Origin of the sequence: Xanthobacter sp. YC-JY1, assembly GCF_021730305.1 — a bacterium.
Lineage (GTDB): Bacteria > Pseudomonadota > Alphaproteobacteria > Rhizobiales > Xanthobacteraceae > Xanthobacter > Xanthobacter flavus.
Window position 1 is genome coordinate 4,730,648 of record NZ_CP032674.1, and the last position, 57,671, is coordinate 4,788,318.

Here is a 57,671-nt window from a genome sequence, read left to right on the forward strand (position 1 = left end):
CCCAGGAAAACGTGCCCTTGATCTCGCTCTGCACGAAGCCGGCGGTCTTGGGCAGCGTCGCCGGCGCCGCCACATAGGGCGCCATGTTGGCGAACTGCGGCGTGCCGGCCTTCGCCAGCGCCAGCGCCCACGGCCAGGCGAGGGCCACGTCGCGCACCGTTCGCGCCGTGGTGCGGAAGGGCACGACGAGCCCGTTATTGAGGTCACGCGGGCGCTTGGAGCGCACCGGCGCATCGAGCGTCGCCACGAGGGCGCGGGCGCCAGCCACCTCGGCCCGGCGCACCAGATCGAGGGTGACGAGATGGTCCCGCCCTGGCAGGCCGTAGAGCTGGAACCAGGTGCAGTCGCCGGCGATGGCCGCCACTTCCTCGATGGAGGCACTGGCCAGCGTGCCGACCACATAGGGAATGCGCGCCTTCGCCGCCGCCTTGGCGAGGAGCTTTGTGGCGCCGGGCCAGACGAGCCCGTCCACGCCCACCGGCGAGATGCCGAGCGGCGCGGCATAACGGGTGCCGAAGAGGTCGAGGCCGGTCTCCACCGGGCCGGGCGCGCCATAGCGCGGCACCAGCTTCACGGCGTCGAGAGCCGCGCGGTTCTCGGCGATGCCCACATCGGCGCCCGTGCCGCCTTCCAGGAAGTCCCAGGCGAAGCGCGGGATTCGGCGGCGAGCGGCGCGGTCGAGATAATCCAGCGTCGGCATAAGCTGCTTCAGCCGCGCGGCGGCGCTGGTGCCGGAGCCGGCGCCCCAGGCTGCGGCCGGCGTGGCGGCGGGAGGGATGGTGGCAGCGGTGCGCGAAACGGCGTGTTCGCTCACGCCACGTTCTCCTGCCACGTTCGCCATGGCGTTTCCCCATCTTGTCTCGTTAGCGCTGTGGTAGAGCGCGGGCGGCCATCACCGCAAATAATTACGGATTATCGGCCAAATCATCCCGACTGATCTTGCCCAGGCCCCGCCGCCGCGCGGGCGGCACCGGCGCTGCGGCGCGCACGAAGGTGGCGGCAGAGGTGGCGGCGTCCACCAGATCCTGCCGGATCACCTCCACCACCGCATGGGCGGCCGCCGAGATGGCTCGGCGTGGATGGTGCACCACGGCGATGGAGCGCGTGAGCGGGGTGGCGAAGCGATGCCCGCGCACCCGTCCCGCCGCCAGCACCTGATGCAAAGCGATGGTGGGCAAAACGGTGGCGAGATCGGTGGTCGCCACCACCTCGCAGATGGCGGACAGCGTATCGATCTCGATGCGCGGCTTCAGCTCGATCCCGGCGTCCGCCGCCTGCGCCTCGAGGATGGCGCGCAGGCCGTGGCGCTTGGAGGGCAGCACCAGATCGAGCCCACCGAGATCGGCAAAACCGAGGCTCTCCGGCACCTTCAGAGGCGCATCCGTGCGCACGGCGAACACCATCTCCTCATCGAGGATGTGTTGGGAGGCGAGCCCCCGTTTCTGACGCGGCACGTTGATGATGGCGAGGTCGAGCTGGCCGGTCGTCACCCAGTCCATCATGGTCTCGGTGTAGCCCTCGCAGGCGGAGAATTCCACGTCCGGATAGCGCGCGGCAACCGTGGCAGAGGAGTTCGCCAGCGTGCTCTGCGCCACCGAGGTGATGAGCCCCACCACCACCCGGCCGGACACCCGCCCGTCGAGCCGCGCCATCTCCTGCATGGCGTGCTCCACGTCGCGCACGATGGGCGAGATAAGCCGCGCCAGCGCTTCCCCCGCCGGGGTGGTGGAGACGCCATGGGCGGTGCGGTCGAACAGCTTCTTGCCGAACTCGGCTTCGAGCTTGGCGATCTGCATGCTCAGCGCCGGCTGCACGATGTTGAGCTGGCGGGCCGCGCGGGTGACGTTGCCGGTCTCCGCGAGGCACAGGAAATACTGCATCTGCCTGAGGTCCATGGCGGATTTTCCTTCGCGCTGTCCCCGGCGGCGACGCCCGAAATCAGCACTAATGATGAAGTCGATAATCATTCATTATTTGCAGTGATTACATCCTTTTGTCTATGACTCGATGACAGGCTCGTGGAGCCGTCGCCCAGAAGGCCGGAACGGCCCGTGGCGGGGAGGGATCGTCGGCAAGGACGGGCGCGTGGCGCCCGACCGATGCGTCTTGCCTTGTCCGCATCTCCCGTCCGGCCTCCGCCGCCTCAGGGCTGGCGTCAGGCACCAGTGCGCGAAGGGGATGCCATGCAGGATCACAAGCGTCTCGTCGTCGGCATCTCCGGCGCCTCCGGCGTGATCTATGGCGTGCGGATGCTGGAGCTTCTGCGCGCGGCCGGCATCGAGACGCATCTCGTCATGTCCCGCACCGCCGAGATCACCCTCGCCCACGAGACCGACCACAAGGTGGCGGAGGTGAAGGCCCTCGCCAGCGTCTGCCATTCCAACGACGACATGGCCGCCGCCATCTCCTCCGGCTCGTTCCGCACCATGGGCATGGTGGTGGCGCCCTGCTCCATGCGCTCCATGTCCGAAATCGCCTCCGGGGTCACCTCCAGCCTGCTCAGCCGCGCCGCCGACGTGGTGCTGAAGGAGCGCCGCCGCCTCGTGCTGATGGCGCGCGAGACACCGCTGCACACCGGCCACCTGCGCACCATGACCCACGTGTCGGAGATGGGCGCCATCATCTCCCCGCCCATGCCGGCCTTCTATTCCCGCCCCGCCAGTCTCGAAGAGATGATCGACCACACGGTCGGGCGGGTGCTCGATTTGTTCGACATCGAGGTCGGCGCGGTGCGCCGCTGGGGCGAGGAGAGCGGCCCGCGCCGCCGCAAGGCCCCCCTGCGCCAGATCGCGCCCGCCAGCTGAACGCCCCCATTCCCGACCAGCGGAACCTGAGACCCATGTTGGAACCCCGCCCCCGTCCCGCCGCGCAGACGCCCCCGGACCTGCGCACCTGGCTCGCCGATCTCGCCGCGCGCGGCCGGCTGGCGGTCGCGCGGGAGAACCTGCCGCTGGCCGACAATCTCGCCGCCGTGGCGAAGCGCACCGAGCGCGACAAGGCGGTGCTGTTCCCCCATCCCGTGGGCGCGGATGGCAAGGCGCACGACATGCCGGTGGTGGTGAACCTCTTTACCCAGCGCGCGTGGGTCGCCGATGCCCTCGGCGTCACCGAGGACCAGCTCCTGCCCCACTTCCTCGCCGCCGCCGCTAAGCCGACGCCCTGCGTGGAGGTCACCTCCGCCCCGGTGCAGGACGTGGTTCACACGCAGGTGGACCTTCTCGCCCAGTTGCCCATCCCCTCGCACAACGAGCTGGACAGCGGGCCCTACATCACCGCCGGCCTGCTGATCGCGCGCAATCCCGTCACCGGCGTGCAGAATGTCTCCATCCATCGCTGCCAGATCAGCGGTCCGAACCGCATCGGCGTGTTGCTGCTGCCGCGCCATACGCTCGCTTATTACCGCATGGCGGAAGAGGCGGGCGCGGCGCTGGAGATCGCCATCGTCATCGGCGCCCATCCGGCGCTGCTCCTCGCCTCGCAGGCCATCTGCGCGCTGGACGAGGACGAGATGGAGATCGCCGGCTCGCTCCTCGGCCGTCCGGTCGAGGTGGTGAAGTGCAGGACCAATTCAGTGCGCGTGCCCGCCGCCGCCGAGATCGTGGTGGAAGGCCGCATCCTGCCGAAGGTGCGCGAGCCGGAAGGCCCGTTCGGCGAGTTTCCGCAATATTACGGCCCGCGCGCCGCCCGCGAGGTGATCGAGGTGGATGCGGTGACCCATCGCCGCCACCCCATCTATCACACCATCGTCGGCGGATCGTTCGAGCATCTGGTGCTGGGCGGCGTGCCGCGCGAGGCGACGCTACTGCAGCACCTCAAGCGGTCCTTCCCGAACGTGCTGGACGTGCGCCTCACCCGCGGCGGCACCTGCCGCTATCACCTCGTCGTCAAGATCGACAAGGAGCGCGAGGGCGAGGCCAAGAACATCATCCTGTGCGCCTTCGGCGGCCACTATGACGTGAAGCAGGTGGTGGTGGTGGACAAGGACGTGGACATCTCCAGAGCCGACGAGATCGAGTGGGCGGTGGCCACCCGCTTCCAGGCCGACCGCGACATGGTAGTGGTCTCCGGCGCGCTGGGCTCCAAGCTCGATCCCTCCACCGACGCAGGCGGCATCAGCGCCAAGCTCGGCCTCGATGCCACCGCTCCCCTCTCCGACGATCCCCTCGCCTTCCGCCGCATCCGCGTGAAGGGCGAGGAGAGCGTGGACCTCTCCGACGCGCTGGTGAAGGACCCCAACGCCGCCTTCGCCCGCATCGTCGCCCAGGTCTCCTGACCTGACCCGAAGCCGGCGCGGACCCAAGTCCGCGCACCAACACAGAAGCCGGGCACTCAACGCCCCGGCCGCCAGACCGGGAGGATTTCCATGTTCAGGACGACGACCCGCCGCCTCTTCTGCGCCGGAGCGCTGGCGATGGCCCTCGCCTCCGCCGGCACCGCGCAGGCCGCCGACAAGGTGAAGGTCGGCATCAACAATGTGGTGTCGGACGTGGTGTTCCACCTCGGCATCGAGCGTGGCATCTTCGCCGAGGAAGGCCTCGACGTGCAACTGATCGCCTTCGATTCCGGGCCGAAGATGGTTGCCCCGCTGGGCGCGGGCCAGATCGACGTGGGCGCGGGCGCGTCCTCCGCCGGCCTCTACAATGCCGCCGCCCGCGGCATAGACATCAAGGTGGTGGCCGACAAGGGCTCCACCCCGGTCCATTACGACTACATGCCGCTCATGGTCCGCAAGGAGCTGGTGGACTCAGGCAAGGTGAAGACCATCGCCGATCTCAAGGGCATGCGCGTCGGCTCGGTGGGACCGGGCGCGGCCACCAACGCCAAGATGGCGCATATCCTCGCCAAGGCCGGACTGACGTACAAAGACGTGAACCACAACTATATCGGCTACCCCCAGCAGATCGCCGCCTTCACCACCGGCGCCATCGACGCCGCCATCAGTACCGAACCGTCCGTGACCCAGGCGGTGAACAACGGCGTCGCCGTGCGCTTCCTGGTGGACGGCTATCCCAACCAGCAAGTGGCCGTGCTGCTCTACGGCGGCGATTTCATCGCCAAGCGCCGCGACGTCGCCCAGCGCTTCATGAACGCCTATGTGAAGGCGGCCCGCATCTTCAACGACGCCACCGCAGGCGGAAAGTTCGACGGCAAGGGCGCGGACGAGGTCATCAAGACCATCATGCGCACCACCGGCCTGAAGGACGCCGAGCTGTTCAAGACCATGATCCCGAACGGCATTGATCCCGACGGCAAGGTCGATACGCAGAGCATGGCGGAAGACCTCAAGTTCTTCACCGAAAACGGCTATCTGGAGCGCCCGGCCAAGGTCTCCGACGTGGTGGACACCTCGTTCGCCGAGAACACCCTGAAGGCGTTCGGCCCCTACAAGGCCGCCCAGAACTGACGCGCGCGGGCGCCCCTACCCCTCCCCCTTGGGCGCCCGTCCCATCCGGCATCCGGAGGACACATTGATGGCCGTCGTGAGCATGTTGAACGTGAAGCCGAACCCGGTGGAAGCCGCGCCTCCGGTGCAGATCTCCCTGCGCGGCGTGCGCAAATACTTCGGCTCGTCCGGCTTCGTGGCGGTGGATGGCATCGACCTCGACATCCCGCAGGGTCAGTTCTTCGTCATCGTCGGCCCCTCCGGCTGCGGCAAGACCACCCTTCTGCGCATGCTCGCGGGGCTGGAGAGCGTCAGCGAAGGCACCATGAAGCTCAACCGGACGGACCCCACCCGGCCGGAGAATTCCATGATCTTCCAGGGCGACAGCCTGTTTCCCTGGATGACCGTCTACGACAACGCGGCCTACGGCCTGCGGATGCGCAGGGTCGCCGAGAAAGACGTGGAGGAAAGCGTGAAGCTCTGGCTGGAGCGCATCGGCCTCTACCGCTTCCGCGACCGCTATCCCAACCAGCTGTCCGGCGGCATGCGCCAGCGCGTTTCCATCGTGCGCGCCTTCGCCAACGATCCGGAAATCCTGCTCATGGACGAGCCGTTCTCGGCCCTCGACGAGCAGAACAAGATGCTGCTGCATGAAGAATTGCTGCGCATCTGGGAGGCCACCAAGAAGACCGTTGTCTTCATCACCCATTCGGTGGACGAGGCGGTGACTTTGGGTGACCGCATCATGATCATGACCGCCAATCCGGGGCGCGAGAAAGCCATCATCGATGTGCCCTTCGCCCGCCCCCGTAACGTGCTGGAGCTGCGCCACGATCCCGCCTACGGCGATCTGGTGTTCCACATCTGGGAGCAGTTGCGCGACGAGGTGCAGCGCGCCCGCATGAATGCCGAGGGAGGCAAGTGATGGCGAAAAGGTCCGGCCTCCTCGGCGAGCGCTTCATCGGGCTTCTCACGCCCCTCGCTCTGCTCGGCCTGTGGGAGGCGGCGGCGCGCATGGGGCTGGTCGATGCCCGCTTCTTCCCGCCGCCCTCCAGCATCGTCAACACCTTCGGCGCGCTCGTCGCCTCCGGCGAATTGTGGACCAATCTCCTCGCCAGCCTGCGCCGCCTCTTCTTGGGCATGCTGCTGGGCGGGGTGCCGGCGCTGTTCCTCGGCCTCGCCATGGGCATCTCGAAGCCGCTGCGCGCGGCCATCGACCCGCTGATCTCGGCGACCTACCCGATCCCGAAGAGCGCCATCCTGCCCCTCGTGCTGCTCATCTTCGGCCTCGGCGAGATGTCCAAGGTGGTGATGGTGGCGCTGGGCGCCTTCTATCCCATCCTCATCAATACGGTGATGGGCGTCGCCAACATCGACAAGATCTATCTGGACGTGGGCCACAATTACCGCGCCAGCCGCTGGCAGGTGTTCCGCACCATCGCGCTGCCGGGAGCGCTGCCCTCCATCATGGCCGGGGTGAAGCTCGCCATGGGCATGGGCCTCATCCTCATCGCCATCTCCGAGATGGTCGCCGCCTCCGACGGCATCGGCTACATGATCTGGAACGCCTGGCAGGTGCTGACGGTTGACACCATGTATGTGGGGCTGTTGGTTATTGCGCTGCTCGGCTTCGTCTTCTCCGTCATCCTCGACGAGATCGAGCGGATGCTGATTCCCTGGAAGGCGAAAGCCTAAAGCATTTTCAAGCGAAGTGATTTGCGGTTCGCGTGAAGAAAATGCGTCTCGTTAATATCCTATCGCATCTCCGGCGAGCCCGGGTTCGCCGGAGATGCGATAGGCGGAGAAAGAAGCCGGATGTCGAACGCGCTCCGGATCGCGCACGGGACCTTCGGGCGGGTCGCCCTTCTGGACATGGACCGCCCGCTGGTGCGCCATGCGCATCCGCACTGCCACATCCTCCTCAAGGTCGAGGGCGCGGACACGCAATTCGCGGTCGGCGAGGGGCTCGTCCCCCTCACCGACCGTTCGTGCGTTCTGGTCAACGGCTGGGAGCCCCATGCCTATGTGCATGATCCCAACCGGCCGAAGACCATCATCCTCGCCCTCTATATCGAGCCGGACTGGCTGAAGACCTTCCGCCCCGGCTGGGTCGCCTCGGGCGGCGCCGGCTTCTTCGCGCAGCCGGGCGGGGAGGTCTCGCCGCGCATCCACCGCCTCACCCACGACCTCGCCGCCGCCATGATGGCCGAGCCCGATGCCAAGGCCGTCCACGAGGCGCTGCTGGCCGACCTGATGATCGCCGTGGTGGAGCGCTTCACCCCCTGGCGCAGCTTCTCCATCCGCGCCTTGGATGGCCAGCGCCGCATGGACTGGCGCATCCGCCGCGTGGTGGACGGCATGCGCGCCAACCTCGCCGAGGAGGTGGACACATCGACCCTCGCGAAGGAGGCCGGTCTGTCGCGGGCGCACTTCTTCCGCCTGTTCGAGGCCTCCACCAACGTCCCGCCGCGCATCTATCTCAACGTCATGCGCGTGGAAGCTGCGGTGGCCGCCGTCACCGCCGAAGACGGCAGCTTCACCCATATCGGCGAGCGCCTCGGCTTTGCCGCACCCTCCCACTTCACCCGCTTCTTCCGCGACCATACCGGCGTGACGCCGAGCGAATTCCGCGCCATCTCCCGCATCGCAATGTGAGGCCGGAGCATCGCGGAAAGTGCATGTCCGCGCTCGATTTAAAGGCGCATCGCCCCGCAAATCTCTCATCGCATCGCACAACGGCAAATGAGACTCCTCGGTAAAAGCTGAGACGGCTCGGCATGGTCCGCGCCGCCCTGTCCCGGCACCTTCCCGCCAACCAAAGCCGCCGCACCTGCGGGGCAAAAAGGGAAGCGCCGGGATGCTGGACACGCCGCACGACAAGGCGGGGGGATGGGTCGGCCGCGCCATCGAGCGCGTGGAGGATGCCGCCCTTCTCACCGGCGGCGGCCGCTATCTGGACGATCTGGGCGTGAAGCCCGGCACGCTCCACATGGCGATCCTGCGCGCGCCCCACGCCCATGCCGACATCCTCTCCATCGACACCACCGCCGCCAAGGCGCTGCCCGGCGTCGCCGCCGTGCTCACCGGCGCGGACGTGGCGGGGCTCACCACCTCCCTCGTGGTGGGGGTGAAGGCGCCGGTGGAATGCTGGCCCATGGCGGTGGACCGGGTGCGCTTCGTGGGCGAGCCGGTGGCGCTGGTGGTCGCCGAGGACCGCTATGTGGCCGAGGACGCCCTCGACCTCATCGACGTCGCCTACGAGATGCGCCCGGCGGTGGTGGACCCACTCGCCGCCATGGACGAGGGCGCGCCGCTGCTGCACGACGGCTTCCCGCGCAACATCGCCTCCGACCGCAGCTTCCGCTATGGCGACCCGGAAACGGCGTTCGCCGAGGCGGCGCACCGCATCGCGATCTCGGTGCGCTACCCCCGCAATTCCTGCACGCCCATCGAGACCTACGGCCTCGTCGCCGAGTACGACCCGCACGAGGACGCCTATGACGTCCTCGCCAATTTCCAGGGCCCTTTCTCCATCCATGCGGTGATCTCCCGGGCGCTGAAGGTGCCGGGCAATCGCCTGCGCCTGCGCACGCCCCGCGACAGCGGCGGCTCGTTCGGCATCAAGCAGGGCATCTTCCCCTACATCGTCCTCGGCGCGGTGGCGGCGCGGGTGTCCGGCCGGCCGGTGAAGTGGATCGAGGACCGCCTCGAACACCTCATGGCCTCGGTCTCGGCCACCAACCGAGCCACCACGCTCACCGCCGCCGTGACGGCGGACGGGCGCATCACCGCCCTCGACTGGGATCAGGTGGAGGATTGCGGCGCGCATCTCCGCGCCCCCGAGCCGGCGACGCTCTACCGGATGCATGGCAACCTCACCGGCGCCTACGACATCCGCAATCTCACCGTCCGCAACCGCGTGGTGGTGACCAACAAGTGCCCTACCGGCCTCAACCGCGGCTTCGGCGGCCCGCAGGTCTATCTCGCCCTTGAGCGGCTGGTGCAGCGCATCGCCGTGGAGCTGGGGCTCGATCCGCTGGAGGTGATCCGCCGCAACCTCGTGCCGGCGGACGCCTTCCCCTATCGCACCGCCTCGGGCGCGCTGCTCGATTCCGGCGACTACCAGAAGACGCTGGAGGCGGGCCTTCAAGCCGGCGACCTCGCCGAGCTTCTGGCGCGTCGGGAAACCGCGCGCGCGGAAGGGCGCATCTACGGCATCGGCTATGCCGCCGTAGTGGAGCCCTCGGTCTCCAACATGGGCTATATCGCCACCGTCCTCACCCCGGCCGAGCGCCACAAGGCAGGGCCGAAGAACGGCGCCCAGGCCACCGCCACCATCGCCATCGATCCGGTGGGTTCGGTCACCGTGCATGTCGCCTCCGTGCCGCAGGGCCAGGGGCACCGCACCGTGCTCTCGCAGGTGGTGGCGGACGTGCTGGGGCTGAAGCCCTCCGACATCCGCGTGAATGCGGAGATGGACACCGCCAAGGACGCCTGGTCCATCGCCTCCGGCAATTATGCCAGCCGCTTCGCCGCCGCCGTGGCGGGCGCCGCCAAGCTCGCGGCGGACCGCATCGCGACGCGCCTCGCCCGCGTCGCGGCCGCGCAACTGAACGTGCCAACGGAGGACGTGATGTTCTCAGGCGGCAAGATCGCTGCCCGCTCGAACCCCGCCAATGCGGTGCCCTTCTCTCGCGTCGCCGCGCTCTCCCACTGGTCGCCGGCGCAACTGCCGGAGGGGGTCGCGCCCACCATCCGCGAGACGGTGTTCTGGACGCCGCCGGAACTCACCGCAGCGGATGAGGGGGACCACATCAATTCCTCCCTCTGCCACGGCTTCATCTTTGATTTCTGCGGCATCGAGATCGACCGCGACACGGGCGCCATCCGCATCGACCGCTACGTGACCGCGCACGACTGCGGCACCATCCTCCATCCCGGCATGGTGGACGGGCAGATCCGCGGCGGCTTCGCCCATGCGCTCGGCGCCGCGCTGCTGGAAGAATATGCCTATGGCGCGGACGGTAGCTTCCTGACCGGCACTTTCGCCGACTATCTCGTGCCCACCGCCATGGAGGTGCCCGAGCCGGTCATCGTCCACACTGAAACACCCTCCCCCTTCACGCCGCTGGGGGCAAAGGGCGTGGGCGAGGGCAATTGCATGTCCACCCCCGCCTGCCTCGCCAATGCGGTGGCGGATGCGCTGGGGATCTCCGACGTGCGCCTGCCGCTGGCGCCCTCCGCCGTCGCGGAGCTGATCCACGGCGCCGAGCCGCCGGCTCCCGCGGGTGCCCGTGCCGCGCCTGCGCCGGCTCCCTCCGGCAAGGGCGAGCGGCTCATGCGCGGCGAAGGCAAGGCCCGTATCGCAGCCGCTCCGGAGGCGGTGTGGGCCATGCTGCTGGACCCGGACACGCTGGCCGCCATCATCCCCGGCGCGCACGACGTGCGGAAAGTCTCGGATACCAAATTCACCGCCGACGTGACGCTCGGCATCGGCCCGGTGAAGGGCCGCTACAAGGCGCAGGTTACCCTCTCCGACCTCGACCCGCCGAAGGCCGTGACGCTCTCCGGCAAGGTGGATGGCAACCTCGGCTTCGGCGGGGGCTCTGGCCGCATCACGCTCAACCCGGATGGAGCCGGCGGCACCGAGCTGTCCTACACCTACGAGGCCTTCGTGGGCGGCAAGGTGGCGAGCGTCGGCGGGCGTCTGCTGGACGGCGCGGCCAAGGTCATCATCGGCCAGTTCTTCGCCGCCCTCGCCCGCAAAGCGGGCGGCGGCGCAGCAGAGGATGGCGGCCTCGTCTCCCGTCTCCTCGCCCGGCTCTCCTCGCTTCTGGGGAGGGGCGCGCCATGAAGCCCGCGGCCTTCGATTACGTCCGCGCCGAGAGCGTGGACGAGGCGCTTGCCGTGCTGCGCGAGGAGGGCTCCGACGCCCGCATCCTCGCCGGCGGCATGTCCTTCATGGCCATGCTCAACATGCGCCTCGCCCGGCCCAAGGTGCTGGTGGACATCATGCGCGTCGCCCCCCTTGCGCGGATGGAAGAGGAGAAGGGCGCACTGAAGATCGGCGCCGGCGTGCGGCAGGCGCGGCTGCTCGCCGCCGACGGGCTGGACCATGCCGCCCCGCTGCTCGCCAAGGCGCTGCCCTTCACCGGCCACGCCCAGACCCGCAGCCGCGGCACCGTATGCGGCTCCATCGCCCATGCGGACCCGAGCGCGGAGCTGCCGCTCTGCCTCGTGACGCTCAAGGGCCATGTGCATCTGAAGACCGCCAAGACCAGCCGCAAGGTTGCGGCGGACGATTTCTTCACCGGCATGATGGCCACCGCCAAGGCCGACGACGAGATGATCGAGGCGGTCTCCTTCCCGACACCCAAGGGCGAGGGCACCGCCTTCCGCGAGATCGCCCGTCGCCATGGGGATTTCGCCATCGTCGCCTGCGCGGCGCTGGTCTCCGGCACCGGCATCCGCCTCGGCGTGGGTGGGGTCGCCGACATGCCGGTGGCGCGCGATTTCCCGCTGCTCGACGGCTCGGCGCTGGACGACGCGCTCAATGCCCTCGCCTGGGAACTCGACGCCCGCGACGACGTGCACGCCAGCGCCCGCTATCGCCGCGAGCTGGTGCGCCGCATCGGCCGCGCCACCATCGAGGAGGCCAGAAGATGCCGCGCCTGAGCGCCGCCGCGCGCCACACCGTGCGCTTCACCCTCAACGGCCGCCCGGTGGCGGGCCAGGCCGCCCCGCGCACCCTGCTCTCCGATTTCCTGCGGCACGAGATCGGCGCCACCGGCACGCATGTGGGCTGCGAGCACGGCGTCTGCGGCGCCTGCACCGTGGATGTGGACGGGATGCTCACCCGCGCCTGCATGACGCTCGCCGTGCAGGTGGAGGGCGCGACCATCCGCACCGTGGAGGGCCTCGCCCCGGCACCGGATCGCCTGTCCGTTCTGCAGGCCGCCTTCCGCCGCCACCACGCTTTGCAATGCGGCTTCTGCACCGCCGGCATCCTCATGTCGCTCGACGTGTTCCTGAAGGCGGAGCCGGACCCGAGCGAGGACGCCGTGCGCGACCTGCTCTCCGGCCATCTGTGCCGCTGCACCGGCTACACGCCCATCGTCCGCGCCGCGCTGGAAGCGGCCGCGGAGCTTCGAGACGCCCAGGGGGAATCCGCCCATGCTTGACCTCGGCACCAGCTTCCTCGCCAGCGTGGCGCGCGATCCCGGGGCCATCGCCATCGTGGACGGCGACCTGCGCCTCACCTATCGCGACTGGCTGGCCAAGATCGGCGCCGTGGTCGCGGCCTTCGACCGGCTGGGACTGAAGCCCGGCGACCATCTGGTGAGCGTGCTGCAGAACCGCTTCGAGGCGGCGACGCTGCACTGGGCCTGCCAGTTCGCCGGCATCGTCATCACCCCCATCAACTGGCGCAGCAAGGCCGACGAGATCGACTTCGCGCTGGAGAATGCCGAGGCGAAGGCCCTGGTGTCCGAAGAGGTCTCCGCCGAGGCCGTCCGGGGCGCGACGCGCGCCACCGGGCTGTTGACCATCGCCGTGGGCACCAGCCTGCACGGCGCCGTGCCCTTCGCCGAGCTTCTTGCGGACACGGTGGAGGGGCCCGCGCCGCGGGCGGGCGCGGACGCCTGGTCCATCATGCTCTACACCTCGGGCACCACCTCCCGCCCCAAGGGCGTGCCGCGCCGCCACCGGGCGGAGCGGGCGGCGGGCATCGCCCATGTGGCGCAGAACCTCTACCGGCGGGGCGAGGTGACCCTCGGCGTCATGCCGCTCTATCACACCATGGGGGTGCGCTCGCTCCTCGCCATGTCGGTCATCGGCGGCACCTTCGTGTGCCTGCCGCGCTACGACACGAAGAGCGCACTGGCGCTGATCGAACGCGAGCGCGTCACCAACCTCTATCTGGTGCCGACCCTCTACCACGACCTCGTGCACGATCCCGCCTTCGCCGCCACCGACGTGTCGAGCGTGCGCAAGCTGGGCTTTGCCGGCGCCTCCATGACCGATGGTCTTCTGAAAAAGCTCGACGCGGAATTCTCGCCCGAGCTGTTCGTGAACCATTACGGTTCCTCGGAAATCTACACCTTCACCATCGACCAGAAGGCCATCCTGAAGCCCGGCTCCGCCGGCCGCGCGGGCATCAACCAGATGGTGCGCGTGGTGCGCCTCGGCGCCCAATCCGCCGATGAAATCGCGGCGGAGGGGGAGGAAGGCGAGATCATCGCGCTGCTGGCCGGGGATGAATCCTTCGAAGGCTACTGGCGCCGCCCCGAAGCCGACGCCAAGTCGCTGCGCGACGGCTGGTACTTCACCGGCGACACCGGCTTCATGGACGCCGACGGCGACCTGTTCGTCACCGGCCGGGTGGACGACATGATCATCACCGGCGGCGAGAACGTCTCGCCGGTGGAAATCGAAAGCTGCCTGTCGCTGCACCCCGCCGTGTCCGAGGTGGCGGTGGTGGGCCTGCCGGACGAGAAGTGGGGCAAGGTCGTCGTCGCCTTCGTCAAGCGCGCGGCGCCGGTGGAAGCGAGCGAGCTGGACGCCTGGTGCCGCACCTCCGGCCTTGCCAACTTCAAGCGCCCGCGCCGCTTCGTGTTCGTGGCCGACATCCCGAAATCCCCGGTGGGCAAGCTGCTGCGCCGCCAGCTCGTCGCCGGCGAATACGTGGCCGAGGCGGACGCCGCCCACTCCGCCGCCTGATCTCATCCCGCAAATCCCGGATCATCCAGAAGGAAGTCCAAGATGGCCGTTGCCTACACCTTCGCCGACCCCCGTCTCGCCAAGCTAGACGGGTTCGGCGTCGAGATCGATGAAGCCCGCGAGCGCGCCGACATCGTCCTCAACCGCCCGCCCTTCAACATCGTCTCCATGCCGCAGCGCGACCAGTTGCGCCTCGTGTTCGAGACGCTGGACGAGGACGAGCGCGTGCGTGTCATCGTGGTGCGCGCGGTGGGCGAGCACTTCTCCTCGGGCGGCAATATCAAGGGCTTCATGGAGGCCTCCCCGGAGACCGTCTCCAAGCTCGCCTGGAACATCGCCGCCCCCTTCCGTGCCTCGAAGCCGGTCATCGCCGCCAACCGGGGCTTCTGCTTCGGCGTGGGCTTCGAACTGTCGCTCGCCTGCGATTTCCGCATCGTGACCGACACCACCCAGTACGCTTTGCCGGAGCAGAAGCTCGGCCAGATCCCCGGCTCCGGCGGCTCGGCGCGCCTGCAGATGATGGTCGGCATCACCCGCACCAAGGACATCGTGATGCGCTCCAAGCGCATCAACGCGCAGCAGGCCCTCGACTGGGGCATCGCCACCGAGAAGGTGGCCGATGCGGACCTCGAGAAGGCCACCGACGCCCTCGTGGACGAGCTGCGCGCCTTCTCGCCCATGGCCCAGCGCACGGCGAAGAAGCTGCTCAACGACACCGAGGATTCCCCGCTCTCCATCGCCATCGAGCTGGAAGGCCACTGCTACAGCCGCCTGCGGCAGTCGCACGACTTCAAGGAGGGCGTCGAGGCCTTCCACGAGAAGCGCAAGCCCGCGTTCAAGGGCTTCTGACAACACAACAAGCCCCTCAGGGGCCGGGAGGAAACGCCGATGTCTGTTCAGGATACATCCCTCGCCCCCGCCGCCATCGCGGTGGGGAGCCGCCAGCGCAACAGCGCGATCATCGCCTCCGTGCTCGGCTGGTCGCTCGATCTGTTCGACCTGTTCATCCTGCTCTATGTGGCGCCGGTGGTGGGGCAGCTGTTCTTCCCCTCCACCCATCCCACATGGTCGCTGGCGGCGGTCTATGCCTCGTTCGCGGTGACGCTGCTGATGCGGCCCATCGGCTCCGCGCTGTTCGGCCATTATGCCGACGTGCACGGCCGCAAGGGCGCCATGCTGGTGGCCATCACCGGCGTCGGCCTCTCCACCGCCGCCTTTGGCCTGCTGCCGACTATCCATCAGGTGGGCGCCATCGCCCCCGTCATCTTCCTGCTGCTGCGCCTCGTGCAGGGCGTGTTCGTGGGCGGCGTGGTGGCCTCCACCCACACCATCGGCACGGAATCTGTGCCGGCCAACTGGCGGGGCCTCATGTCCGGCCTGGTGGGCGGCGGCGGCGCGGGCATCGGTGCGCTGCTCGCCTCCATCGTCTTCCTCGTCACCTCCACCCTGTTCCCGGGCGATGCCTTCGCCGAGACCGGCTGGCGGGTGATGTTCTTCTCCGGCCTGCTCTCATCCTTCCTCGGCTGGTTCATCTTCCGGAACCTTGAGGAATCGCCCTACTGGAAGGAGATGCAGAAGCAGAAGGCGGCGAAGAAGGCCGCGGGCACCGCAAGCCAGGCGCCGCTCAAGGCCCTGTTTGCGGGCGGCTATCGCAACGTGCTCTTGGTGAACCTGCTCATCACCATCGGCGGCGGCGCGGGCTATTACCTCACCTCCGGCTACATGCCGACCTTCCTGAAGCTCATCAACCAGCTGCCGAACCAGACCTCGTCCTACATCCTGATGGCCTGCTCGGTGTCCGCCCTCATCTCGGCGGTGCTGGTGGGTGCGCTCAGCGACATCATCGGCCGCAAGAAGACCTTCATGCTGGTGGGCGTCGCCGCCATCATCCTGCTGCCGACCTTCTATCTCGGCATGGCCAAGGCGACCGACCTCTCCACCATCGTGCTCTATGCCCTCGGCATCGCCTTCATGGGCAATGCGGGCTACGCGCCGGTGCTGATCTTCCTCAACGAGCGCTTCCCCACCGCCATGCGCGCCTCGGGAACCGGCCTGTCGTGGAACATCGGCTTCGCCATCGGCGGCATGATGCCCACCTTCGTCTCGCTGGCCAGCGCGACGCCGTCGGACCTGCCCATGTCGCTCTCCATCTTCGCCGTCGCGGTGTTCGCGCTTTACCTTGTGGGTACGCTCATCATCCCGGAAACCAAGGGCAATTTCCGCTAGGCTGAGCCTCCCTCAAACCAGAGAGTCGCGCCACCCGCGCGGCTCTCGCCCGCCCGGTCGTGCCGGGCAAGACGAGACACGGGCAAGACCATGGCGAATACGAAGACCTTGCGCTCCGGCGGCGAAATCCTGGTGGAGGCGCTCAAGATCCACGGTGTCGAACGCGTGTTCTGCGTGCCCGGCGAGAGCTTCCTCGCGGCCATCGATGCCCTCGCTGGAGCGGACCGCGCCATTCAGACCATCGTCACCCGCCACGAGGCCGGCGCCGCCAACATGGCGGAGGCCTACGGCAAGCTGACCGCGAAGCCCGGAATCTGTTTCGTCACCCGCGGGCCCGGCGCGAGCCATGCGGCCATCGGCGTCCACACCGCGGCGCAGGATTCCACCCCGATGATCCTGTTCATCGGGCAGGTGGGCTCGCACATGCGCCAGCGCGAGGCGTGGCAGGAGGTGGACTATCCCGCCATGTTCGGCGGTATGGCCAAGTGGGTGGTGGAGATCGACCGCCCCGAGCGCATCCCGGAGCTCGTCTCCCGCGCCTTCCATGTCGCGACGTCCGGCCGCCCCGGTCCGGTGGTGGTGGCGCTGCCGGAGGACGTGCTCTCGGCCGAGTGCGAGACGGCGGATGCGGAGGCCTATCGCCGCGTCGCCGCCCATCCCGGCACCGAGGACATGGCGCGGCTCGCCGCCATGATCGGCGAGAGCGCGCGTACCCTCGTTCTGGTGGGGGGCGGCGGCTGGACGAAGGCCGCCTGCCGCGACTTCGCGCATTTCGTGGAGGCGTTCGATTTGCCGGTAGCGGCGGGCTTCCGGCGTCAGGACATCCTCGACAACACCCACCCCAATTATGTCGGCCATGCCGGCCTTGGCCCGAGCAAGGCGCTCGTCGCCCGCATCCGCAACGCCGACCTCATCATCGCCGTGGGCGGCCGCCTCGGCGAGACGACCACCAACGGCTACACCCTGTTCGACGTGCCGCGCCCGGCGCAGCGCTTCGTGCATGTCCATGCCGACCCGAACGAGCTGGGCCGGGTCTATCAGGCGGACCTGCCCATCAATGCGGGCATGCCGGAATTTTCAGCCGCCGCCGCCGCGCTGAAGCCCAAGGGACCGGCCGGCTGGCGCTCGCGGATGCCGTGGAGCGACGAGGTGCGGGCCGCGCGCGCCGCCTACGAGGCCGACCAGACGCCCGGCGCCATGCCCGGCCGGCTCGATCTTGGCGCGGTGATGATGCATCTGCGCGAGGTGCTGCCGAAGGACGCGATCCTCGCCAACGGCGCCGGCAACTACGCCATCTGGGTGCACAAGTTCCACCGCTACGGCGGCTTCCGCACCCAGCTCGCCCCCACCTCCGGCGCCATGGGCTACGGCCTGCCGGCGGCGATCTCGGCCAAGCTCCATCACCCCGACCGCGAGGTGATCTGCTTCGCCGGCGACGGCTGCTTCCTCATGAGCGGGCAGGAACTCGCGACTGCCTGCCAGTACAAAGCGGGCGTGGTGGTGCTGGTGGTCAACAACAATATGTACGGCTCCATCCGCGCCCATCAGGAGCGCGAATATCCCGGCCGTGTCTACGCGACGACGCTGGAGAACCCGGACTTTCCGGCGCTGGCCCGCGCCTATGGCGCGTTCGGCGAGAAGGTGGAGGAAACGGCGGCCTTCGCCGACGCCTTCGCCCGCGCCCGCGCCTTCGCCGCCGAGCACGGGAAGCCCGCGCTGCTCGAACTCGTCATCGACCCCGAGGCCATCACCCCCTCGACCACGCTGACCGCGCTGCGCGAGGCGGCGCTGAAGGCGGGACACGGCTGAGACCGCAGGGCTGACCAATAGGGCCGTCGCGGACGGCCGGGAGGACTCATGAACGCCATCGCCCCGCTCGCGGCCCAGAACCTCATCGACGGCATCTGGCAAGGCGCGCTCTCCGGTGAGACCGCGCCGAGCCTCGATCCCGCCACCGGCGCGGTACTCGGCCATTTCCCGGCGAGCGGGGCGGCGGACGCTGAGGCAGCCATCACCGCCGCACGGCGGGCCTTCGAGCGGCCGGAATGGGCGCAGGCCCCGCGTCTGCGGCAGATGGTGATGCTGCGCTGGGCTGATGCGATGGAGAGGAAGGCGGACGATCTCGCCCGCCTGCTCACTGCCGAGAACGGCAAGCCGCTGGCCCAGTCGCGCGGGGAGATCGCCGGCTCCGTCTCGGAGATCCGCTATTATGCGGGCATCACGCGCTACATCCCGGGCCATGTGTTCGAGGTGGAGCCGGGCGCCTTCTCAACGCTGCTGAAGGAGCCGGCGGGCGTCGCCGGCCTTATCATCCCGTGGAACGCGCCGGCTGTCCTGCTCATCCGCGCGCTGACGCCTGCGCTCGCCGCCGGCTGCACGGCGGTGGTGAAGCCCGCCGCCCAGACCGCCCTCGTCACCGCCGAGATCCTGCGCACGCTGGCGCAGGTGGAGGGCCTGCCGCGCGGCGTCGTCAACCTCGTCACCGAGACGGGGCACAACGTGGCGCGCACGCTGGTGGCCTCGCGGGACGTGGATGTCATCTCCTTCACCGGCTCCAACGCCACCGGCGCCCGCATCATGGCGGATGCCGCGCCCACCATGAAGAAGCTGTCGCTGGAGCTGGGCGGCAAGTCCTGCTGCCTCGTGTTCGAGGATGCGGACGTGGAGGCCGTGGCGCCGAAGCTCGCGGCGGCGGCCACCATCATCTCCGGCCAGCAATGCACGGCGGCGCGGCGCATCCTCGTCCATGAGAGCCGCTATGAGGCCATGAAGGCGGCGCTGAAGGGCGCGCTTGCCGGCCTCAGGATCGCCCCCGGGGCGGCCGAGGGCAGCCAGATGGGCCCGCTCATCGACGACGCCTCCCGCGCGCAGGTGGAGCGCAAGACGGAAGAAGCCATGGCGCTCGCCGACGAGGTGGTGCTCGCCGGCAGCCGCCCCGGCGGCGCGCTGGAAAAGGGCAGCTTCCTCTCCCCTACCCTCCTCGCCCACGCCGATACCGGTGCCTTCTTCGTGCAGGAGGAGATTTTCGGCCCGCTGGTGGTCATCGAGCGCTTCGCCGACGAGAAGGATGCGGTGACCCGCGCCAACCACACGGACTATGGCCTTTCCGCCAGCGTATGGACCCGCGACGGCGCGCGGGCCATGCGGGTGGCGCGGGCGCTGCGCAACGGCACGGTGTGGATCAACGACCACAACAAGCTGTTCGCTGAAGCAGAGACCGGCGGCTATCGCCGCAGCGGCCTCGGCCGGCTGCACGGCTATGATGCGCTGATCGACTTCACGGAGATCAAGCACATCTATCAGGAGGCCGGGGTGGTCTGATGCCCGCCCGCGCCCCCATTCCCGACATGCTTTTCTTCGACTCGGTGATCGTCGGCGGCGGCTCCGCCGGCTGCGTCATGGCGAACCGGCTCTCGGCCGATCCCACCCATCGCGTGCTGCTGATCGAGGCCGGCGAGGACACCCCGCCCGGCGCGGTGCCCGATGCCATCGCCGACAGCTATCCCATGGGCCTGTTCCACGGCGACCGCTTCGTCTGGCCCGGCCTCTCCGCCTTCACCGCCCGCCGGCCGGACGGTGTGCGGGGATCGCGCGCCTATGAGCAGGGGCGCGTCATGGGCGGCGGCTCCAGCATCAACGTGCAATCCGCCAATCGCGGCCTGCCGCGCGACTATGACGAATGGGCCACCCTAGGCGCCGCCGGCTGGGGCTGGGACGACGTGCTGCCCTTCTTCATCAAGCTCGAGCGCGATCTGGATTGCGGCGGCCCGCTGCACGGCAAAGACGGCCCCATTCCCATCCGCCGTATCCTGCCGCCCGGCTGGCCGCCCTTTGCCGAAGCCGCAACGGTGGCGTATGCGGCGAGCGGCCTGCCGCGCCGGCTGGACCAGAACGGCGAGTTCGAAGACGGCGTGTTCCCGCCCGCCTTCAACAACGAGCACGACCGCCGCGTCTCCGCCGCCACCGGCTATCTCGACGCCGCCACCCGCGCCCGGCCCAACCTAGCGATCTGGCCCCGCACGCGCCTCCTGCGCCTCAGGATGGACGGCGCTCGCGCCGCGGGCGTCGAGGTGGAGCGGGACGGCGCCGTGACCGAGGTCGCCGCCGGGCGCGTGGTGGTGACGGCGGGGGCATTGCAGACGCCGGCCATCCTCATGCGCGCCGGCATCGGCGACGGGGTGGCGCTCGCGGCCCTCGGCCTGCCCGTGGCCATCCACCGGCCAGCCGTAGGGCGGAACCTGCGCGATCATCCCACCCTCACCTTCTGCCAGTATCTGCCGGAGCGGCTGCGCCTGACCATGACCTATCGCCGGGCCAGCTTCGCCGCCCTGCGCTTCTCCTCCGGCGTGGAGGGCGGCGAAGCCTCGGACCTCTACGCCACCGCCTCGGCGCGGGCGGGCTGGCACGGGCTCGGCCGGCGGCTGGGGCTCTATTTCCTGTGGTGCAACCGGCCGAAGTCCAGCGGCTCCGTGCGCCTCGTCTCGGGCGATCCGCGCACCTATCCGGAAGCCGACCTCAACCTGCTCGACGACCCCAGCGACCTCGCGCGGATGAAGGCGGGTGTGCGCACCCTCTTCTTCCTCCTCGTCTGCGATGCGCTGAACCCGGATGCGGGGGATGTCTTCCCCGCCGCCTTTTCGCCCTTCGTGAAACGCCTCAGCCGCGTGTCCCGCACCAACGCGCTCCTCGCCGAGGCGCTGGGCGCACTCCTCGACGTGCCGGCGGCGCTGCGCCAGATGGCGCTGAAGCGCGTCATGTCCGGCGGTGTCTCGCTGGCGGAGATCGTCGCGGACGAGGCGCGGCTGGAGGCATTCGTGCGCGGCAGCGTGTTCGGTGTCTGGCACGCCAGCGGAACCTGCCGCCTCGGCGCGCCGGACGACCCGCAGGCGGTGCTCGACCCCACCGGCAAGGTGATCGGCAGCGAGAACATCTATGTGGCGGACGCCTCCGCCATGCCGCGCCTGCCCACTGCCAACACCAACATTCCCGTGCTGATGATCGCCGAGAAGATCGCCGCCGGCCTCGCCCGCGCCTGATGCGGCGCGGGCGGCGGCAGAGCCTCAGGCCTTGGACTTGAGATAGGCGACCATGCCGATCACGTCCTCGGCCACCAGCCGGCCGATGGGGCCGCTGGAATAGACGGCGTTCACCACCCGCCCCTCCGGGTCCAGCAGGAAGCCGGTGGTCTGCAGGTAATGGGGCTCCGCATTGGTGTAGGCGCCGAGCGATGAGGCGACGGGCGGGGCCTAGGGTGCGGACGGCGCCGCGCCGGCGACCTCGGCGATGAGGGCGCGCAGCCAGCGGTGACCGGCATGGCCGTGGGTGCGTTCGTGCCAGATGAGGTCCACATCGAACCCTTCGGCGAGCCACGGCAATTCGATCATCACCAGCCGCGCGGGCGGATCGCGCAGCAGGCGGCTGGGCACCAGCGCCACAAGGTCGCTCGCAGCGACGATTTCCGGAATGAACAGGAACGAGGCGGCCGACATCACGACGTTGCGCCGGTGGCCGAGCGCGGCGAGACCCTCGTCCACGGGGGTGCGAAACTGGCCGCCGCTGGGCGAGACGATCACATGCTCCAGCTCGGCATAGGCTTCGATGGACAGTCCACTACCCAGTCTTGGGTGGCCGCGCCGGCCGATCAGCACATAGGTCTCCGCGAACAGGTGCTGCGCGCGCAGATGCGCCTGCGTCGGCCGGGGCGTGGTGAGCACGAGGTCGGTCTCGCCGGAAGCCAGCTGCGGCTCGATCAGATCGGGCACCAGATGACGGACCGCCACCCGCACGCCCGGCGCCCGCGTCCGGAGCGCCACCACCAGCGGCATAACAACCGCGGCCTGGATATAGTCCGAGCAGGCGATGGTGACGGTCAGATCCGCCGTTGCCGGATCGAAGTCGCGCGCCTCCAGCGTCGCGCGCAGCTGGTCCAGCGCGGCGCGGAGCGGGCCGGCAAGTTCCACCGCCTTGGCCGTGGGCGTCATGCCCCGACGGGCTGGCACCAAAAGCGGATCATCGAACAGGTCGCGCAAGCGGGCGAGCTGCGCGCTCACCGCCGGCTGGCTGAGATGCAGCCGCGCCGCCGCCCGCGTCACGTTCCGCTCGGCGAGCAGCGCCTCCAGCGTGACCAGAAGATTGAGGTCGAGGCGGCTGGTATCCATCTTGATTATGCCAACTCAGAAGAGATGCGATTTCATAGATAGCACGACGCGACCTAGCTTCGAAGCGTCGCCCCCGCGCGGCTCCGGCCGGCTCCGGCCGCAGCGGGGGCCAGGGAGTTTTCAATCATGTCCAAGACAGTTCTCGTGGTCTTCGCTCATCCGGAGCCCGCCTCCGTCACCCGCCAGTTGGTGGACGTGACGGTGGAGACGCTCGCCGCCGAGGGCCACCGCATTCTCATGTCCGATCTCTACGGCATGCGCTGGAAGGCGGTGTTCGATGCCGAAGATTTCCCGAGCCGCGCCAACCCGGAACGGCTCTCCTTCGTCGCCGAATCGGGCCACGCTTATGCCACCGGCCGGCAGACGCCCGATGTGGTGGCGGAGCAGGAAAAGCTCCTCGCCGCCGATGCCGTGATCCTGCAGTTTCCGCTCTGGTGGTATGGCGTCCCCGCCATCCTCAAGGGCTGGATCGAGCGCGTCTATGCCTTCGGCTTCGCCTATGGCTACAGCAATGGCACCAACGAGCACCGCTACGGCGAGGGCATCCTGAAGGGCAAGCGGGCGCTGGTGAACGTGCTGACGGGCGGCCCCGCCGCCGACTACGGCCCGCGCGGCATCAATGGCCCCATCGACCAGCTGCTGTTTCCCCTCACCCACGGCGCCCTGTTCTATCCGGGCATGGAGGTGCTGCCCGTCCACGCCGTCTACGGTGCGGGGCGCTTCACCAGCGCCGAGCAGGTGGAGGCGGCGAAGGCCAGTTGGCGCCAGCGGCTCGGCGGGCTGTTCACGGACCCGCCCATCCCCTTCCGCGCCCAGAACGGCGGCGATTTCCCCGACCGGCACACCATGGCCGAGCATGTGGCGCCGGGCCGGACGGGGATCGTCGCCCATGTGGCCGAGACTGACGCCGGCTGCTGAGGGGCGGGGGCCGGCTTTTACCCGGCCCGGCCTGTCGTTCACACCCGTACACGGCGCAGAAGAATCGAACGGGACAAGCGTTGTCGGCCCGGCCTATAGTCGTTGAAGACGCGACGAACGGACTGGGCCGGCCTGCATTGCCAAATGTTCCCGGTTTTTCTTTGCCGAATCTTCCCGAATTTCCCGGCAGCGTTCCCTAGAAGACACACCTTGAAATCCTAAGAGGATTCTCAGCAGCGCGTGCGATTGACGGCACTTCGGGCGCGCTTATGGTTTCATCGTGGTAGAATTCTGGTGTGACGACCCACACGGTTCCCGGCGCCCGGCGCGGGTCATCGCGGCGACGTCACACCGCCAAAAAAACGGCCCCGGTCGGACGAGGGCTGAAAGGGGCGGGCGATGCACGGGGAGCGCGAGAGCGGGGCCTCACGGAGCGCACATTCGCAGCGGGTGGCGTCCCGCCGCGAGGCTCCCGGGAAATCGACAGCCGGCAAGACGGCCGCGGCAAGCGCCTCGCGTCGCGCCATGGCCGTGGCGCTCGGCCTGTCCGCCGCGGCGGTGCCGGTTGCGCTGCTCGCGGCCTTCCCGGCCATCGCGCAGGAGCAGAGCGATTCGTCCGGCACCCTCCAGCTCGGCACGGTTGAGGTGGTCGCCACCACCCCGCTCTCCGGCACTGGCATCGATGCGGACAAGGTGCCCGGCTCCGTCACCATCATCGGCGCCGACCAGTTCGACCGGCTGAATTCCTTCGCCGTCACCGACGGCCTGTTCCAGTACACGCCCAGCGCCAACACCTCGGATGTGCAGGGCAACGCCTTCTTCCAGGACTTCCGCTATCGCGGCTTCGCCGCATCGCCCCTGCAGGGCACGCCGCAGGGCATCGCCGTCTACCAGAACGGCATTCGCCTCAACGAGGGCTTCGGCGACACGGTGAACTGGGACCTCATCCCGGAGGTCGCCATCAGCCGCGCCGAGGTGTTCTCCAACAATCCCGCCTTCGGCCTCAACGCGCTGGGCGGCGCCGTCTCCATCCAGATGAAGAACGGCTTCAATTATCACGGTTTCGAAGGCAGCATCCAAGGCGGGTCCTTCGGCCAGATCGGCGGCAACATCCAGTATGGCGGCGAGAAGGACGGCTTCGGCGTCTATATCGCGGCCGACGCGGTGCATTCCGACGGCTGGCGGCTTCAGTCGCCGTCCGACCTCGCCCGCTTCTACGGCGACCTCGGCTGGAAGAACGACAAGACCGAGGTTCACCTCGTCGCCAGCGCCGCCACCACCAATCTCGGCGTGGTGGGTCCCACCCCGGTGGAGATGCTGAACCAGAACTGGAACTCCATCTACACCTGGCCGCAGACGACAAATAACGACATGGGCCTCATCGCCCTCAACGGCCGCCACGACCTGACCGACACCTGGCAATTGCAGGGCAACCTCTATGCCCGCAAGTTCAGCCAGTCGCACGTAGACGGCAACGACGCGGATCTCGAGGCCTGCTCCAACAAGTGGAATCCGGGCGTCGGCAACACCAAGATGTGCCTCGAGGAGGGCCAGTTCACCGGCCCGCCCGGCGGCGGCAATCCGGTCACCAATCCCTCCTATGCGGCGTTCCGGAGCCAGATGGTCCTCTATGACCAGAACGGCAACACCATCCCCTTCACCGCGCTCGGCCCCAACCAGCTCTACGGCGTCATCAACCGCACCTGGACCGACACCACGACCTATGGCGGCTCGGTGCAGGCGACCAACACCGACAGGCTGCTCGGCCACGACAATTACTTCGTCGTCGGCGGCAGCGTGGATTCGAGCCAGATCAATTTCCGGTCCAATACCGAGCTTGGAATCACCAACACCAATACACTGGAAGTGGTGGGCCTCGGGAAATACCTGCACAACATTCCGGACTATTCCCTGCCGGAGCAGTACCAGGTCTTCTATCTGCCGGTGGACCTCAATGCGAGCGCCACCTATTACGGCCTCTACGCCACCAATGCCTTCGACATGACCGACCGGGCGACCCTGACGGTCGGCGCGCGCCTCAACATCGCGCAGATCTCCATGCAGGATGCCACCGGCACCAGCCCCCAGCTCAATGGCGACTACACCTTCGCCCGCATCAACCCGCTGATCGGCCTCACCTACAAGCTCACCCCCGAGGCGACGCTCTACGGCGGCTATTCGGAATCCAACCGCGCCCCCACCCCCCTGGAGCTGAACTGCGCCGATCCCAACCGCCCGTGCCTGCTCGAAAACTCTCTGGTGGCGGACCCGCCGCTGGAACAGGTGGTCTCGCACACCTACGAAGTGGGCCTGCGCGGCAACGGCATGCTGTTCGGCGGCAAGGTGAACTGGAAGCTTGGCGTCTATCGCGTCGACAGCGACAACGACATCATCTCACTGGCCAGCCAGCAGACCGGCTACGGCTATTTCACCAACGTGCCCGCCACCCGCCGCCAGGGCTTCGAGGCGGAGATGCAGTATGTGAACGGGCCGTGGAAGTTCTACGCCAATTACGCCTATCTGAACGCCACCTACCAGTTCACGGGCTATCTCGCCTCCCCCAACAACCCCTATGCGGTGGACGAGCAGGTGCTGGTGACGCCGGGCGACACCATCCCCGGCATCCCGGCGCAGACGCTGAAGTTCGGCCTCGACTACATGGTGACGCCCAAGTGGAAGGTGGGCGGCGACGTGATCGCCGTCTCCAGCCAATATTATGTGGGTGACGACGCCAACCAGGCGCCCATGCTGCCGGGATACTGGGTCGCCAACATTCATACCTCTTACCAAGTGACGGACAACATCCAGGTGTTCGGCTACATCAACAATCTGTTCAACGCCAAGTACGCCACCTACGGCACCTTCTTCGACACGGAATATCTTGGCCTCAACAATCCGCAGATGCAGTCGCCGGGACAGCCCTTCTCCGCTTATGCGGGCCTGAAGGCCACCTTCTAGCCGGCGGCGCGCCTGCTGGCGGCGGGCGCGCGCTTCATCTGCGCGATCGGGCGATCGGACGGGCGCGGGGGCTCTTTCGATCGCCGCTCTCAGGGCGGACCCGGGGCGCATACCGGGTCCGCCCCCTGCCCCTCTCCTCGGGCGCCCTGCCCTTCAACGACCGCCGCGCACGCGCTATCTTCCGCGCCGCCCGACCGGGCCCGTTCGTTGCCGGTGATCTCTGCCCGATGACCCTTCCCACCGATACCGCCGTCTCGCCCCTCTCCGTTGAGGAGGCGATCCGCTCGCGCCGCTCCATCCGCGCCTTCCTGCCGACGCCGGTCGAAGACGAGACCGTCGCGCGCATCCTGGAGCTTGCCGCCCGCGCGCCGTCTGGCTCCAACATCCAGCCCTGGCGCGTGCGGGTGCTGCGCGGTGCGCCCCTCGCCGCGCTGACGGCCGAGCTGCACGCGCTCTCCCTTTCCGGCGATCGCGGCGCCGAGGAATATGCTTATTACCCCCGCAAGTGGCGCGAGCCCTATCTGGCCCGCCGCCGCAAGGTGGGCTGGGACCTCTACGGCGCGCTCGGCATCGGCAAGACCGACACCGGACGCATGCGGCAGCAGCATGCCCGCAATTTCCTGTTCTTCGATGCGCCGGTGGGCCTCATCTTCACCATCGACCGCGACATGGAAGCGGGCTCCTGGCTCGATTACGGCATGTTCCTCCAGAACATCATGATCGCGGCGCGCGGCTTCGGCCTCCACACCTGCCCGCAGGCCGCCTTCATGCTCTACAGCACGGTGATCGCTGAGCGCCTCGCGATCCCCGACACCGAGATGGTGATCTGCGGCATGGCGCTCGGCCACGCCGACCCCGCGGCGCCGGAGAACAACTTCGAGACGGTGCGCGAGCCGCTGGAGAGTTTCGCGCACTTCATCGACACCCTCGCCTGAGGGGCCGCCGACGCCGGCTCAGGCGAGCCCGGCCTCGACGGCCGTGGCGAGCGTCGTCTTCGAGCCGATGGCGTTGAGGGCGATGCGGTGCACCACCTCGACGGGGGCGGTGCACAGGTCGCCGATCACCTTCACCGAAAAGCCGTCCGCATCCCGCGACAGTGCGGTGAAGACGACGCAGTTCTGCGTCATCATTCCGCACACCAGGAGCTCGTCCGTGCCGGCGAGATGCGCGGCAAGGTCCGTCTCCTGGAAGGCATCGGCGAAGCTTTTGGTGACGACGGGCACGTCCCCCGCCGCTGCAAGAATGGCGGGGCGGATGGCGATGCCCGGCCCATCCGCCGCGAACAGGCCCTTCGGAGCGGCGGAGACGTGGCGCACCAGGACGATGCGGTCGCCCGCCGCCCGCGCCTTGCCGATGGCGGCGACGATGCGTGCCTCGGTCTCCTCCGCCTGCCAGAGCGGCAGCACGCCGCCGGGGAAATAATCCTGCTGGATGTCGATGACGAGAAGGGTGCGGCTCATGTCGTGCTCCTGCGAATGCCCCCTTCTAGAGCCGAGCCGGCCGGGCGATCAGTGGCCTGATGGACAAGAATGATGTAGATCGGGCCAATGCGCCTTGCCATCCTCGCTTATGACGGCATCAGCCCCTTCATGCTGTCCACGCCGCTCGCGGTGTTCGGCGAGCCCTTCCTCGCCGGCGGCCACAGTGTCGACGTATGCGCGCAAGCGCCCCGCCTGTCCGCCACCGGCGGCCTCGTGATCGAGGCACCGCACCCCTTGTCCGCGGCCCGCGCGGCGGACGTGGTCATCCTGCCCGGCTGGCGGAATGCGGACGAACCGGTGCCGGAGGCCCTCGTCGCTGAACTGAAAGCGGCGGAAGCGCGCGGTGCGCTGGTGGTGGGTCTGTGCCTCGGCGCCTTCGGCCTGGCGCAGGCGGGCCTGCTCCAGGGCCGGCGCGCCACCACCCACTGGGCGCGGGCACAGGCCTTTGCGGAACGCTATCCCGAGGTGCGGGTGGATGCCGGCGCCCTGTTCGTGGACGAAGGCCAGGTGTTGACGTCCGCCGGCATCGCCGCGGGTCTCGATTGCTGCCTGCACCTCATGGCGCGGCTCTCCGGCGTGGGCGAGGCGAACCGGGTGGCGCGCCATCTCGTGGTCGCGCCGCAGCGGGCCGGCGCGCAGCCGCAGATCATCGCGCGGCCGACCATCGCCACGCCGGCGGACCAAAGGGTGACCGAGCTGCTGGAAACCCTGCGGGCCGCCCCCTCGGCGACGCCCGCGCTGGACGATCTCGCCGTCCGCATGGGCATGAGCCGCCGCAGCCTCACCCGCCACATCCGCGCACGCACCGGTGGCAGCCTTGGCGACTGGCTGAAGCGGGCGCGGCTGGCGCAGGCGCAGGACCTTCTGGCCTCGGGCGCCCGGGGCCTCGACGCCATCGCCCAGCGCTGCGGCTTTGCGGACGCACAGGCGCTGCGCCTCGCCTTCCGTTCGGAACTCGGCACCACCCCGCGCCAATGGCTGGCGCGGCAGCGGCTGGATTGAGCGGCGCCGCCCGTTCGGACGGCGCCCCCTGTGCCGTGGTCTCAGACGCCCTTGAGCGCGGCCTGGAGCTTTTCTTCCTGCTCCTTGGAGAGGCTGGTCTGCAGCACGGTACCGCCGAACTGGGCCATGTCGGCGACCACCTTGTCGGCCGTCACCTTGCCGACGAGCACGCACAGCGCCGCCTGGTTCGGGCCGAGGGCGGAGCTCGCCTGCTTGATGAAGTCGTCATTGATGCCGACATCGGTGAACTTGCCGGCGAGCGCACCGGCACCGGCGCCGATGGCCATGCCGAGCAGCGGATTGAGGAAGAGAAGGCCGACGAGCCCACCCCACAGGCCGCCGGAAGCGGCGCCCGCGACGGTGGTGTTGATCATCTGGTGCAGCTTGATGGAGCCGTCTTCCTGACGCACCGCCACCACGGCGTCGCCGAGCTCGATCAGATATTCCTTCTGGAGCTTGAGCAGCTCCTGCCGCGCGGCCTCCGCCTTGGCCTCGGAATCATAGGCAATGATGATGAGGTCGGCCATCTTGGTCTCCAGCTCCCGTAGGACGGGCATCGCTTCGCGCCCGCTGCCTCTCTACAGGCCAAGTCGCGCCGATGCGCAACCCCCTGCGAGGCGCCATCACGTCGTGAAAAGTTCACAGATCCGGGGGGCCGGGGCGATGGCGCGGCGATGAGGTCGATCGCGCCCGGCTCCGACCCGGCCGATGACGGCGGGCCTCTCGCGCCGGCCGAAGGAGCGCGCTCGGGCGTTTTGTCCAATGGCTGGCGCACCGCAACGCGGCGACAAGGCCTCGGTGCGAATGGACGCCGAGGCCATGTCTGGAAGATCGAGGCGACACCCCGCAGGACGGGTCATCGTTGCCGCAGCCACAGGGCTCCTGATCGCGCTCGCGCCACCCTGTGCGCGCGCCGGAGCGGACGAAGCCGAGCGGATCGCGCTGGGCGCGATGCTGTTCTCCGACCCCGACCTCTCCATCGGACGCAACCAGTCCTGCGCCACCTGCCATGACCCGGCCCACGGCTTCGCCGACCCACGCAAGGACGCCGCGGGCGGCGCCGTCTCCCTCGGGTCAGACGGGCACTCGCGCGGCGTGCGCAACGCCCCGACGGCGAGCTATGCGGCCTCCGCGCCCCGCTTCCACAGGGACGATCAGGGCCGCTATGTCGGCGGCCAGTTTCTGGATGGCCGCGCCGACACGCTGGAGGCGCAGGCCGGGGGACCGCTGCTCAATCCCGTCGAGATGGCCATGCCGAGCAAGGCGAGCGTGGTGGCGCGGCTGAAGGAGAAGCCGGCCTATGTGGATGCCTTCGGCCGGCTGTTCGGTCCCGACGTCCTCGCCAGCGACACCCGCGCCTTCGCCGCGCTCACCGAGGCGCTGGCGGCCTATGAGCGCAGCCCGGAGGTCTCGCCTTTCGATTCGAGATACGACCGCTATCTGCGCGGCGAATACAAGATGACGGATCAGGAAGAACTGGGGCGCGTCCTGTTCTTTTCCACCCAGTTCACCAATTGCCACCTCTGCCACCAGATCGAGCCGCAGGGCAGTCGGACGGAAACCTTCTCCGACTACCAGTTCCACAATATCGGCGTGCCCGCGAACCCCGATCTGCGCGCGTCAACCGACCACGGCCTGCGTGCTGGCAGGCACCTGAAGGACCGCCGGCAGGACGGCCGGTTCAAGGTGCCGACCCTGCGCAATGTTGCTGTCACCGGCCCCTACATGCACAACGGTGCGTTCAAGGACCTGCGCACGGTCATCCTTTTCTACAACAGCTACGTCACCAAGTCGGACACGCGCCGCATCAACCCCGAGACCGGCCGTTCATTCGCTCCTCCGGAAGTCGGCAGCACGCTTTCGCGCGCCGAGCTTCTGGACGCGCCCGCCCTCGACGACCGGCGCATCGATGCGCTCGTCGCCTTCCTGAAGACGCTCACGGACGCGCGCTACGAACCGCTGCTCACGCCATGAGCGCACACGAGATCTGCCCCATGTCGGCCCACCCGAAATCAATCCGGCCGCGCCGCAGGGTGCAGCCAGAGACAAGGAGACCGGACCGTCCCGGCAGATCCCATGATCCTCGATACCGTCGACCTCTCACGGCTGCAGTTTGCCGTGACCGCGCTCTACCATTTTCTCTTCGTGCCGCTGACGCTCGGCCTCTCGGTCCTGCTCGCCATCATGGAGACGGTCTATGTGATGACCGGCCGGCCCATCTGGCGCCAGATGACCAAGTTCTGGGGCACGCTGTTCGGCATCAATTTCGTGCTGGGGGTGGCCACCGGCATCGTTATGGAATTCCAGTTCGGCATGAACTGGAGTTATTACAGCCACTATGTGGGCGACATCTTCGGCGCACCGCTGGCCATTGAAGGCCTGATGGCCTTCTTCCTGGAGGCGACCTTCGTCGGCCTGTTCTTCTTCGGCTGGGACAGGCTGTCAAAGGTGGGGCACCTCGTCACCACCTATGCCGTGGCGCTGGGCTCGAACCTCTCCGCGCTCTGGATCCTCATCGCCAACGGCTGGATGCAGAACCCCACCGGCGCGGCCTTCAACCCGCAGACCATGCGCATGGAAGTCTCCGACTTCTATGCCGTATTGTTCAATCCGGTGGCGCAGGCGAAGTTCGTGCACACGGTCTCGGCCGGCTATGTCACGGCGTCCTTCTTCGTGCTGGGCGTCTCCGCCTGGTACCTGCTGAAGGGCCGGCACATCGATCTCGCGAAGCGGTCCATGACGGTGGCGGCCTCCTTCGGCCTTGCCGCGTCCCTGTCCGTGGTCGTGCTGGGCGACGAGAGCGGCTATCTCGATGGCGAGCACCAGAAGATGAAGCTCGCCGCCATCGAGGCAATGTGGGAGACCGAGCCCGCGCCGGCCGGCTTCACCATCATCGGCCTGCCGGACCAGACGGCGCGTGAGACACGCTTCGCGGTGCGCGTGCCGTGGGTACTGGGCCTCATCGCCACACGCACGCTGACGATGCAGATTCCCGGCATCGAGGAACTGGTCGGCCACGCCGAAACCCGCATCAAGAGCGGCATCGTCGCCTTCGATGCGCTCCAGCAGATCCGCGCCGCCGGCAGCAGCGCGGCCATTGCGCCCGCGGTGAAGCAGGCGTTCGAGGACAATGGCGGCAACCTCGGCTACGCGCTCCTGCTGAAGCGCTACGTGGACGACCCGCGCAAGGCGACGGCCGCGCAGGTGAACCAGGCCGCCTGGGACACCGTGCCGAACGTGCCGACCTTGTTCTGGTCATTCCGGGTGATGGTGGGGCTCGGCTTCTTCTTCATCGCCTTCACCGCCTTCGTCTTCTACCTCTCGGCGCGGCGCCGGCTGGACCGCAGCCGCACGCTGCTCTGGATCGCCGTCCTCGCCATTCCGCTGCCGTGGATCGCGGCGGAGCTGGGATGGGTGGTCGCGGAGGTGGGCCGCCAGCCCTGGATCATCGAGGGCGTGCTGCCCACCGCCGCCGCGGTTTCCAGCCTCGGCGCCGGGACGGTTCTGGCGACGCTCGCCGGCTTCGCCGCCATCTACACGGTGCTGATCGTCGTCGAGATGACGCTGATGCTCCGCGCCATCCGCAAGGGACCGGAGCCGGACGAAGCCCCCGAGGCCCGGCTCATTCCCCCCGCATTCGCCGCCGCGGAGTGACTGCCATGATCCTTCACACCCTCATCGACTACGACGCCCTGCGCGTCATCTGGTGGCTGCTGCTCGGCGTGCTGCTCATCGGCTTCGCCGTCATGGACGGGTTCGATCTCGGCACCGGCATGCTACTGCCCTTCGTCGCCCGCACCGATCTGGAACGGCGCGTGGTCATCAACACGGTCGGCCCGGTCTGGGAGGGCAACCAAGTGTGGCTCATCCTCGGCGGCGGCGCCATCTTCGCCGCCTGGCCGCCGCTCTATGCGGTGTCCTTCTCGGGCTTCTACCTCGCCATGTTCGCCATCCTCTTCGCGCTGATCCTGCGGCCGGTGGGCTTCAAGTATCGCTCGAAGCGCGAGGGCGCGGCCTGGCGCGCAGCTTGGGACTGGGCGCTGTTCGTGGGTGGGCTGGTGCCGGCGCTGGTCATGGGCGTCGCCGTGGGCAACGTGCTGCAGGGCGTGCCCTTCCACCTCAACGACGAGCTGCGCATCTTCTATGACGGCACCACCCTCATCGAGCTGCTGAACCCCTACGGCCTGCTGTGCGGCCTGCTGAGCGTCGCGATGCTGCTCATGCACGGAGCCAACTGGCTGGTGCTGAAGACGGAAGGTGAGGTGGAGGCGCGGGCCCGCACCATCGGAAGCACAGCGGCGCTGGTCACCGCCCTGCTCTTCGTCCTCGGCGGGGTCTGGCTCTATTTCGGCGTCAGCGGCTACCGGATCGTCGGCGAGATCGCGAAGGACGGCCCCTCCAATCCGCTGGCCAAGGCGGCGGAGCTGTCGCCCCACGCCTGGTTCGCCAACTATGCCGCGCGGCCGTGGATCATCGCCGGGCCGCTCCTCGGCATCGCCGGCGCGCTGGCATCCTTCGCGGCGCTGCGCGCGCGGCGGGAGATCGGCGCGATCCTCGCGAGCGCGCTCGCCATCTTCGGCATCATCTCGACGGTGGGGCTCTCCATGTTCCCCTTCATCCTGCCGTCCTCCATCGACCCCCGGTCGAGCCTCACCGTGTGGGATGCGTCCTCGAGCCATCTCACCTTGTTCATCATGCTGGTCTGCGCCGTGGTCTTCGTGCCGGTCATCCTCGCCTACACCACGTGGGTCTACCGCGTGCTGTGGGGCAAGGTGGACGCGAAGGCCATCGCCGACGGCTCCGGCCACGCCTACTGAGGGAGCGCAAAGATGTGGTATTTCGCCTGGCTGCTCGGCCTGCCGCTGGCGGCCGCCTTCGCCGTACTCAACGCCATGTGGTTTGAGCTGATGGACGACCGCGCCCGCGCGCTCGCCAGCAAGACCGTTCCGAAATAGCGCTTCGCCAAGGCCGGTGCCGCACGCAAGTCCGGTACCGGCCTTGGCCTTTCGGCCACTCCACTGGTGCCCGTTGAAGCACCGGCTTGGACCGTTTGTCCAATCGTGCCGTGCGGGTGCCCGACCATAGTTGGGCCCTCCGCGAACACAGCACGACGGACCAATGATGATTGCCCATTTTCTTTCCGGGCCTGGGGCTCGATTTGGGGCTCGGCTTGGAGCCTGGCTCGCCGCCCGGCCCGACTGGCTTGCGGTGGTGAATGCCCTGCTTCTCACCGCCATCCTGATCCTGCTCGGCAATGCCGACCTGTTCCGCTTCGTCGGCGGCGCCGCCGTCCTCCTGTGCGCAGCGGCGGTGCTGGTCCGGGCCCTGCGGCGCGTGGACCGGAACCCGCTGACCCTTCACCCCTATGATCTCGCCGTGATGCTCGCGCCGCCGGCCATCGCCGCGGCGCTTGCCGCGCTCGCCATCAGCCTCGTCGTCGGCCATGCCCCCGGCAGCTTCGCCCACGCGATGGGCCTCGTGCTGTTCACCATCGAATTCGCCCTGCTGGCACTGGGCGCGAGCGATGGCGCGGACGCCGCGCCGGAAGCCGCGAGGGCGTGATGGACTTTCCCGTCTTCCACCTCGACATCCTCGGCAATCGCGGCCTCATCGCCACCATCGCCATCCTGCATGTGCTCATCAACCACGGCCTCGCGGTGGGCCTCATGCCGCTTGTCGCGGCCATGGAATGGTACGGGCACCGGCGCGGGGATGCGCGCTGGGACCGGCTCGCCTACCGCATCCTGTTCGTCGCCTTCCTCATCACCACCACCGTGGGGGCGCTGACCGGCGTCGGCATCTGGCTGTCGGTGTCGCTGGTGAACCCCTATTCCATCGCCAGCCTCATCCGCGTGTTCTTCTGGGCGTGGTTCGTGGAATGGCTGGTGTTCATCACCGAGGTCTGCCTGATCCTCGCCTATACGCTCACCTGGAAGACATGGGCGACGGGCGCCGCCAAGGTGCGCCACATCCGCCTCGGCTTCGCGCTCGCCTTCTTCTCATGGGTGACGATGGCCATCATCGTCTCCATCCTCGGCTTCATGATGGACCCGGGGAACTGGCTCTCCCAGCAAACCTTGTGGAGCGGATTCACCAACCCCGTCTATCTGCCGCAGCTCGCCTTCCGCACGCCGCTCGCGGCGGCCATGGCGGGGGTCATCGCCATGTTCCTCGTGCCCTTCTTCGTGAAGCGGGACGATCCCTTCCGGGCGACGGCGCTCCGGGCCATCGCAGTCTGGACGCTGGTGGCGGCGCCGCTCGTTCTGGCCGGCGGGCTCTGGTATTACGCGGTCGTGCCGGAGGCCATGCGCGAGAATTTCGGCGTGGCGCTGGCCAGCCTGCAATTCGCCGAGTGGCAGCAGAGGTTTCTGGAGATCGCGGTGGTCACCGTGGTCGCCATCCTCGCGGTGGTGCAATGGGCGATCGCCCGACCTCAACTCCTGCCGCGCGTGGTCCTGATCGTGCCGTTCGTCGCCATCCTGTGGATGACCGGACACTTCGAGCGGGTGCGCGAATTCGTCCGCAAGCCCTATGTCATCGGCAGCTACATGTATGCCAACGGCTTCAGGGTGGACGACTACGCCCTGCTCCAGCGCGACGGCGTGCTCGCTCATGCCACCTATTCCAACCCGCTGACGGATGCCGAGAAGACCGGCCTGCCCGAGGGCCTTGCCGCGCCTGAACGCGCGGCGCTGCTGACGCGCATCCAGGTGGGCAAGGACGTGTTCATGAACACCTGCTCGCGCTGCCACACCGGGCACGGCGTGAATTCCATCACCGGCCATCTCCAACGCATGTTCGGCGACCAGCCGTGGAAGAGCGAACTCACCGCCGGCTACATCGAGAACATGCACGAGGCCCAGCCATTCATGCCGCCCTTTCCCGGCACTGCGCGGGAGCTGGAGCTGATGGGCGCCTATCTCGAGCACCTCCAGCACAACAGCGCGCCCATCCCCGGCGCCCAGCAGGCGGGCGTCGTCGTCATCACCCCGACGCTGCGCGCCGCCCTCACCGGCGCTCCACCCCTCACCCAGGCCTCCGCAACGCCCCTCACGCGGGAGACCGGCACGCGATGAACCCCAACATTCCCGTTCCCAACGACATTCCCCTGCCCATGCCGGCGCCGGAGCCGGTGCTGGTGGCGGTGCTGATCGTCTTCTTCCTCATGCACATCGCCTTCGTGAACTTCATGGTGGGCGGGGCATTGCTGTCCTTCATCTATGAAGTGCGCGGGCTGAGGCAGAAGCGCTATGACCGCCTCGCCTTTGAGATCGCCTCCACCATCACCGCCAACAAGAGCATCGCGGTGGTACTGGGCGTGGGGCCGCTGCTGGCGATCAACACCCTCTATACGGTCTATTTCTATACTGCGAACGCGCTCACCGGCGCTTTGTGGGTGTCCATCATCCCGCTTGTGGTGATCGCCTTCATGCTCACCTACGTCCACAAATATCTCTGGCACCTCATGGAGGGGATGAAGGCCCTGCACCTCGCCATTTCCGGTGTCGCGTGCCTGCTCTTCCTGTTCATCCCCCTGATCTTCCTCGCCAATGTCAATCTGATGCTGTTTCCCGAGAAATGGGGCAGCGTGCACGGTTTCCTCTCCGCCCTCGCCTTGCCCAACGTGCTGCCGCGCTACGCCCATTTTGTGCTGGCCTGCCCGGCCATGGTGGGCCTGTTTCTGGTGTGGCTGTTCCGCCGGCGGAGCGATGCGGAAATCGCCGACACCGGCTTCAGCCGGGCCGAACTGATCCGCCTCGGCTATCGCTGGGCGTTCTGGCCCACCATGGCCCAGTTCCTCGTCGGCCCCGTCGCCCTCTTCACCCTGCCACATACGAGTGGATCACAGGCCGGCGCCTTCGGCCTGTTCGGCTTTTCCATCCTCGTGTCGCTGGCGCTGTGCGTGGTGATGATCCGCGAGATCCGCGGGCCGGACGGCGCCATCGGCCGCATGTTCGGTCTTGCCGCCTCGCTGATGCTGGTGGTGGTGGTGCTGATGGGCGCCGGGCGGCACCTCTATCGCGAGGCGGCGGTGAGCGAGCATCGCGAGATGGTCCGCGCCAAGACGCTGGACTACATGCGCAAGGCCGAGGAGGCCCGCCGGCAGGCCGCCTCCGCCAATGCGGCGACGGTGAAATGACCCCGGGATGCGGGGTACGGACTTCCCCTGAGGCGCAAAGGTCGCGTTGCCTCGCCTGCTTCCGGGGCGATAGTGGTCGCGGTCCAGCTGCCGCAACCGGGGAGTGACGTCGGCATGAGCGTGACGGCCATCGAGAGCGACGCCACGCGCGACAATCTGCGGCTGCTCATATCGCTGCGCTGGCTGGCGGTGGCGGGGCAGATCGCGGCCATCGGCCTGGTGCATCTGTGGCTGGGCATCTCCCTGCCGCTGGCCGAGATGGGGCTCGTGGTCCTCTTCCTCGTCGGGCTCAATCTCGTCAGCCTTCACCGGGCGCTCAGCGCGGTGGAGGTGACGCAGACCGAGCTGGGCATCGAGCTGCTGCTCGACGTGGCGGCGCTGACCCTGCAGCTTTATCTGAGCGGCGGCGCCACCAACCCCTTCATCTCCCTGTTCCTGCTGCAGGTGATCCTCGGCGCGGTGCTGCTCGCGCCGCCCATGGCCTGGGTCATCGTGCTGGTGACCAGCCTGTCCTTCATCTGGCTGACCCACTTCTACCGACCCATCGATTTCGGCACCCATGCCGGCGGGCACCATCACGGCGAGCGCACATTCTTCGATCTCCACGTGCAGGGCATGTTCCTATGCTTCATCCTCGCCTCGGTGCTCGCCGTGGCGTTCGTGACCCGCATCACCTCCAATCTACGCCGGCGCGACGCCCACCTCGCCGAGGCCCGGCGGCGCGCGGCGGAGGAGGAGCACATCGTGCGCATCGGCCTCCTCGCCTCGGGCGCCGCCCATGAGCTTGGCACGCCGCTGGCGACGCTCTCCGTCATCCTCAACGACTGGCAGCACATGCCGCGCTTTCGCGACGATCCGGCGTTCACCGAAGAGCTGGCGGAGATGCAGACCGAGATCGGCCGCTGCAAGTCCATCGTCTCGCACATTCTCATGGTCGCGGGCGAGGCGCGGGCCGAGGAGGCCCAGCGCAGCCCGTTGTCGGACTTCCTGGACGAGATGGTGGAAAGCTGGGTGCAAAGCCGCCGCCCCAGCGCCCTCGACTACGCCAATGCGACCTCGAAGGGGGCCGCAATCACCGGCGACGGCGTGATCCAGCAGGCGCTGTTCAACGTGCTCGACAATGCGCTGGAGGCTTCACCCGCCGGCTTCAGCGTGCGGGCGGCGGAAGAGGGGGAAGACCTTGTGATCCGCGTCACCGACCAGGGTCCCGGCTTCGCCCCCGACGCCCTCGCCCAGCTCGGCCGGCCTTTCCAGTCCAGCAAGGGCGAGGCCGGGCGCGGGCTGGGCCTGTTCCTCACCATCAATGTGCTGCGCAAGCTGGGCGGGGATATCGAGGCCGGCAACCTGCAAGGCGGCGGCGCCTTCGTCGAGCTGCGCCTGCCGCTGGAGGCCCTCGCCGTGGATTATGCCGATGTCGCGTGAACGGGACCTGCTTCTGATCGAGGACGACGCGACCTTCGCCCGCGCGCTCCAGCGTTCGTTTGAGCGCCGGGGCTACAGCGTGCGGCAGTGCGGGCGCATCGGCGACCTTCCCGAGGTGCTCGCCGGCTTCCACCCCGGCCGCGCGGTGGTGGACCTGAAGCTGTTCGACGCCTCCGGCCTCGAATGCATCCAGCAGCTGCGGGCCTTCGATCCGGACATGAAGATCGTGGTGCTGACGGGCTTCGCCAGCATCGCGACCGCGGTCGAGGCGATCAAGCTCGGGGCCTGCCACTACCTCGCGAAACCCTCCAACGCCGACGATATCGAGGAGGCGTTCGCGCGGCAGGAGGGCAACCCGGACGTGCCCCTCGGCGTGAGGCCGAGCTCAATCAAGACGCTGGAGTGGGAGCGCATCCACGAGACGCTGGCGGAGACGGATTTCAACGTCTCCGAAACCGCCCGCCGCCTCGGCATGCACCGACGCACGCTGGCCCGCAAGCTCGCCAAGCGCCGGGTGACATAACCCCCCACTCTTTGCCCGCGACCGGACTGCCCGCAGTGATGGCGGAGGTCATCAGAAAGGATGCGTTCCGGGGCTCCCGGCTAGGCGAGCGCGGCGCGGACTTCGGCGTCGTCCAGCACGTCGTCCAGGGTTCGTCTGAGGCGCGACAGAAGCAGCTCCATCTCGTCGGCCGTGCAGGTCAGCGCCGGCGCGAGGCCGATCGTGCCGTCGGCGAAGGCGCGGAAGATGAGGCCGTTGCGGTAGCTGGCCTCGAACAGGCGGCGCGGCAGCTCCACGGCGGGATCGAAGCGCGTCTTCGCAGCCTTGTCGCTGATGAGTTCCAGTGCGCCGAGCAGCCCGCGCGAGCGCGCGTCGCCCACCAGCGGATGATCGAGGAGACCGGCGAGCCCTGAGGAGAAGGCCGGCCCGCGCGCCTCTCCATTGGCGAGGATTCCACCCTCCGTATAGAGGCGCAGCACCTCCAGCCCCACCGCCGCGCTCACCGGGTGGCCGGAATAGGTGAAGCCGTGCCCGATGGGCGCCTCGGGCGACAGGCCGTCGGCGATGGCCTGATAGATCCGGTCCGACATGAGCACCGCGCCCATGGGCACGTAGCCCGCCGTCAGGCCCTTGGCGACGGTCATCAGGTCCGGCGACACCGCCTCCGCGTGGCAGGCGAAGATCGGCCCCGTGCGGCCGAAGCCGGTGATGACCTCGTCGGCCACGAACAGGATGTCGAGGCGCGTGCAGGCCTCCCGCATGGCCTTCAGCCAGCCGGGCGGAGGGACGATCACCCCACCCGAGCCCTGGACCGGCTCGCAGAAGAAGGCGGCCACGCTCTCGGCCCCGAGCTCGGCGACCTTCGCCTCCAATGCGGCGACGGAGGCGGCGATGACCGTTGCGGGGTCGCCGCCCGCCGGGTTGCGGTAGGGATAGGGCGAGGCGATGGTGTGCTGGCGCGGCGTCGGCACATCGAAATGGGCATGGAACGCCGGCAGCGCGGTGAGACCCGCCCCGGTGGAAGACGAGCCGTGATAGCCGCGCTCCAGCGAAATGAAGTGCTTCTTCGCTGACCGTCCGGTGGAGTTGAAGTAATGCGTGATGTAGCGGACCGCGCTGTCCACAGCGTCCGATCCGCCGAGGGTGAAATAGACATGGTCCAACCCCTCCGGCGCCAGCTCCGCGAGGCGCGCCGCAAGGCGGATGGAAGGTTCGGAGCCGAAGCCGAAATAGCCGGTGGCATAGGGCAGGCGGCGCATCTGCTCCGCCGCCACCTCCACGATGCTCTCCTGCCCGTAGCCGACATTCACGCACCACAGGCCGGCGAAGGCATCCAGCAGCTCATGCCCCGAGGCATCCCGCAGGAACATGCCGGAGGCGGACTGAAGCACGGTGACGCCGTGCTTCTCATGGCCGCGGAACGACATGACCGGATGGATGAGGTGATCGCGGTCGAGGACCTGAAGCGAATTCGCGGGCATTGCGGGGCGGGGCCGGGCGTCAGTCGAGGGCATCGGCGATTGCCTTTCCGCAGCTCAGCGTGTTGGCGGTCCCGCCGATGTCGGCGGTGCGGCCCGCAGGTTCGGCCAGCACCCGCTCTATGGCGCGCTCGATGGCAGCGGCGGCATCCATCTCCCCGAGATGCTCCAGCATCATCGCCGCCGACCAGATCTGGCCCACCGGATTGGCGACGCCCTTGCCAGCGATATCCGGCGCCGAGCCGTGGACCGGCTCGAAAAGCGAGGGGAAGGTGCGGTCGGGGTTGATGTTGCCGGAGGGCGCAATGCCGATGGTGCCGGTGCAGGCCGGGCCGAGATCGGAGAGGATGTCGCCAAACAGGTTGGAGGCGACCACCACGTCGAAGCGGTCCGGATGCAGCACGAACTGCGCGGTCAGGATGTCGATGTGGTACTTATCGGTGCGCACCTCCGGATAAGAGGCCGCCATCGCCTCCACCCGCTCGTCCCAATAAGGCATGGTGATCGCGATGCCGTTCGACTTGGTGGCCGAGGTGAGGTGCCGGTTCGGCCGCCGCATGGCCAGCTCGAACGCGAATTTCAGGACGCGGTCGACGCCGTGGCGCGACATGACGGTTTCCTGAATCACCAGCTCGCGGGGCGTGCCCGGATACATGCGCCCGCCGATGGAGGTGTATTCGCCCTCCGTGTTCTCGCGCACCACCCAGAAGTCGATATCGCCCGGCTTGCGGCCGACGAGGGGCGAGGGAACGCCCGGCATCAGCCGGACCGGGCGCAGGTTCACATATTGGTCGAACTCCCGTCGGAACTGGAGCAGCGATCCCCACAGCGAGACATGGTCCGGCACCGTGTCCGGCCAGCCCACCGCGCCGAACAGAATGGCGTCCGAGGTGCCGACCCGCTCCTTCCAGTCCGCCGGCATCATCTCGCCATGGCGGGCGTAGTAGTCGCAGCAGGCGAAGTCGTGCCAGTTGAGATCGAGGCTGAAGCCGTAGAGGGCCGCCGCCTTCTCCAGCACGCGTACGCCCTCGGGCATCACTTCCTTGCCGATGCCGTCTCCGGGGATGACGGCGATGCGATAGTGTCGTCCGGCCATGGTCACGTTTCCCTGCGATATGTGTGAGATTGGGGTCAGACGGGCGCCGTGAGGCGCAGCCCACCCATGTGAAAGGCCTTGGGCTCCAGATATTCGGCGATGCCGAGATAGCCGCCCTCGCGGCCGAGCCCGGACTGCTTCACGCCGCCGAAGGGCGCCACCTCCATGGAAATGGCACCGGTGTTGAGCCCCACCATGCCGAATTCCAGCGCCTCGCCGGCCCGCCAGGCGCGGTGCATGTCCTCGGTGAAGAAATAGGCGGCAAGGCCATAGGGGGTCCCGTTGGCGATGGCGATCGCCTCCGCCTCGGTCTCGAACCGGAACACCGGGGCGACCGGGCCGAAGGTCTCCTCATTGGCCAGCAGCATGTCGGTGGTGGCGCCGGTGAGGAGGAGCGGCGCCACGAAGTTTCCTTCCGTGCAGGACGTGTCGGCCTGCTGCGCCACGCGCGCGCCCTTGGCCAGCGCGTCGGCCACGTGCGCCCGGACCTTTTCGGTCGCCGCCCGATTGATGAGCGGGCCGATGCCAATACCCGGCTCGGTGCCCGGCCCGACCTTCTGCGCGGCGATCCGCGCGCCGAGGCGAGCGACGAAGGCGTCGTGGATGCCGGCCTGCACCAGAATGCGGTTGGCGCACACACAGGTCTGCCCGGCATTGCGGAATTTGGAAACCATGGCCCCCTCCACCGCAAGGTCGAGGTCGGCATCGTCGAAGACGATGAAGGGCGCGTTGCCGCCCAGTTCCAGGCTCAGCTTCTTCAGCGTTCCCGCCGAAGCACGCATGAGATGGGCGCCGACACGGGTCGAGCCGGTGAACGAGATCTTGCGGACCGTGGGGTTGGAGGTGAGCTCCTCGCCGATGGCGGCCGGCAGGCCCGTGACCACGGAGATGACGCCGGCGGGAATGCCGGCCCGCTCCGCGAGCTTCACCACCGCCAGAGCGGAAAACGGCGTCAGTTCCGACGGCTTGATGACCATGGTGCAGCCGGCGGCGAGAGCCGGCGCGCATTTGCGCGTGATCATCGCGATGGGAAAGTTCCAGGGCGTGATGGCGGCGGTGACGCCGATGGGCTGCTCCAGCATCAGGATGCGCCGGTCGGCGCCGGGGGCCGGGATGGTGCGGCCGTAGATTCGCCGCGCCTCCTCCGCGAACCACTTCACGAAAGAGGCGCCGTAGCGCACTTCCCCCTCCGCCTCGGGGAGCGGCTTGCCCTGCTCGGCCGTCATGATCCGCGCGAGGTCGGCGGCGTTGGCGAGGATGAGGTCGTTCCAGCGCTCCAGCAGGCGCGCCCGCTCGGCCGTCGGCACGTTGCGCCAGGAACGGAATGCGGCCTCCGCCGCCTCGATGGCCCGCCGCGTCTCGGCCGCGCCGCAGGCGGGAACGATGCCCACGGCCTTGCCGGTTGCGGGATCCTCGACAGCGAACGTCGCACTGTCATCGGCGGCGCACCATTGCCCCCCAATGAAGGCCGCCTCCACGAGGAGGCTGGGGTCGGCAAGGCGCAGGAAGTGTTCAGCGGCGAGGGACATGGGCGAAGGCTTTCAATAGCCGCGGCTGCGTTCGACGAGGCCGATCATCGGCTCGCCCGCGGCGTGGCGGCGGAGGTTTTCGAGCAGGCTGACCACGGCGGTCTCCGGCCGGGTGAGACTTGCCACGTGCGGGGTCAGCAGGATGCGCGGATGGCTCCAGAACGGATGCTCCGGCGGCAGGGGCTCCGGCTCCGTGACATCGAGCACCGCCGCCGAGAGCGTGCCGGCATCAAGGGCCGCGATCAGATCGGTTGCGACCACATGGCCGCCGCGCCCCGCATTGACGATGCGGGCGCCCGACGGCAACCGGGCAAACAGGCGGGCATCGAGAATGCCCCGCGTCTCGGCGGTGAGCGGCAGCAGGCAGACGAGGATGTCGGTGCGGGCAAGGAACGGGGCGAGCCCGGCCTCGCCGGCGAAGGTCTCCACGTTCGGGATATCCCGCGGCGAGCGGCTCCAGCCCGCAAGCGGAAAGCCGAACGCCGCGAGACCTGCGAGCGCCGCCTGCCCTAGCGAACCGAGCCCCATGACGCTGACGCGCCGTTGCGCCGCCGGCGTTTCATAGTGCGGCACCCAGAGGTTCCGCTTCTGCTGGTCGATATAGGTCGGCAGGTCGCGGTGGAGCGCGAGCACCGCCATGGTCACATACTCGACCATGCCCTCGACGATGCCGGGCTCCACCATGCGCACCACGGGAATGCCCGGCGGGATACGGGTGAGGTCGAGATGATCCACGCCGGCACCGGTGGAGAAGATCACTTCGAGGTTCGGAAACGTCGCCGCCAGATCCACCCGCACATCCCAGACGGCGACCCAGCGGATGTCGGCCGGGTCTCCCATGTCGGGCCAGATGCGCACGTCGATATCCGGCGCCATTTCGCCGATCAGCCGGCGCCAGACTTCGCCGCGGGCGGGATCGGCCATGTAGAGGAGTGCCATGGGCAGGACCTGACGGAGTGAGGGGGCGGGATCAGGAAACGGCAACCCACAGCTTGCGCACGGTCTCGAGCGTTTCCCAGGTCCCGACGAAGCCCGGCCGCAGCACGAAGGTGTCGCCCGCGCTGAAGCGGCGCGGGGTGCCGCCATCCTCGGTCAGCACCACGACGCCCGACAGGATGGTGCAATATTCCCAGGTCTCGCCCTTGATGGAGCGCGTGACGCCCGGCGTCGCCTCCCAGATCCCGGTGCGGATATCCTTGTGCCCGGCCGCCGCGATTTCCCAGGTCTTGTAGCTCGGATCACCGGCGATCAGCCGGTCGGGCATCGGCTTGCTCTCGCGCGCGGGTCCGGGGGCGGCAAGGTCGAAGGCGATGAGGTTGCTCATAGGTCGCGGTTCCAGGCGGCAGATGGGGGCGGCAAAGGGCGAGCGGGCGCCGGCCGGATTGGGCCGGCGCCGCGCAGGTGCGGGGTGTGCGCGGTCTCAGGCGTCGGCGTTCTTCCGCGGCGCGGTCCGTGCGCTGAGGGAGACGAGGATCACCATGAGGAAGGAAATCGCGGTCAGAAGGGTGCTGATGGCGGCGATGGTGGGATCGATCTCGTCGCGCAGCGCCGTGAACATGCGCTTAGTGAGCGTCTGGTACTCGCCGCCCGAGATGAAGATGGCGACCACCGTCTCGTCCAGCGCCGAGATGAAGGCGAACAGTAGGCCCGAGATGACGCTGGGGCGGATCTGCGGCAGTGTCACGATGAAGAAGGTGCGCAGCCTGTTCATGCCGAGGCTGCGCGACACCATCTCCTGCGCCGGATCGAACTTCCTGAGGCCCGTCAGGACTGAGATGATGACGAACGGCAGGCCGAGCATGACGTTGGCGAGGATCAGGCCGCTCATGGTCGCGAGCAGTCCGACATTGGCATAGACAAGAAAGACGCCGACGGCCGTGATCACGATCGGCACGACGAGGGGCAGGAGCAGCACCACCTGCAGGCTGCGCACCAGGCGCGACGTGCTGAGGTTCAGCGCGTAGGCCGCCGCCGTTCCCAGCACCGTGGCGATGATCGCGCTCGACACGGCGAGGATCAGGCTGACCCGCGTCGCCTGCATCCAGGCGGCGCTTTCAAGATAGGCCTCGTACCAGCGCAGTGACCAGGAGGGCGGCGGGAAGGCGAGGAAGCGGGCGCCCGAGAAGGACATGGGCACGATGATGAGGACGGGGACCATCAGCCAGACCAGGATGAGGCCCACCGCCACGTAGAGGATGATGCGGGAGAGGGACATGATCAGCGCGCCCCCATGATGCGTTCGAACGGGATGATGAGGCTCGCCAGCCGGAAGACGAGGAAGACGCAGGCGAGCAGCACGATGCTGATGGAGGAGGCGGCGCCCCACTCGTTGTAGACCTCGATGTTCCGCGAGACGAGCATGGAGACCATGTAGGTCCGCCCGCCGCCGAGCAGCTCCGGGGTGATGTAGAAGCCGAGCGTCAGCACGAAGACGAGGACCATGCCGGCCACGACGCCGGGCAGCGACAGGGGCAGGAACACCCGCGTGAAGACATAGAACGGCGTGCCGCCGAGGCTCGCGCCCGCCATGGTGAGTTCGGCCGGGATCTTCTGCATGGTGGCGTAGAGCGGCAGCACCATGAAGGGCAGGAGGATGTGCACCGTCGCGATCACGGTGCCCAGCTCGTTGTTGACGAGCGCCAGCGGGTTCTGGATCAGCCCGAAATCGGTCAGCACCGAGTTCACGAGGCCCCGCCGCTGCAGCAGGATCAGCCAGGCGTAGGCTCGCACCAGAACGCTGGTCCAGAACGGCAGGATGACCATCGCGAGGATGAAGATGCTCCATCGCCGCGATGCGCCGGCCGCCACATAGGCGATGGGATAGCCGAGCAGCACGGTCACAGCGGTGACGATGAAGGCGATGCGGAAGGTCTGCAGGAAGGTCGTCCAGTAGACGGCATCACTGAAGAACCGCGCATAGTGCGCCAGCGTGAAGGCGCCATCCTGGCGCACCGACTGCCAGACGAGCCAGCACAGCGGCACGATGAGCAGGCAGCCGACCACGGCAAGCGAGGGCGCGAGCAGCAGCAGGACGAGACGCTGTTCCTGCCTCTTGTGGACGACCGACGGATCAGATGGCGATGCCGACATGGCAAGCTCCTGGAGCAGTCTTGTGGAGCATTCTTGCGGGGCGGGCGCCGGCCCGCCACGCGAGGTGCATGGCCGCATGGGCCGGATCGTTTCACGGTATGCGCGGCGCGTGTGAAGCGATCCGGGGCCGCAGGCCTACTTCTGGACGAAGCCGGCCCAGCGCTTGATGGCGTCTTCGCCGGCGGGCGAGGCCCACCAGGCCTGCGACACCAGCACCTGCTTGGCCGCGTTCTCCGGCGCGCTCGGCATCTGGGTCGCGCGCTCGGGCGAGATCTTGCCGGTGGCGTAGGCGGCCGGGTTGCCCGGGCCGTAGTCGATATAAGCGGGGAAGTTGGCCTGGATGTCCGGCGTCATGGCGGCATTCACGAACTTGTAGGCGGTCTCGAGGTTCGGTGCGCCCTTCACGATGCACAGGGAGGTTTCCTGGAGCAGGCCCTGGTTGAAGGTGAAGCTCACCGGAGCCCCTTCCTTCATCACCGCGGCGACACGACCGTTCCAGGCCATCTCCATGTCGATCTCGCCATCCGCGAGGAGCTGGGCCGACTGGGCGCCGGAGGTCCACCAAACAGTGATGTGCGGCTTGATCTGCTCCAGCTTCTTGAAGGCCCGGTCCACATCGAGCGGATAGAGCTTGTCGGCCGGCACGCCATCGGCGAGCAAAGCGGCTTCCATGGTCGCCTGCGGATGGTTGCGCAGGGCACGGGTGCCGGGGAACGCCTTGACGTCCCAGAAGTCCGCCCAGGTCTGCGGCGCCTTGCTGGCGAACTTCTTCTTGTTGTAGGCGAGCACCGAGGAATAGAACTCGTAGGCCACCGAATACGGCGTCTTGTATTGCGCCGGCATGGATGCCGCGGTGGGAATATTGGAGAAATCGAGCTTCTCGACCATGCCCTGGTCGCCGCCGCGGACGCAGATGGTGGTCGGCGCGTCGATGACGTCCCAGATGGGCTTGCCGGTGGCGGCCTGGGTCTTCAGGACCGGCCAGGCGTCCGGCGCGCTGTCCTGGTTGATGGTGATGCCGAGCAGCTTGGCGGCGGGGTTGAGGATGGCCTTGGTCTGGGCCTCCTGATACGCGCCCCCCTGCGAGACGAAGGTGATCTGCTCTGCAGAGGCGGTCGCCACCGACAGGGCCAGAGCCGCGGTCATCACCGGGATCGAGACTGAAAAGCGCATGCCTTTTCTCCTCTTGGCCGCTTCGGGCCCTTGCCTTCTGGAAGCCGTCTGCTCGTCCGCCGTCATCTTCCGATGGCGTCGAGGAATTGATAGGCCCCTGCGACCAGCCGCACCGCGGGCTCGCGCAGGGCATAGAACGGAATGGGGTGGAGCGGCTGCCGGGTGATGAGACCGAGATCCGGCTGGCGCCCCGTCACCAGATCCGCCACATGCCTTCCGATGCCGGAGGCCAGCGCGACGCCGGTGCCGTTATAGCCCACGCTGTAGACCACCCGGTCGTCGAGCCGTCCGAGATGGGGGAGGCTGTCCAGCGTCATGGCGACGAGGCCGGACCAGCGGTGCGTCACCTTCACCTGAGCAAGCTCGGGGAACTGCCGCACCATCGCCTTTTCCAGCGCGGTGAACGCGCTTTCCCGATCGGTCTTCCCGAAGGCGCCGCGGCCGCCATAGAGCAGGCGATCGCCGGCCTTCCGGAACCAGCGCATCATGCGCCGGGTCTCGGTGTAGCTGCGTCCAGTGCGCAGCAGATGCGCGCCGGGTGTGCCGGTGAGCGGCTCGGTCGCGATCATGGCGGAACGGAACGGGATGATGGAGGTGCGCACGGCGGCGGTGGCGGGCGTCAGGTCCGAATAGGAATTGGTGGCGATCACCACCTGCCGCGCGGTGATGCGCGCTGCCGGCGTCTCGATCACCACGCCCGCCCCCTCGCGGCGCAGGCTCAGCACGGGCGAGCGCTCATGGATGGCGATCCCCGCCACCTTGAGCCCGGCGGCGAGGCCGAGCACGTAATTGAGCGGGTGGACGACCCCGCCATGGGTGTTCAGCATGCCGCCGGTGAAGCCGTGCGAGCCCGTCTCCGCGGCGACCTCTTCTGCGCTCAGGATGGAGATCGCCGTGTCTGCGAGCGCGCTGCGCAGCCACTCGGCTTCGGTCTTGAGCTGTTCGAGCGTATGCGCATTGTGGGCGCAGCGCAGCGAGCCGGTGGGCTGGTAGTCCGCCCCCTCGATGCCCAGCTCCGCGATGATCTCGCCCACATGCGCGATGGCCTCAAGCCCGAGATCGTGCATCCGGCGGGCCGTCTCGATGCCGTGCCGGCTGGCGATATCGCGGAAACCCAGCCGGAACTTGCCCGAGACCACGCCGCCATTGCGCCCGCTCGCGCCCCAGCCGATGCCGTTGGCCTCCAGCACCACCGACGACAGCCCGGCCTTGGACAGATAGTGAGCGGTGGTGAGGCCGGTATAGCCGCCACCGATCACTGCCACGTCGAAACTCTGGTCCCCGCTCGCGCTCGCAAATGTGGGACGCGCGACCGAAGTCGCCTGCCACAGCGAGGGGATGTCGGTCGGGAGCGCGGGGGTGACCATGAGGTTTTGCCTTCTCGCTCAGGCGGCTGCGCGGGAGGTGTGGAGTTCCGCGTCCACGGCATCGGCGAGCTGCTTCAGCGTGGAGAAGTGGAAGTCCGGCTTGGTCAGCACCTTCGGGTCGGGCGTGCCGCCGAAGCCCTTCAGGCCCTGGCGCCGCTCGATCCAGCAGGTGGTGTAGCCCTCGGCCTTGGCGACGCCGATGTCGTGATACTGGCTCTGTGCCACGTGCAGGATTTCCGACTGGCGGAAACCGTGGGCGGACTGGCGCCCCTTGTTGAAGGCGAAGAAGCGCGGATCCGGCTTGGCGCAGCCCGTCTCGTCGCAGGTCACGCTGTCGTGGAAGGGGTTCTCTAGCGTCGCCGAATAGGCCGAGAAGGCGGTCCGGTCGGCATTGGTCATGGCGACCAGGCGGAAATTCTTGCGCAGCCGGCGCAGGGCATCCACCGAATCCGCGAAGGCCGGCCAGCGCAGCACGGCGAGCTGGAAGGCCTCCGCGGTGGCCTCGTCGTTCTGGAAGCCCCGTTCGGCGGCGAGGGACAGATAGACGTCCTTCATGGCGAAGGAGGAGCGGCCATAGAACTTGTCGCGGCCGCGCTTGTAGGGCTCGAAGATGTCGTCGTCGCTGGCCGCCGCCGCCTTCGGGCCGCCCAGCGCGCGCACGGCGTTCAGGACACCCGTCTCGAAGTCGATGAGCGTGCCGACCACGTCGAACGTCAGGACTTTGAACTGAGAGAGCTTCATCTTACGCTTTCCTTGTGGATGTCGAATTGGGGAGCGGGGTCTCAGGGCGCCTGAGGCACCACGATGGTGTCGTCCGGATGCAGCCGGACGGCGATGCGTTCGCCCGGCGACTTCATCCGGGACCGGTTTTCGTGATTGCTCGGCACCCTCAGGCTCAGGCGGGCGCCGTGGTCCAGATCCACGAAGATGCGCACGCTCTCGCCCTGGTAGAGCGTTTCCGACACGGTGCCGGAGAGGATGTTCGCGGAGGTGTCCGCGCCGTCCTGCACCACCGTGAGCTTCTCGGAGTGCACGGCCAGGAACAGCTTTAGATTGTGCGGAATCGGCCGCGACGAGACGATGCGGGTGCCGCCGAGGTCCACCGAACGGTCGTCGATGCGCGACACCGGCAGAAGCGTCGCCTCGCCGATGAAGCCGGCAACGAAGGAATCCACCGGGTGGTCGTGCAGCCGCTCCGGCGCATCCACCTGGACCACGCGCCCCTTGTTCATGATGGCGATGCGGTCGCTCATGGTGAGCGCCTCGCGCTGGTCGTGGGTCACGTAGATGATGGTGGCGGCAAGCTGGCGGTGCAGATGCTTGAGCTCGATCTGCATCGTCTCGCGCAACTGCTTGTCGAGAGCCGAAAGCGGCTCGTCCATCAGGATGAGCCGCGGCTCGAAGATCATGGCTCGGGCAAGCGCGACGCGCTGGCGCTGGCCGCCCGACAGTTCATGGATCTTGCGGTCGCCGAACCCGCCCAGCTCCGTCATCTCCAGCGCCGCCTTGAGCTTCGCCGGCCATTCGGACTTCGGCATGCGGCGGGCGCGAAGCGGAAAGGTCACGTTCTCGGCGACGCTCATGTGCGGGAAGAGCGCGTAGTTCTGGAACACGATGCCGATGTCGCGTTTGTGCGGCGGAGCGAAGGTGATGTCCCGCTCGCCAAGAAACACCGACCCGGAGGTCGGCTGGACGAAGCCGCCGAGGATGCCGAGCAAGGTCGTCTTGCCGGACCCGGACGGTCCGAGCACGGAGACGAATTCGCCGGGCGCCACCTCGAGGCTGACGTCATCAAGGGCGCAGAACCCGGCGTAGCGTTTGGTGGCGTTCCGGATGGATACGCCGACTGTTCCGGAAGATGCAGGCCTAATCATCGTGCCCCGCTCTGAAAAGCAACGCGGCAACGTTACATCGCATGTGTCACCGGACGAACAGGCCCGCGCGCTGGCGCAAGCCGATCCGTGATCGCGATGCCGTCCCCTGTGTCTCTGGCTTTTATCGGCCCTTGTGGGCCTTCGTTGCGGCGTAGAAGACCAATCTTGCGCGCCGGGTTCAATTGAAAAAAAATTCCGGCTAAGTTACATTATGTAAATGCGCAAAATCCGCCTCGCCTTGCCGTCCATGAATGGCTTCTTCACGTTCGAGGCTGCGGCCCGCTGCGGCAGCTTCGCCCGCGCCGCCGGCGAGCTGAATGTCACGCCCGCCGCCGTCAGCCGCATGATCGGCCGGCTCGAGGACCACATCGGCACCGCGCTGTTCAACCGCCTGCCCGGTGGCGTGACGCTCACCGAGCCCGGGCTCATTCTCTACGAAGCCATCTCGCGGGGTTTTTCCGGCATCGAGCACGCTTTGCGCGAAATCGAGGACCGCAATGCCGGCGTGGATACAGTGACCCTCTCGGTCTCGACCGGTTTCACCACGCACTGGATCATGCCGCGGATGGCGGAGCTGAAGCGGACCTTCCCGACCGTGGAGCTTCGGTTCGAACTCATCATGTCCGCTTTGACGGGGCCGGTCACCGACGTCGATCTCGGCATGCGCTTCGTGAACGGGCCGGACGAGCGGCACGAGGCGGCCTACATCATGCCCGAGACGCTCCTGCCCATCTGCAGCCGGGGCTACAGCGAGGCCCACCGCGGGCCGATGAGGTCGACGGAGGAAACCCTCATCTTCCTGAGCGAGGCGCAGCCGAACTGGTCGCACCTCTTCTTTCCGGAGGACTCGAGCTCGCCCGTCAATTCAATGATCTTCTCGGACTACGCCATCGTGGTTCAGGCCGCCATGCTGGGGCAGGGCGTGGCGCTGGGCTGGATGAACGTGGTCTGCCACTGGCTGCGCCACAGGATGCTCATTCCCGCGAGCCCGCGCCTCATGACGACGGGGCGACACTGCCAGTTCGTCCAGTCGCGCGACAAGGCCGCGCGCCCCATCGTCAATGAGGTGCGGGACTGGATTATCGCCCGCATCCAGGAGGACATCGCGGTGGTCGCGGACCTCCATCCGCAACTCGGCCTCGATGAGGTGCTGGAACAGGGAGCGCGTCAGGTGACGTCCAGGAGCTGATCCGGCAGCGGATGCGCGATGGCGCGCGCCCGGGAGGTTTGAGCTCGAGGTTATTGGGTTCAGGCCGGGCCAGGCGCGGCTGGCGCATCATTTCCTCACCCGCCGAAGCGCCCGATGCGTGGGACAGCTTCCCATGTCTCAGAGACCCCCCAACAGCCCCCGCCGCATTGCTCCGCCCACGCGCTGCGCAATCGCGGGCGCCAGTATCGCCGCAGAGAACGACGCGACGGAGCCTCAGCTCATTGGCGATCTATGGAGACGGGAGAGCCCGAAGAAGGCAGCTGTATACGGGAAGAAGGCCACCGCAAGCGCCTTGCCGGCGACGCCATGCACCACTTGGTGCCGGCCAAACGATGAGCTGATCTTTCCCACTCCTCCCCACAGTATGCGGCCGGGAACGCAGCACAAAAACAAGCAATGTTTTCGAGTGCTCAGAGAGTGGGTGGTGCCAGGAGAGATGTCCAAGTTTTTCTTGGATCTCAAAGGCTTTGTCTTCGGTGCGGGCGTTTCAACGCTCGTTGAAAGATAAAGCGAATTTTCTGCACCGCCCGCACGAGATTTTCCGTTGCAAACACCTTCGCAGCTGGCGGGTGCTCTGATGGCACCCGTCCTTTCGTATGAAGCTGCCCTCGCTTATGCCGCCCTCGGATGGCGGGTCTTCCCGTGCGACCCGCATCCCGACAAGTCGCGCTCGAAGCGGCCTCTGGTGGTGGCGGACAAGGGGACGGACGGCTGGTCGATCGCGGGGACCGGCTGGCCCTGGAAGGCGACCTCGGACGAAGCGCAGATCCGCGCGTGGTGGAATTGTTGGCCCAATGCCCTGATCGGCATGAACCCCGGCTGGGCGGGTGGTTATGTGGTGGACCTCGACCCCAAGGGCGAGCCGGTGGAGACCGGGCCATGACCGGCTTCATCGATATGATGGCGGCTGTTGCCGCTCGCCTTCTGGGGGAGCCGAACCCTCACCATTCGTCCAAGGATGAATGGCGGTATGGGACCCACGGCAGCTTGTCCGTGAAGGTCGGCGGTCCCCACAAGGGGACGTGGATCGACCACGAGGCGAGCGAGGGCGGCGGCGTTCTCGACCTCATTGCACGTTGCGTCGGGGGCGGTAAGGAAGGCGCCACCGGCTGGCTCCGCCGGGAGTTCCCCGACTTTGCTGGCCGCCCCGAGGTGCCCAGCGTCCGTGGGCGCACCGTCGCGACCTATCCCTATCACGACGAGACCGGCACGCTGCTCTTCGAGGTGGTGCGCTCCGATCCGAAGGATTTCCGCCAGCGGCGCCCCGATGGCGCCGGCGGACATACTTGGAACCTCAAAGGCGTGCGGATGGTCCCCTACCATCTGCCGGAATTGCTCGAAGCCATCGGCCAGGAGCGCACCGTCTTCATCGTCGAGGGCGAGAAGGATGTGGACCGGCTCGGCCGGCTCAACATCCCGGCGACGTGCAACGCCGGCGGGGCGGGTAAGTGGCGGGATGACTTCGCGGCCCATTTCGCCGGCGCCGATGTCGTCATCGTGCCGGACAATGACGATGCGGGCCGCGACCATGCCGAAAAGGTCGCGCGCTCGCTCGCGTCCGTCGCAGCGCGCGTGCGCGTGCTTGCCCTCGCCGGCCTGCCGCGCAAGGGCGACGTGTCCGACTGGCTGGATGCCGGCGGCACGGTGGATGAACTGCATCGTCTCGCCGAAGAGGCGCCGACCTGGAAGCCTACCGTCGCCACGCGCCTCCCGGCGGTGTGGTGGGGCGATGAGGACAAGCAACCGCCCCTGCAATGGCTGGTGAAGGGCATGCTCATCGAGGGCGGGCTTTCGACGGTCTACGGGCCGCCGGGCACCTCGAAGACGTTCCTTGTGCTCGATCTCGCCTTGCACGTCGCCCACGGCCGGGAATGGTTCGGCCGTCGCGTGGCAACGGGCGGGGTGGTCTATGTATCGGGCGAGGGCGGCTCCGGCATGCGCCAGCGGATGAAGGCGTGGCGGAAGGAGCGCGACGGGGAGGCAGGGCGGCCCTTCGTGCTGGTGCCCTCCTCCGTCGACCTTTTCGAGGGCGATGACGGCCTAGAGACACTGATCTCTGACGTTCGGCAGCACGCCGGCATGATGTCGGCACCCCTGCGCCTGGTGGTGCTGGACACGCTCTCGCGGATGATCGGCGCGGGTGACGAAGATAAGGCGCGCGACATCAATGTCGTGGTGCAGCGGGCCGAGCGCATGCAGCGCGAGCTCGGGTGCCATGTGCTGGTCGTGCACCATTCCGGCAAGGATCGCGAGCGCGGCGCACGGGGCTCCAATGCCCTGCTCGGTGCCGTCGACGCGGCCATCGAGATTTCCCGTCATGAGACAGGATTGTGTGAAGGCAAGATCGCGAAAGTGAAGGACGGCGGGGACATTGCGCCTTTCACGTACGAGCTGCGGCAATCGGTTCTCGGGGCCGACGAGGACGGTGACGACATCACCTCCTGCGTCGTCAAGCCCTCGGATGCGAGCCCCGGCGAGGCGAAGGGACTGCCCAAGCTGACCAACCCCGAGCGGATTGCGCGTGAGGCGTTGATAGAGGCAATCGATGAGCAGGGCGAGGAGATGCACGGGAGCCATGCCCCCACATCCACCCGCGGTGTGCGCGTCGAGACGTGGCGCGAGTATGCCTACAGGCGAGGGCTCGGTGATACGCCGGACGCGAAGAAGAAGGCGTTCCAGCGTGCTCGGGAGAGCCTCAAGGCCAAGGGCATCATTGGCATCTGGGAGCCCTTCGCATGGATAATCCGATGAAGCGGGACACGAGTGTCCCGGCGGGACAGTCCCGTTTGTCCCGGTGGGGAGCGGGACAGGGGACATCCCCCAAAGGGGGTGTCCCCTGTCCCGACACCAGCACCACCGCCGCCGTGTTGGTGGGTCTTGCTGGTCGGGTGCGGCGGCTGGCACCGTCACACCGCGACCCTGAGGCCTTCCACATGGAAAAGTCGGCCATCGAGGGCGAGCTGAAGGCCTTGGCGAGGAAGGTCCGGTGAGGCCGCTTGGTCAGTCCTCGCTCGAAGTTCGGAGAAGGGGGGGTGGTTGCCGACTTCGCCGTCTTCAGCCGGGACCAGCGGACCCAGTTTGCGCGTGATGGAGGCCTTATGGTGTTTTTCTCATCAGATGCAGATGGTTAGGTGCGGTTTCCGTGCTACTGCGAGGATATGGCCGAGGCCCCCCGAGGCTGCGAAGTGTCCGAAGTTGTCCGAAGTAGCCCTCTGGTGACGGGCGCGTAGAAGGCGCAAAAAATGGAGGATGAAGACCCCCTTCGCCCTCCTTCGCTCCTTCCGGGCCGCCGAGCGCAAGTCGCTCGCCTCTCCCGATGCCGATCTGTTGGCGCTGTTCGGTGCCGCCGGCCCGACCGCCGCGGGTGTGAGCGTGGGGCCGGGCAGCGCTCTCGCCGTGCCTGCGGTGGCATGCGCCGTGCGGGCCATCTCCGAGGCCTGCGCCACGCTCGACGTGAAGGTGGTGCGCCGCGAGGCGGGACGTGGCGACGTTGAGGTTCCGGAGCACCCCGCGCTGCCCCTCCTGCGCGATGCGGCGAACGACTGGACTTCCGGCTTCGAATTCATCCGCGACCTCGCGGCACAGGCCCTCATCCATGACGCTGGCGGCCTCGCGTGGGTGAACAGGGTCGAGGGCCGTCCGGTGGAGATCATCCACTACGCGGCGGGCTTCCTCTCTGCCGAGTATGACACCGCCGGCACCGGCGAGCCGCTCTACCGACTTCAGGGCCGCGCACTGCCGGCCGGCGACGTGATCCACCTGCGCTCCCCGTTTGGCCGCTCACCCGTTTCCCTGGCCCGCGAAAGCATCGGCCTTGCCCTCACCCTCGACGCCCATGCGGCGCGCCTCTTCGGCAATGGCGCCCGCCCCAGCGGCGTGCTGACCGTGAAGGGCAAGACGAGCCCCGACGCCATCCGCAAGATCCGAGAGGCGTGGCACCTCGCCCATGGAGGCTCGAACTCCGGCAAGACGGCGATCATCGAGGGCGAGACCGAGTATGCGCCCCTGACCATGACCAGCGTGGACGCGCAGTTCCTGGAGCTGACGCGCTTTCAGGTGCTCCAGATCGCGCGGGCCTTCCGCGTCCCCGTCACCATGCTTCAGGATCTGGAGCGCGCCACTTGGTCGAACATGGAACAGGCGGGCCGCGAGTTCCTCGTTTACTGCCTGGAGCCATGGCTGCGCGCGCTGGAAGGCGCCCTGGGCCGAGCGCTGTTCACGGCCGAGGAACGGGCCTCCGGCCTCCGGACTGTCTTCGACCGCGATGACCTCACCCGCGCCGACATCGGCGCCCGGGCCACGGCCTATTCGAGCCTCATCGCCTCGCGCGTACTTTCGCCGAACGAAGCCCGCCGGTGGGAGGGCCTGCCGCCCTACGAGGGCGGCGACGCCTTCGCCAATCCGAACACCGGGGCCAACCAGCCCGGCGCCTCCGCGCCGGAGGACACCGGCCGGGTCGCCGAGGTGGATGTCTAATGGAACACGCCTTCCTTGAAACCAAGATCCTTGCTGATGGCGCAGGCGTGATCGAGGGGCTGGCGTGGCCCTTCGGCACGCCCGACCGCACCGGCGATGTGATCGAGCCCGGTGCATTCTCCGGCGTTCGCCTGCCGCTGCCGATGCTGTTCGGCCATGACCCGAACGATCCGGTGGGCGCGTGGACTGAGGCTGCGGAGACCCGCGACGGCCTGCGTCTCAAGGGCCGCCTGCTGGTCGATGAGGTGGCTCGCGCCCGCGAGGTGTTCGCCCTTGTGAAGGCCGGCGCGGTGCGCGGCCTGTCGGTCGGTTTCATGATCCGCAAGTCGGCGCCACGCGCCGCCGGAGGCCGCACCATCACGGCGCTCGATCTCTTCGAGTGTTCGCTTGTGACCACGCCCGCGCACCCCGGCGCGCGGGTGGTCGCCGCCAAGTCGGCGGTGACCGCGATTGCCATTGCCGGGGCTCTCCATCGCGCCGCTGCGGCGATCAGCAAGGGGTAATCCATGTTTCACGACACTTATGCGCCGGCGGGCGTTCCCGTTTACAAGGCCGATCCGGAAGATCCCGCCTCTGTCGTCACGGCGGCACTCGACGCTTTCAAGGGCGAAGTCGTCACGCGCCTCGACAAGATCGATGCCCGCCTCGACAAGGTGGAGGCCGCGCAGGGTGGCGGCGACGCTCCCAAGGCCGAGGCCCCGAAGGCTGAGACCAAGGCATTCGGCGACCGGCTGGACAAGATCGAGGCGAAGCTGAACCGTCCCGCAGGCGTCGAGCGCAAGGCCGATGAGCCGAGCATTGAGCGCAAAGCTTTCGGCACCTACCTGCGCCTAGGCACCGCGGCACCGGTCGAGGAACTGAAGGCCCTCACTGTCTCCAGCGACCCGCAGGGCGGCTACCTCGCCCCGGCCGAGATGAGCGCCGAGTTCATCCGCGACTTGGTGGAATTCTCCCCCATCCGCACCCTCGCCAGCGTGCGCGCCACGGCCTCACCCTCGGTGCAGTACCCCAAGCGCACCGGTGTCACGTCCGCCAAATGGAAAGGCGAGACGCAGGCCTCCGAAGGCTCGGAGCCGAGCTTCGGCCAGCTCGAAATCGTGGTGAAGGAGGTGAACACGTTCGTGGACGTGTCCAATCAGCTCCTCGCCGATAGCGCCGGTGCGGCGGAAGCCGAGGTGCGACTGGCCCTCGCAGAGGACTTCGGCCAGAAAGAGGGCCTCGCCTTCGTCTCAGGCGACGGCGTGCTTCAGCCCATGGGCCTGCTTTCCGATGCCGGCATCGGCTCCACGGTCAGCGGTTCCGCTGCGGCCCTCACCTCCGATGGTCTCATTTCGCTCATGTATGCCCTGCCGGCGGCCTATCGCGGGCGTGGCTCCTGGCTCATGAACGGATCGACGCTGGCCACCCTTCGCAAGCTGAAGGACGGGCAAGGCAATTACCTTTGGCAGCCGTCCTATGCCGCGGACGTCC

At 68.0% G+C, this 57,671-nt stretch carries 50 protein-coding genes (2 of these 50 running past the window's edge); 34 read left to right on the forward strand and 16 right to left on the reverse strand.

The annotated features are described in order from the left end of the window. Together D7006_RS22250 and D7006_RS22255 are read right to left on the reverse strand one after the other, a co-directional pair. A protein-coding gene (locus D7006_RS22250; protein ID WP_237354591.1) for an alpha-hydroxy acid oxidase crosses the window boundary here: on the reverse strand, positions 1–814 show its 5' portion. 455 nt of this gene lie to the left of the window's left edge; 814 of the gene's 1,269 nt are visible here — the first part of the coding sequence; the start codon lies at positions 812–814; the stop codon falls past the left edge of the window. Between the two features lie 91 nt (positions 815–905). Then, entirely contained in the window at positions 906–1,895 is a 990-nt protein-coding gene (locus tag D7006_RS22255) for a LysR family transcriptional regulator (protein WP_237354592.1), read from the reverse strand. Between the two features lie 288 nt (positions 1,896–2,183). Here D7006_RS22255 and D7006_RS22260 point away from each other — a divergent pair, with 288 nt between their 5' ends. The 15 genes from D7006_RS22260 (at position 2,184) to D7006_RS22330 (ending at position 21,363) form a co-directional block, all read left to right on the forward strand. After that, complete coding sequence (locus D7006_RS22260) at positions 2,184–2,804, forward strand: UbiX family flavin prenyltransferase (RefSeq protein WP_237354593.1); 621 nt, start codon at positions 2,184–2,186, stop codon at positions 2,802–2,804. Between the two features lie 35 nt (positions 2,805–2,839). Further along, positions 2,840–4,273, forward strand: a complete 1,434-nt coding sequence (locus D7006_RS22265; RefSeq protein ID WP_237354594.1) for a UbiD family decarboxylase — start codon at positions 2,840–2,842, stop codon at positions 4,271–4,273. A 90-nt stretch (positions 4,274–4,363) separates the two neighbouring features. Continuing rightward, positions 4,364–5,404, forward strand: coding sequence for an ABC transporter substrate-binding protein (locus tag D7006_RS22270; RefSeq protein ID WP_237354595.1), 1,041 nt, complete (start codon positions 4,364–4,366; stop codon positions 5,402–5,404). A 67-nt stretch (positions 5,405–5,471) separates the two neighbouring features. After that, complete coding sequence (locus D7006_RS22275; protein WP_237354596.1) at positions 5,472–6,308, forward strand: ABC transporter ATP-binding protein; 837 nt, start codon at positions 5,472–5,474, stop codon at positions 6,306–6,308. Then, complete coding sequence (locus D7006_RS22280) at positions 6,308–7,078, forward strand: ABC transporter permease (RefSeq protein ID WP_237354597.1); 771 nt, start codon at positions 6,308–6,310, stop codon at positions 7,076–7,078. The genes D7006_RS22275 and D7006_RS22280 overlap by 1 nt, the downstream gene beginning before the upstream one ends. Positions 7,079–7,198: 120 nt before the next feature. Then, complete coding sequence (locus D7006_RS22285) at positions 7,199–8,038, forward strand: AraC family transcriptional regulator (RefSeq protein ID WP_237354598.1); 840 nt, start codon at positions 7,199–7,201, stop codon at positions 8,036–8,038. A 202-nt stretch (positions 8,039–8,240) separates the two neighbouring features. Then, positions 8,241–11,237 (forward strand): molybdopterin cofactor-binding domain-containing protein, encoded by a 2,997-nt coding sequence (locus D7006_RS22290; RefSeq protein ID WP_237354599.1) that lies wholly within the window; start codon positions 8,241–8,243, stop codon positions 11,235–11,237. Then, the gene (locus D7006_RS22295) at positions 11,234–12,058 is read left to right on the forward strand and encodes a xanthine dehydrogenase family protein subunit M (protein WP_237354600.1); all 825 of its coding nucleotides are present in this window, start codon (positions 11,234–11,236) and stop codon (positions 12,056–12,058) included. Before D7006_RS22290 ends, D7006_RS22295 begins: the two co-directional genes overlap by 4 nt. Next, positions 12,046–12,564 carry a (2Fe-2S)-binding protein gene (locus tag D7006_RS22300; RefSeq protein WP_237354601.1) on the forward strand — a complete coding sequence of 173 codons (519 nt, stop codon included), beginning with the start codon at positions 12,046–12,048 and terminating at the stop codon, positions 12,562–12,564. Before D7006_RS22295 ends, D7006_RS22300 begins: the two co-directional genes overlap by 13 nt. Beyond that, complete coding sequence (locus D7006_RS22305; RefSeq protein ID WP_237354602.1) at positions 12,557–14,101, forward strand: AMP-binding protein; 1,545 nt, start codon at positions 12,557–12,559, stop codon at positions 14,099–14,101. Before D7006_RS22300 ends, D7006_RS22305 begins: the two co-directional genes overlap by 8 nt. 42 nt (positions 14,102–14,143) lie before the next feature. Continuing rightward, entirely contained in the window at positions 14,144–14,950 is an 807-nt protein-coding gene (locus D7006_RS22310; RefSeq protein WP_237354603.1) for an enoyl-CoA hydratase/isomerase family protein, read from the forward strand. Between the two features lie 39 nt (positions 14,951–14,989). Beyond that, positions 14,990–16,327: an MFS transporter gene (locus D7006_RS22315; protein ID WP_237354604.1), complete on the forward strand. Its 1,338-nt coding sequence runs from the start codon at positions 14,990–14,992 to the stop codon at positions 16,325–16,327. 90 nt (positions 16,328–16,417) lie between these two features. Beyond that, the gene (locus tag D7006_RS22320) at positions 16,418–18,136 is read left to right on the forward strand and encodes a thiamine pyrophosphate-binding protein (RefSeq protein ID WP_237354605.1); all 1,719 of its coding nucleotides are present in this window, start codon (positions 16,418–16,420) and stop codon (positions 18,134–18,136) included. Positions 18,137–18,184: 48 nt separating this feature from the next. Further along, positions 18,185–19,648 carry an aldehyde dehydrogenase family protein gene (locus D7006_RS22325; RefSeq protein ID WP_237354606.1) on the forward strand — a complete coding sequence of 488 codons (1,464 nt, stop codon included), beginning with the start codon at positions 18,185–18,187 and terminating at the stop codon, positions 19,646–19,648. Then, positions 19,648–21,363, forward strand: coding sequence for a GMC family oxidoreductase (locus D7006_RS22330; protein ID WP_237354607.1), 1,716 nt, complete (start codon positions 19,648–19,650; stop codon positions 21,361–21,363). Before D7006_RS22325 ends, D7006_RS22330 begins: the two co-directional genes overlap by 1 nt. Positions 21,364–21,573: 210 nt before the next feature. Here D7006_RS22330 and D7006_RS22335 read toward each other — a convergent pair whose 3' ends face one another. After that, entirely contained in the window at positions 21,574–22,485 is a 912-nt protein-coding gene (locus tag D7006_RS22335; RefSeq protein ID WP_237354608.1) for a LysR family transcriptional regulator, read from the reverse strand. Positions 22,486–22,611: 126 nt separating this feature from the next. Between D7006_RS22335 and D7006_RS22340 the strand changes: the two genes are divergently transcribed. The 3 genes from D7006_RS22340 to D7006_RS22350 all read left to right on the forward strand — a co-directional run bounded on the left by D7006_RS22340 (position 22,612) and on the right by D7006_RS22350 (position 27,296). Continuing rightward, positions 22,612–23,403, forward strand: a complete 792-nt coding sequence (locus D7006_RS22340; RefSeq protein ID WP_237354609.1) for an NAD(P)H-dependent oxidoreductase — start codon at positions 22,612–22,614, stop codon at positions 23,401–23,403. Between the two features lie 525 nt (positions 23,404–23,928). Further along, a complete protein-coding gene (locus D7006_RS22345; protein ID WP_237354610.1) occupies positions 23,929–26,361 on the forward strand; it encodes a TonB-dependent receptor in 2,433 nt (810 codons plus the stop codon). A 227-nt stretch (positions 26,362–26,588) separates the two neighbouring features. Beyond that, on the forward strand, positions 26,589–27,296 hold the full coding sequence (locus D7006_RS22350) for a nitroreductase (RefSeq protein WP_237354611.1): 708 nt from the start codon (positions 26,589–26,591) through the stop codon (positions 27,294–27,296). 18 nt (positions 27,297–27,314) lie between these two features. Here D7006_RS22350 and D7006_RS22355 read toward each other — a convergent pair whose 3' ends face one another. Further along, a complete protein-coding gene (locus tag D7006_RS22355; protein WP_237354612.1) occupies positions 27,315–27,821 on the reverse strand; it encodes an isochorismatase family protein in 507 nt (168 codons plus the stop codon). Between the two features lie 87 nt (positions 27,822–27,908). Here D7006_RS22355 and D7006_RS22360 point away from each other — a divergent pair, with 87 nt between their 5' ends. Beyond that, a complete protein-coding gene (locus D7006_RS22360) occupies positions 27,909–28,844 on the forward strand; it encodes a GlxA family transcriptional regulator (protein ID WP_229643449.1) in 936 nt (311 codons plus the stop codon). Between the two features lie 41 nt (positions 28,845–28,885). On the opposite strand, the gene D7006_RS22365 is transcribed toward D7006_RS22360, so the two are convergent. Beyond that, a complete protein-coding gene (locus D7006_RS22365) occupies positions 28,886–29,401 on the reverse strand; it encodes a DUF1269 domain-containing protein (RefSeq protein ID WP_371744982.1) in 516 nt (171 codons plus the stop codon). A gap of 394 nt (positions 29,402–29,795) precedes the next feature. Here D7006_RS22365 and D7006_RS22370 point away from each other — a divergent pair, with 394 nt between their 5' ends. From D7006_RS22370 to D7006_RS22410, 9 genes are all read left to right on the forward strand, one after another. Continuing rightward, positions 29,796–30,818: a cytochrome-c peroxidase gene (locus D7006_RS22370; RefSeq protein WP_371744983.1), complete on the forward strand. Its 1,023-nt coding sequence runs from the start codon at positions 29,796–29,798 to the stop codon at positions 30,816–30,818. Positions 30,819–30,920: 102 nt separating this feature from the next. Then, positions 30,921–32,498 (forward strand): cytochrome ubiquinol oxidase subunit I, encoded by a 1,578-nt coding sequence (locus tag D7006_RS22375; protein WP_237354614.1) that lies wholly within the window; start codon positions 30,921–30,923, stop codon positions 32,496–32,498. 5 nt (positions 32,499–32,503) lie between these two features. Then, a complete protein-coding gene (gene cydB / locus D7006_RS22380) occupies positions 32,504–33,661 on the forward strand; it encodes a cytochrome d ubiquinol oxidase subunit II (protein ID WP_237354615.1) in 1,158 nt (385 codons plus the stop codon). 12 nt (positions 33,662–33,673) lie between these two features. Beyond that, the gene (gene cydX / locus D7006_RS22385) at positions 33,674–33,799 is read left to right on the forward strand and encodes a cytochrome bd-I oxidase subunit CydX (protein WP_169121910.1); all 126 of its coding nucleotides are present in this window, start codon (positions 33,674–33,676) and stop codon (positions 33,797–33,799) included. Positions 33,800–34,055: 256 nt separating this feature from the next. Next, positions 34,056–34,406 carry a hypothetical protein gene (locus tag D7006_RS22390; protein WP_237354616.1) on the forward strand — a complete coding sequence of 117 codons (351 nt, stop codon included), beginning with the start codon at positions 34,056–34,058 and terminating at the stop codon, positions 34,404–34,406. After that, a complete protein-coding gene (locus D7006_RS22395; RefSeq protein ID WP_237354617.1) occupies positions 34,406–35,920 on the forward strand; it encodes a cytochrome c in 1,515 nt (504 codons plus the stop codon). Before D7006_RS22390 ends, D7006_RS22395 begins: the two co-directional genes overlap by 1 nt. Further along, positions 35,917–36,984, forward strand: coding sequence for a hypothetical protein (locus D7006_RS22400; RefSeq protein ID WP_237354618.1), 1,068 nt, complete (start codon positions 35,917–35,919; stop codon positions 36,982–36,984). The genes D7006_RS22395 and D7006_RS22400 overlap by 4 nt, the downstream gene beginning before the upstream one ends. A gap of 114 nt (positions 36,985–37,098) precedes the next feature. After that, positions 37,099–38,406, forward strand: a complete 1,308-nt coding sequence (locus tag D7006_RS22405) for an ATP-binding protein (protein WP_237354619.1) — start codon at positions 37,099–37,101, stop codon at positions 38,404–38,406. Then, on the forward strand, positions 38,396–38,929 hold the full coding sequence (locus D7006_RS22410; protein ID WP_229643440.1) for a response regulator transcription factor: 534 nt from the start codon (positions 38,396–38,398) through the stop codon (positions 38,927–38,929). The genes D7006_RS22405 and D7006_RS22410 overlap by 11 nt, the downstream gene beginning before the upstream one ends. Positions 38,930–39,009: 80 nt before the next feature. Here D7006_RS22410 and D7006_RS22415 read toward each other — a convergent pair whose 3' ends face one another. The 11 genes from D7006_RS22415 to D7006_RS22465 all read right to left on the reverse strand — a co-directional run bounded on the left by D7006_RS22415 (position 39,010) and on the right by D7006_RS22465 (position 50,515). Next, complete coding sequence (locus tag D7006_RS22415) at positions 39,010–40,389, reverse strand: aminotransferase class III-fold pyridoxal phosphate-dependent enzyme (RefSeq protein WP_237354620.1); 1,380 nt, start codon at positions 40,387–40,389, stop codon at positions 39,010–39,012. Between the two features lie 19 nt (positions 40,390–40,408). Then, positions 40,409–41,482 (reverse strand): tartrate dehydrogenase, encoded by a 1,074-nt coding sequence (locus D7006_RS22420; protein WP_237354621.1) that lies wholly within the window; start codon positions 41,480–41,482, stop codon positions 40,409–40,411. Between the two features lie 35 nt (positions 41,483–41,517). After that, positions 41,518–43,011, reverse strand: a complete 1,494-nt coding sequence (locus tag D7006_RS22425; protein ID WP_237354622.1) for an NAD-dependent succinate-semialdehyde dehydrogenase — start codon at positions 43,009–43,011, stop codon at positions 41,518–41,520. A gap of 12 nt (positions 43,012–43,023) precedes the next feature. Beyond that, positions 43,024–43,950 (reverse strand): glyoxylate/hydroxypyruvate reductase A, encoded by a 927-nt coding sequence (locus tag D7006_RS22430; protein ID WP_237354623.1) that lies wholly within the window; start codon positions 43,948–43,950, stop codon positions 43,024–43,026. 31 nt (positions 43,951–43,981) lie between these two features. Beyond that, on the reverse strand, positions 43,982–44,335 hold the full coding sequence (locus D7006_RS22435; RefSeq protein ID WP_237354624.1) for a cupin domain-containing protein: 354 nt from the start codon (positions 44,333–44,335) through the stop codon (positions 43,982–43,984). A 96-nt stretch (positions 44,336–44,431) separates the two neighbouring features. After that, positions 44,432–45,226 (reverse strand): ABC transporter permease, encoded by a 795-nt coding sequence (locus tag D7006_RS22440; protein WP_024276995.1) that lies wholly within the window; start codon positions 45,224–45,226, stop codon positions 44,432–44,434. A gap of 2 nt (positions 45,227–45,228) precedes the next feature. Further along, entirely contained in the window at positions 45,229–46,101 is an 873-nt protein-coding gene (locus tag D7006_RS22445) for an ABC transporter permease (RefSeq protein WP_237354625.1), read from the reverse strand. 135 nt (positions 46,102–46,236) lie between these two features. Continuing rightward, complete coding sequence (locus tag D7006_RS22450) at positions 46,237–47,274, reverse strand: ABC transporter substrate-binding protein (protein ID WP_237354626.1); 1,038 nt, start codon at positions 47,272–47,274, stop codon at positions 46,237–46,239. 62 nt (positions 47,275–47,336) lie between these two features. After that, positions 47,337–48,641: an FAD-binding oxidoreductase gene (locus D7006_RS22455; protein WP_237354627.1), complete on the reverse strand. Its 1,305-nt coding sequence runs from the start codon at positions 48,639–48,641 to the stop codon at positions 47,337–47,339. Positions 48,642–48,659: 18 nt separating this feature from the next. Beyond that, positions 48,660–49,382, reverse strand: a complete 723-nt coding sequence (locus tag D7006_RS22460) for an HAD-IA family hydrolase (protein ID WP_237354628.1) — start codon at positions 49,380–49,382, stop codon at positions 48,660–48,662. Between the two features lie 41 nt (positions 49,383–49,423). Further along, positions 49,424–50,515, reverse strand: a complete 1,092-nt coding sequence (locus D7006_RS22465) for an ABC transporter ATP-binding protein (RefSeq protein WP_237354629.1) — start codon at positions 50,513–50,515, stop codon at positions 49,424–49,426. A 217-nt stretch (positions 50,516–50,732) separates the two neighbouring features. Here D7006_RS22465 and D7006_RS22470 point away from each other — a divergent pair, with 217 nt between their 5' ends. The 6 genes from D7006_RS22470 to D7006_RS22495 form a co-directional block, all read left to right on the forward strand. Continuing rightward, positions 50,733–51,704, forward strand: coding sequence for a LysR family transcriptional regulator (locus D7006_RS22470; protein ID WP_237354630.1), 972 nt, complete (start codon positions 50,733–50,735; stop codon positions 51,702–51,704). Between the two features lie 598 nt (positions 51,705–52,302). Continuing rightward, entirely contained in the window at positions 52,303–52,608 is a 306-nt protein-coding gene (locus tag D7006_RS22475) for a bifunctional DNA primase/polymerase (RefSeq protein WP_237354631.1), read from the forward strand. After that, positions 52,605–54,476: an AAA family ATPase gene (locus tag D7006_RS22480; RefSeq protein ID WP_237354632.1), complete on the forward strand. Its 1,872-nt coding sequence runs from the start codon at positions 52,605–52,607 to the stop codon at positions 54,474–54,476. Before D7006_RS22475 ends, D7006_RS22480 begins: the two co-directional genes overlap by 4 nt. A 498-nt stretch (positions 54,477–54,974) precedes the next feature. Next, positions 54,975–56,201 carry a phage portal protein gene (locus D7006_RS22485; RefSeq protein ID WP_237354633.1) on the forward strand — a complete coding sequence of 409 codons (1,227 nt, stop codon included), beginning with the start codon at positions 54,975–54,977 and terminating at the stop codon, positions 56,199–56,201. Beyond that, the gene (locus D7006_RS22490; RefSeq protein ID WP_237354634.1) at positions 56,201–56,704 is read left to right on the forward strand and encodes an HK97 family phage prohead protease; all 504 of its coding nucleotides are present in this window, start codon (positions 56,201–56,203) and stop codon (positions 56,702–56,704) included. Before D7006_RS22485 ends, D7006_RS22490 begins: the two co-directional genes overlap by 1 nt. Before the next feature lie 3 nt (positions 56,705–56,707). Beyond that, a protein-coding gene (locus D7006_RS22495) for a phage major capsid protein (RefSeq protein WP_237354635.1) crosses the window boundary here: on the forward strand, positions 56,708–57,671 show its 5' portion. 251 nt of this gene lie beyond the right edge of the window; the window shows 964 of its 1,215 coding nt (coding positions 1–964); the start codon lies at positions 56,708–56,710; its stop codon lies off the right edge, out of view.

Coding starts and splice junctions, on each gene's coding strand:
- D7006_RS22335 (WP_237354608.1), bottom strand. CDS start 22,485: ATGGATACCAGCCGCCTCGACCTCAATCTTCTGGTCACGCTGGAGGCG.
- D7006_RS22255 (WP_237354592.1), bottom strand. CDS start 1,895: ATGGACCTCAGGCAGATGCAGTATTTCCTGTGCCTCGCGGAGACCGGC.
- D7006_RS22395 (WP_237354617.1), top strand. CDS start 34,406: ATGGACTTTCCCGTCTTCCACCTCGACATCCTCGGCAATCGCGGCCTC.
- D7006_RS22350 (WP_237354611.1), top strand. CDS start 26,589: ATGACCCTTCCCACCGATACCGCCGTCTCGCCCCTCTCCGTTGAGGAG.
- D7006_RS22455 (WP_237354627.1), bottom strand. CDS start 48,641: ATGGTCACCCCCGCGCTCCCGACCGACATCCCCTCGCTGTGGCAGGCG.
- D7006_RS22270 (WP_237354595.1), top strand. CDS start 4,364: ATGTTCAGGACGACGACCCGCCGCCTCTTCTGCGCCGGAGCGCTGGCG.
- D7006_RS22275 (WP_237354596.1), top strand. CDS start 5,472: ATGGCCGTCGTGAGCATGTTGAACGTGAAGCCGAACCCGGTGGAAGCC.
- D7006_RS22340 (WP_237354609.1), top strand. CDS start 22,612: ATGTCCAAGACAGTTCTCGTGGTCTTCGCTCATCCGGAGCCCGCCTCC.
- D7006_RS22300 (WP_237354601.1), top strand. CDS start 12,046: ATGCCGCGCCTGAGCGCCGCCGCGCGCCACACCGTGCGCTTCACCCTC.
- D7006_RS22445 (WP_237354625.1), bottom strand. CDS start 46,101: ATGTCGGCATCGCCATCTGATCCGTCGGTCGTCCACAAGAGGCAGGAA.
- D7006_RS22485 (WP_237354633.1), top strand. CDS start 54,975: ATGAAGACCCCCTTCGCCCTCCTTCGCTCCTTCCGGGCCGCCGAGCGC.
- D7006_RS22480 (WP_237354632.1), top strand. CDS start 52,605: ATGACCGGCTTCATCGATATGATGGCGGCTGTTGCCGCTCGCCTTCTG.
- D7006_RS22280 (WP_237354597.1), top strand. CDS start 6,308: ATGGCGAAAAGGTCCGGCCTCCTCGGCGAGCGCTTCATCGGGCTTCTC.
- D7006_RS22410 (WP_229643440.1), top strand. CDS start 38,396: ATGTCGCGTGAACGGGACCTGCTTCTGATCGAGGACGACGCGACCTTC.
- D7006_RS22460 (WP_237354628.1), bottom strand. CDS start 49,382: ATGAAGCTCTCTCAGTTCAAAGTCCTGACGTTCGACGTGGTCGGCACG.
- D7006_RS22285 (WP_237354598.1), top strand. CDS start 7,199: ATGTCGAACGCGCTCCGGATCGCGCACGGGACCTTCGGGCGGGTCGCC.
- D7006_RS22315 (WP_237354604.1), top strand. CDS start 14,990: ATGTCTGTTCAGGATACATCCCTCGCCCCCGCCGCCATCGCGGTGGGG.
- D7006_RS22430 (WP_237354623.1), bottom strand. CDS start 43,950: ATGGCACTCCTCTACATGGCCGATCCCGCCCGCGGCGAAGTCTGGCGC.
- D7006_RS22260 (WP_237354593.1), top strand. CDS start 2,184: ATGCAGGATCACAAGCGTCTCGTCGTCGGCATCTCCGGCGCCTCCGGC.
- D7006_RS22470 (WP_237354630.1), top strand. CDS start 50,733: ATGCGCAAAATCCGCCTCGCCTTGCCGTCCATGAATGGCTTCTTCACG.
- D7006_RS22320 (WP_237354605.1), top strand. CDS start 16,418: ATGGCGAATACGAAGACCTTGCGCTCCGGCGGCGAAATCCTGGTGGAG.
- cydB (WP_237354615.1), top strand. CDS start 32,504: ATGATCCTTCACACCCTCATCGACTACGACGCCCTGCGCGTCATCTGG.
- D7006_RS22400 (WP_237354618.1), top strand. CDS start 35,917: ATGAACCCCAACATTCCCGTTCCCAACGACATTCCCCTGCCCATGCCG.
- D7006_RS22310 (WP_237354603.1), top strand. CDS start 14,144: ATGGCCGTTGCCTACACCTTCGCCGACCCCCGTCTCGCCAAGCTAGAC.
- D7006_RS22365 (WP_371744982.1), bottom strand. CDS start 29,401: ATGCCCGTCCTACGGGAGCTGGAGACCAAGATGGCCGACCTCATCATC.
- D7006_RS22425 (WP_237354622.1), bottom strand. CDS start 43,011: ATGTCCCTCGCCGCTGAACACTTCCTGCGCCTTGCCGACCCCAGCCTC.
- D7006_RS22305 (WP_237354602.1), top strand. CDS start 12,557: ATGCTTGACCTCGGCACCAGCTTCCTCGCCAGCGTGGCGCGCGATCCC.
- D7006_RS22345 (WP_237354610.1), top strand. CDS start 23,929: ATGGCCGTGGCGCTCGGCCTGTCCGCCGCGGCGGTGCCGGTTGCGCTG.
- cydX (WP_169121910.1), top strand. CDS start 33,674: ATGTGGTATTTCGCCTGGCTGCTCGGCCTGCCGCTGGCGGCCGCCTTC.
- D7006_RS22420 (WP_237354621.1), bottom strand. CDS start 41,482: ATGGCCGGACGACACTATCGCATCGCCGTCATCCCCGGAGACGGCATC.
- D7006_RS22440 (WP_024276995.1), bottom strand. CDS start 45,226: ATGTCCCTCTCCCGCATCATCCTCTACGTGGCGGTGGGCCTCATCCTG.
- D7006_RS22415 (WP_237354620.1), bottom strand. CDS start 40,389: ATGCCCGCGAATTCGCTTCAGGTCCTCGACCGCGATCACCTCATCCAT.
- D7006_RS22475 (WP_237354631.1), top strand. CDS start 52,303: ATGGCACCCGTCCTTTCGTATGAAGCTGCCCTCGCTTATGCCGCCCTC.
- D7006_RS22370 (WP_371744983.1), top strand. CDS start 29,796: ATGCTGTTCTCCGACCCCGACCTCTCCATCGGACGCAACCAGTCCTGC.
- D7006_RS22435 (WP_237354624.1), bottom strand. CDS start 44,335: ATGAGCAACCTCATCGCCTTCGACCTTGCCGCCCCCGGACCCGCGCGC.
- D7006_RS22355 (WP_237354612.1), bottom strand. CDS start 27,821: ATGAGCCGCACCCTTCTCGTCATCGACATCCAGCAGGATTATTTCCCC.
- D7006_RS22330 (WP_237354607.1), top strand. CDS start 19,648: ATGCCCGCCCGCGCCCCCATTCCCGACATGCTTTTCTTCGACTCGGTG.
- D7006_RS22360 (WP_229643449.1), top strand. CDS start 27,909: ATGCGCCTTGCCATCCTCGCTTATGACGGCATCAGCCCCTTCATGCTG.
- D7006_RS22375 (WP_237354614.1), top strand. CDS start 30,921: ATGATCCTCGATACCGTCGACCTCTCACGGCTGCAGTTTGCCGTGACC.
- D7006_RS22295 (WP_237354600.1), top strand. CDS start 11,234: ATGAAGCCCGCGGCCTTCGATTACGTCCGCGCCGAGAGCGTGGACGAG.
- D7006_RS22465 (WP_237354629.1), bottom strand. CDS start 50,515: ATGATTAGGCCTGCATCTTCCGGAACAGTCGGCGTATCCATCCGGAAC.
- D7006_RS22325 (WP_237354606.1), top strand. CDS start 18,185: ATGAACGCCATCGCCCCGCTCGCGGCCCAGAACCTCATCGACGGCATC.
- D7006_RS22450 (WP_237354626.1), bottom strand. CDS start 47,274: ATGCGCTTTTCAGTCTCGATCCCGGTGATGACCGCGGCTCTGGCCCTG.
- D7006_RS22490 (WP_237354634.1), top strand. CDS start 56,201: ATGGAACACGCCTTCCTTGAAACCAAGATCCTTGCTGATGGCGCAGGC.
- D7006_RS22290 (WP_237354599.1), top strand. CDS start 8,241: ATGCTGGACACGCCGCACGACAAGGCGGGGGGATGGGTCGGCCGCGCC.
- D7006_RS22405 (WP_237354619.1), top strand. CDS start 37,099: ATGAGCGTGACGGCCATCGAGAGCGACGCCACGCGCGACAATCTGCGG.
- D7006_RS22265 (WP_237354594.1), top strand. CDS start 2,840: ATGTTGGAACCCCGCCCCCGTCCCGCCGCGCAGACGCCCCCGGACCTG.